Below are 56,731 nucleotides of genomic sequence, written 5' to 3'. Positions count from 1 at the left end.
TGTTGGCGGAGCCATCGCCGAAGCCGGATCCGCTCTTGATTTCGGGCTCAAGCGGCAGGCCGGACGCGATCTTCTGATTGAGTTCCGCTACCGTGTTCTCCAGTCCGATGAAACGCTCGGCGGTGGTCGGATGGCTGCGGCCAATGGTTATGCTGTCAGGATTGAGGATCGCGATCTGGCGCCAGATGTTGGGCGCCCGCTCATAATCATAGCCGGCCAGAGCCAGTGCATAGAGGCCCACATAGTCTGCCTCCAGCTCAAAGTCCTGCGAATAGGCCTGCGCCGCCATCTGGGAGAACGCACCCTGGGTATTGACCCCCAGTCCCGCCGCCAGCAGGTCAAAGAAGAGGCCTCCCAGCGCATTGGTCTGACGGGCTTCCACATGGCCCATGACATTATGGGCCAGTTCGTGCCCGACAATTGTGGCCAACTCCGTGTCGTCGCGCAGGAAGTTCATCATCCCGGTGGTGACCACGATGTGCTGACCGTCCGCAAAGGCATTGATTTCATCGCTGACCAGCAGTTCGGCCGGATAGGCGCAGGCCGTGACCGGAACCATTTCCGCACGGCGCAGGCCCACATCGGCGCGATCAAAAACCACCGATACGGGCCCATCACCGGTGTCGGACGAATAGGCGTCGAGAGCACCGATAAATGTAGAAATCGCCGCCGTTCCACTGGGGATTTCCGTATCGTTCACAGACATGATGACATCGCCGGGCAAGAGGCCCGCGCGGCCCGCCGGCGAGCCTGCCGCCACGGTCCAGACCCGCAGGCGGTCATCCGCCGCGAACAGCGTCTCTGCGGCCCTTCGCATGGGGGCCTCGAAGGCATGGCGGGTTTGTACGCTGAGGCCGAAATAAGCTTCAGTCGCGGTTCCACACAGCGCCGCCGCGTTGTGGCGAATGGCAAAGGCTACATCGGCCAGCCGCCGGGTGTGGTCGTACAACGCATTCAGGGCCAGTTCGGCCTGTAGCTGGCGCTCCCGCTCAACCGCGGCCTGATCAACATCCGCGCGCTGGGTGCGCGGCCCGCTGCATGCGGCGACGACGACAAACAGGGCGACGGCAAGAGCCATCCGCCGGTTTCCAACCATCGGTATTCCCCCGCCTGCGACGCACGAGAACCATACTGGCCGGTCTGGCTCCCCTATGGAAGTCCGGCGGCCGTGCGGCCGGTCGCCGGCAAGCCCCGCTCATCGCGGTGGAGCCGTGGGGTGGTTTCCGTGAAATCGGCTGTGGTCTGGAGCGGAATGCGGGCTCACAATCGGCTTCCGCTGCGCCATGGCGGCCACAGTGCAACAAGGGTTGTCCGGTCATGACGAAGGGTTGGAGTCGCAGAGGGTTTCTGGCCGCCGCCGGCGCCACGCTGATGGCGCCGGCGGTCGTGCGGGCGGCCAGCGGCGATGTGGATGTCGCTATCGTCGGCGCGGGATCGGCCGGGCTTGCCGCAGCACATTCGCTGATTGCCGCAGGACATTCGGTCGCCATCGTCGAGGCCGCCGGCCGCATCGGCGGCCGCGCCCACACCGACACCACCACCTTCGGCCTGCCTTTCGACCGCGGCTGTTCCTGGCTGCACTCGTCCGATGTCAATCCCTACACCGCCATGGCCCGCGAGTGGGGCTACACCCTGGAAAGCCACGACGGCGCCGACGAGGCGATGTTCGTGGGCAAGCGCGAGCCCAACAGCGAGGAATGGTCGGCCTACAGCCGCGCCTGGCGCGCGACCCGGGGCGGCCTGTCAGACGCCGGCCGCAACGGTCTCGACGTCCCCGCTTCCGAAGTCGTGCCCGCACACATGGACTGGGGCGCCAACAGCCAGACCTGGCTGGGGCCCATGAGCATGGGCAAGGATTTCGCCGATCTCTCGCCCGTCGACCGGTGGTCGCTCGCGGAGACCAAGCCGAACCTGGAAATCCGCGAGGGTTTCGGCACCCTGGTGACACAGTACGGCCAGGGCCTGCCGGTGACGCTCAATGCGCCGGTGACCGCGATCGATCACAGCGGGCCGGGTGTGCGGATCACAAGCGCGGCGGGTAGGCTGACGGCACGGGCCTGCATCCTGACCGTCTCGACCGGTGTGCTGGCGGCCGAGACCATCCGTTTTACGCCCGGCCTGCCGCTGGCCACCCTGGCCGGCATCGAGGGCCTGCCCATGGGGCTGTTCGCCAAGGTGCCCCTGCTGTTCGATGGCAAGCGCTTCGGGCTGAAGCCCAACCAGTGGCTGGCCTACAAGCTTCCCGAGGAATTGCCGGCGCGGGCCTGTTTCTTCCTGACATGGCCATTCGACACGAACCTGATGATCGGCATTGTCGGCGGTGCCTTTGGCTGGGAGATGTCGGCCCGGGGCGATGATGCTGTAGTCGATTTTGCGCTGGGCGAACTGCGCAAGATCTTCGGTGGAGCGGTGGACAGACACTTCATAAAGGGCGGTTTCACCAACTGGGCGAACGACCCCTGGGTGCGCGGCTCCTACGCCTCCGAACGGCCGGGCCGGCACGGTGCGCGCGCCAAGCTGGCGGAACCCATCGACAGTCCGCTGTTCCTGGCCGGCGAAGCCCTGGCCGGCACCTATGCGATGACCTGCGGCGGCGCCAACCTGTCAGGCACCCGGGTCGCCGCAGATGTTGCCGCTTTTCTCAGGGGTTAGGGGCTGACCGGCGCATGTGGCGCCGGCTTGCTCCGCCCATCGCGACCGCGAGCCAATCAGGGCACAGCGATCCGGGCAACCGCGAGCGTTCGGCGCTCCAAGCCTATTCCGCCGCGTCGCGCGTGGCTTTGCGGCCGGCCGTCGCCGGGAAAACGCGGTCGAGAAATCCCTCCAGCCAGTGACCAAGAGCCGGGTCGTGCCGGGCATGGCTTGCCAGGGTCTCGTCGGCCGGTTGCAAACCCGGCAAAGGCGGCATCATGCGGGCGAAGGACGACCAGCGCTGCATCATGGCAAAGGTCACTTCCGGGTGGAACTGAATGCCCCAGGCGAAATGGTCATAGCGATAGGCCTGGTTGGGATAGGCCTGGTTGGTGGCCAGGCGCACGGCGCCGGCCGGCAGGTCCAGCCCCTCCCGGTGGAACTGGTAGACGTGCATGGAGCGGGGAAACAGGTCCCGTCCTTCATCCGTCGCGAAGATTTCGCTATAGCCGATTTCCACCGCGCCGTCGGGATGCGCCGCCACCGTGCGGCCCAGCGTGCGGGCCAGCATCTGCGCGCCCAGGCACACGCCGATAAACGGCTTCTCCGCCTGCAGCATGGTCTCAAACCACTGGTATTCAGCGCGCAAGCCCGGTTCCATCCGGTCATCATTGGCGCTCATCGGCCCGCCGAACACCACCGATCCGGCATAGTCGTCCAGACTGTCCGGCAGTCGGTCGCCCAGGGTTGGCGCCCGGCGATCCAGCACGAAACCGCGCGCCTTGAGTGCGTCGCCCAGCCGCCCCGGATTGGACTGCTCCTGATGGACGATAAGCAGGATACGCTTTGGTTCCGCCGCAGTAGTCATGACTGATTGTTGCCGGTTTTCAATAGGATACTGGATGATGTTAGCACATGTGGCGGCGTCCGTGCGGGCGCTCTGGCTATTCCGCCGCCTTGAGCGCGTCCCCTGCCGGTCCGGTCGCCTGCTCCGACCGTGGCGCCGCATGTTCCAGACTGGTGCGCATGGCCGCGGCCTGGCTCACCGCCCACAGCCACACCACACCGGTCAGGCCGGCCCCCACCAGCAATGGTGCGGTCACCCCATAGCGGTCGGTCAGGGCGCCCACCAGCAGCCCGCCGAAAGCCGGGCCCACACCGATGATCATGGAGTGCAGGCTGAACACCCGGCCGCGTTTGGTGGGATCGACGCTCATCTGAGTCATGGTCTGGCCCGACGTGCCAGCAATCGCCATGCCGCCGCCCAGCAGCACCATGGCGGCGAGGCCCACCGCGAACTGCCGGGTTATGGCGAACACGGCCAGCGCCGCCACCATGGCGAGAATGCCCGACAACTGCAGGCGGACCATGCCCTGACTGCCCTTGCCGCGCTGCGCCAGCCACAGACCCGCCGCCACTGCGCCGAGGCCATTGGCTACCAGCAGCAGGGTGAGCCCGTTGAGGCCGCGATCAAACATGAGGTCGCTGATCGCCGGCAACAGTTCGCGCACCGGCCAGGCAAAGAAGGAGGTGGTGAGCGTGATCATGATGATCGCGCGCAATCCCGCATGGCGCGCCACATAGCCGATGCCCTCCGCCACAGAGCCGATGAAGCCGCGCTTGTGTGGCTCGGCCCGCATTTGCGGCGGCAGGCGCAACATCATGACCGAAACCAGAATCGCCAGGAATCCCAGCACATTGACGATGAAGGCCACGCCGATCCCGAATGTGTGGAACACGGCCGCGCCGATCGCCGGCCCCAGCAGGGTCATGGCCACAAAAATGACCGAGGTGATCGCCACCGCCGCCGGCAGGTCCTCGTTCTTGACCAGGCTCGGCAGCATGGCCATGCGCACCGGGTGGTTGGCGCCGGTCAGAATGCCCAGAAGCACGGTCAGCCCCACCAGAATCTCGAAGGTGACCAGGCCGGCGAACCACAATACGGCCAGCGCGATAGCCTGCAGCATGGAGAGAAACTGAATCCAGAACAGCATCCGACGACGGTCCAGCCGGTCGGCGAAGGCGCCGGAAATCGGGCTCATGATGAAGGTGGGAAACATGTCCGCCGCGGCGATGATGCCCACCGCAAAGGCCTCGCCGGTCAGCTCCCACGCCAGCCAGCCGATGGCGATGCGCTGCATCCACTTACCGATCAGCGAAAAGCCCGAACCAGCGGAGTAGATCGCGAAGTTGCGGTTCTCGAACGTGCGCAGGATAAGGCCGAAGCCGGACTGGCTCATGGGCGGGTCACGATGATCTGGTGGCGCCAGTCGGGGACTGCCGGCGACGGGTGGTTGAGTTTACCCCGGCCGGCTCATCCCGACCAGTCACCGGGCCGGTCAGACAAGGGGCGGCCGCCCGCCAGTCGTCTTGCCGGCCGGTCTTAGTGCAGGGTCGGCGCCTGCCCGGTGTCCAGCTTCGCCACATAGGCGGCCAGACTGTCCAGGGTCTCGCCCCACCCGCCGGCGTGGCCGTCACGGGACTCGACGCTGGCAAACGGTGCCTGGCGCAGGACCAGACGGGTCCGGCCGCCGGCCTCGTCCGTCAGTTCGATGGTCACCACCGTCGCCGGACCGACCGCGCCGGTTTCTTCCACCCAGGCGTGGCTGAATACCAGCCGCTGGCCCGGCACCACCTCACGATAGGCGCCGCGCAGGCGCCACTCCCTGCCCGTCGGATCACGGAGCGTGGTCGCCCATTCGCCGCCCGGCCGCAGATCCGCGCTGCCCTCGACCACCGCAAAGCCACTCGGCGCGCACCAGCGCCGCACATGGTCGCCGTCGGTCCACAGGCGAAAGACAAGCGCACGGGGCGCCGCGATGATCCGCTGCAGGGTCAGGCTCAGGGTATTTTCCTCTGCCATGCCGTCCTCCGGCTGACCTCACAAGACGCCCGTTTGGCCCCGCCCCAATTTGCCCTTCATGGCGTATACTGCGGCAAAACCACCTCAGCAGGAGCCCGTCATGCCCGCCTCTCATGGCCATTTCACTCTTTACGGCTTTCACTTGTCCATGCCCGCGGCCAAGGTCGCCCTGATGCTCTCCATGTCTGGTCAGCCCTTCGACTATGTTCAGGTGGATCGCGCCTATCGCGACACCAATGCCGAGTGGAAAACCCTCAGCCGCTGGGGCGAAGTGCCGACCCTGACCCATGACCGCCGCGTGCTGGTGCAGTCCAACACCATCCTGCGCTACCTGGCCAGGGTGACTGGCGCCTTCGGTCCAAAGGACGAGGCCGCCGAGCAACGTGTCTCCGAGTGGCTGGAATGGAACGGCGACCGCTTCAAGGACGTCAACCAGATCCGCTTCTTCGGCAAGACCGGCACCGGCGGCAAGGATCTGCTGGACTATATCCGGCCACGCGCGGAAAAGGCCCTGACCACGCTGGACGACCACTTTGCCGCCGGCAATGATTTCATCCTCGGCCAGCAGCCCACCATCTGCGACATTGCCTGCTTCCCCAATGTGATGACCGCGCCGGAAGGCGGTCTGGAGCACGACCGCTGGCCCCGCCTCAAGGCGTGGACCGAGCGGATGCTTGCCCAGCCCGGCTGCAAGCACCCCTATGACATGCTTCCCGACCACGACCGCAAGGCGGCGTAGCCGGCCTCTGGGAGCCATGGCGAAGTTTCAGTCCTACATTATCTGCACCAGCCCGCGCAGCGGCAGCACATTGCTGTGCGGGCTTCTGGCGGCGACGGGAACATCCGGCAACCCCGCCAGCTATTTTCACACGCCGTCGATTGCCGACTGGTTGGCCAGGTTCGATCTGTCGGCCTGTTCCTACGCCACCGACCGCGCTGCCCTGCGCGCCATCTTCGACGCCGCCCGTGTGTGCGGCACCGCCGGCACAGGCATGTTTGGCCTGCGATTGCAGAGGCACAGCTTTGCGTTCTTCATGCAGCAACTGGACGTGCTCTATCCGGGGCGGGCTACAGATCAGGCGCGAATTCGTGCGGCCTTCGGCGACACGCTATTCATCTACCTGACGCGCCACAACAAGCTCGACCAGGCCATCTCTCTGGCCATGGCCCAGCAGACAGGCTTGTGGCACCGGGCGCCCGACGGAACCGAACTGGAACGTCTCGCTCAACCGCGGGACCCGGTCTATGCCCGGGATGAGATCGCCGGACACATGGCGGAGCTCACTGCGCTGGACGAAGCGTGGCAAGCCTGGTTCGCCCGCGAAAAGATAGAGCCTGTGCGTATCACCTATCACGCGCTTTCGGCCGAACCGACCGGCGTGCTGGCGGATATTCTGCAGCGGCTGGAACTGGATCCGTCCGTCGCACACCGTATTGCCGCCCCCACCGCCAGGCTGGCTGACCGCACCAACCGGGACTGGGCGGAACGCTTCATGGCCGGCGCTTGATCCGGCGCCTGGCTGTCTCAGCCCGGCGGCGCGACAATCGACTGAATGAAACGCCCGCCGGCCCGCTCGGTCGCCATGTTCATGACTCCGGCCGGCGGTCCTTCCACCCGGCCATTTGGCAACGCCGTCGTCCGTTGCAGCTTGTCCAGCGGCGTGCCTTTCATGGTCGCCGGCGGGGGCACCATCCAGAACATGCGGTTGGGGTGCAGCAGTTCTGAACCATCAACCGGCTGGTGGGATTCCGGCCGCGTCACTTTTTCACCGTCGAGGATGAGTTCGGCCCGTTCGTTCCAGAACGAGACCCGGCCCTGCACCTTGCAGATGTCCGGTAGCGGATAGTCATACAGCCACACCGCGTCCGTATGCAGCTTGCCGTTGACCCGCATGTGCATATAGCGGGCCCGTCCCTTGTAGGGGCACAGGGTGAATGTGTCGCTCGGCTCGCACCAGTCGAGCCGGATGTCGGTTTTGGGAACGTAGTAGCGCGACACCAGACCGGTCTCCAGCAGGATCAGCGGCCGCCGCGTCTCGGCCACGACCGTGCCATCCAGCTTGACCACCAGGTGCCGCGAGCTATTGAGTGTTTCGCAGCGCAGATAAGGGTCGCGCGCATGAACAAAGGCCTGCTCGTCTTCCTCGAACCAGGCATCCATGGAATGCCAGTCAAAGCTCATATAGGCAGAGGTGTCCGGCGAGCCCGGCTTCGGCGACGGATAGTGCCAGGCGGCGGCTTCAGCGACGCGGTCGCCGACCCGCACATTCCAGTATTCCGCGCGCCCTTTGTAGGGCGACTCCGTGGTGTGGTTGCTCGATTCCAGTACCGACTGGTCAACATCTTCCTTGGGTATGTAGTAGACCACCAGAAAGCCGTGCTGACGCATCAGATACATGCGGCGCGAATCGGCGATGATCTTGCCATTGAACATGACGCGGACACGTCGCGGGCTCGGCTCCCATTCGGTGCGCTGGTCGGGTATGGCGGTGTCGCGCGCCGTGTGGTGCAGAAAGCTTTGCGCCATGATGCCGGGCTCCGGTCGGTGGATGACCGGGCTATTGTTCCACAGCCGTAAGCGGACTCCAACCAGGCCAACCAGACCTGTAAACGCTGGCGCCGGCACCGATTCAGGCGGCGGCGGTCTCGCTGTGACGTGCCACCGTGCGGCGCGGCGGGAAATACGCCGTGGCGGTGGTCCCCACACCCGGCGCTGAATCAATCTCCAAACGGCCGCCATGCAGCTCCACGAGACGCTTGGTCAGGGGCAGGCCAAGGCCCGTGCCGCCGCGCCGGCCGTGCATCTTGCTTTCTAGCTGAACGAAGGACTCAAGGGCGTTGGGTACATCCGCCGGCGACATGCCGATGCCGTTGTCCGCCACCTGCAAGGCGATGCCGCGGGTATCTTCCAGCCACGCCCGTACGGCGATGGCGCCACCGGGCTCGGTAAACTTGATGGCGTTGGACAGCAGGTTCAGCAGAATCTGACGCAGCTTGAGAAGGTCTGCCTGGAACAGGGGAAGATCCTCCGTCATGTCACTGGTCAGGCTCAGACCACGGGCGACCGCCTGTTCGCGCACCATTTGCAGCGCCCCCTCCACCATGGCGGCCGGTTCAATCAGGGACTCGTCCAACTCCAGCCGGCCGGCATCGGCCTTGGACAGGTCCAGTATGGAATTGATGATGGCCAGCAGGTGACTGCCGCTTTCGTGGATGTAGCGGCCATAGTCGCGATAGCCACCAGGCCGGGCCGCCATCAGGTCTTGCTGGATGATCTCCGAGAATCCCAGGATGGCGTTCAGCGGTGTGCGCAGCTCGTGGCTCATATTGGCCAGGAACTCGCTTTTTGCCTGGCTGGCCTGCTCCGCCGAATCCCGCGCCTGGGTCAGGTGGCGGGCCAGCCGCCCATTGGCGATCTGCAGGCTGAGGGTGCGATAGATGCTGTCTCCCAGGTGCCGTGAAATCGCCGTCAGCAGCAGCGCGAACAACACGACGACGACGCCGAGCCCCCACTCGGAAACATGCCCCCCGTTCCACAGAACGCCGGCGGCAAACGGCAGTGTCGCCGGCAGCAGGAAAGCGAGAAAGGCTGGCCGGAACGTGGATGTGGTAGCCACGGCGCCGGCCGACAGACCGGCGACCGCAACCCCCAACAGGGCAACCAGGTGCAGATCGTGGATGATGGCAACGGTGAATCCGGCCACCCCCCACAGCGCGCCGGCCGCGCCGGTGCCGAGGGAGTAATACCAGCCGTGACGATTGGGATGGCGGCGATAGATCGCCTTGTCGCGACAGGCCCGCCAGTAGAGGAATCGTGCGAGGTTGATGGCCAACAGGGCGCCAAGCCAACCGCCGACGATCCAGTCGGCGACGACCGTTTCGCTCACCAGCACGGCAATCGCCATCACGACGCCGACCACTAGGTGCGCGATGAACGCCGCCGGCGACTTGTTCAGCAACGCTATGCGCGCAACCAGTGCCTCTTGCCTGGTCAGCGCGTCATGGGGCGCCGGGCCAGACGGCGCTGGCCCGGACGGTCCGCCGGACATCGTCAACTCGGCCATTCCACACGGTTCCCGGGTCGCAGACTGAACTGTGAGTCAGCGACCGGCGCGGTTAAGGAATGGTGAAACTCTCAATTTGCGCCGATTTGTTAGCCGACTCCGCGCCGGTTCTCCGCCGGATTTCCTGGGCTTCGCGGCGGCGTCCGGTCCCGATGCGACGCCTGGTGCAACGGCCGGTTCTACATGCGTCGCGGAATGTGCCGGCACAGCAGGGCCAGCCCCACCATCCAGCCGCCGGCGATAACAAACACGGCCGGCAACGGCAGGAACCGCAGGACCAGCGCGAACAACCCCGGCGGGCCCAGTTGCGAAAGATCCCGGTAGGTGCCGAAGACCGCCGCCATCTCGGTCCGCTCATGGGGGTGGACCGCGCGCAGGAACAGCACATTGCCGGCGGCGTCGATGGCGATGGCTGCAAAGGCCGCCATGATCAGCAGGACCACCACCAGAGACGGCCAGCCGGTGGCCAGCGCCGCCAGCGGTGTCAGGATGCCGGTAGCGCCATAGGCTCCCAGCATTAGCCAGCGCAGACCATAGCGCCGGCTGACCCAGCCCCAGGCCGGAATGATGAACAGGAACGCCGTGCCGGCCGACGCCAGCAACCCGCCGGTGGATTCGGGCATACCGTTCTGCACGACGAAAATCGGCCCGTAGATAAAGAACATACCCCACCATCCGGCCCGCCCCGCCGCCAGGACCCAGGCCAGTCGCAAGCGCGGCTGGACGAAAAAGCGGCGGCCGTATCGCAGCGGATTGACCGGCCGGCGGCTGGCGCGCACCGGACCGTCCGGCAGGCGCAGCAGGCGGGCATAGACGATCACCAGGGCGCCAGCCCCGGCCGTGGCGGCAAAGGGCACCCACACCGCCACCGTGCTGGCCAGCACGATCCCCAGCCACGGTCCAAGCGTCCAGCCGGCGGCGGAGGCAAACAACCGTGTGGGCTCGAAACGACTGAGGTCGCGCCGGCTGAACTGGCTCATGACAAAGAGGCTCAGCACCACATCCACCGCCGCCGCGCTGAACATGCGCAACACAATGCCGGCGGCAGTGCCGATGACGGTCTGCGTCGCCAGCAGGGCGCAGGCGGCGGCCAGCACGGCCATGGCCGCAATCAGCATGTTGCCGCGCCGCAGGTGACGTGACACCAGCGGCACCACCAGGGCGCTGGTCAGGCCGCCCAGTGCGGCGACGAAAAACAGGACGCTGACCTGCTGCGCGTCGCCCAGCAGGCGCAGCGCCTGCAGCGGCAGCACCGTAATCAGCAGCGAACGGGAAAAGGTCTCGACGCCGTAAAGCACGGCGAAGGACAGCAGCCCCGGCGTGAGCAGGCCGCGGCCGAGTCGCCGCAGGCCGCCGGTGTAAGCGCCCGGCCCCGGCGGCTCCTGATCCAGCCCGTGCAGCTGACGCACTCATCCCTCCCCGGCCGTCGTCCTGGGACGAGCCTAGGCCCTGGCCCGGCGTCGACGGAAGAGGCGCCGCTCCCGTGGCTCCCTTGACTGCGCCATGGTCGACCAAGACGCGCGCAAGCCATAGCTGTCTGGACATCGCCCGCTGATCGGCCTTAGCTGCGCCGGAACGGGAATGCTCTGCTACCCGGTTTGCCGCCGCCGGCCGCTCGCCGGACCGAAAAGGGGAAAACCATGACCCCGACTCCGACCCGCGATCGCCTGGCCGCCCAGGGCGCCATCCTGTTTCGCTGGCGCAGTTTCCTGCCGCTGCTTTTGCTGGTGCCGGTTGTCGCCGCCCTGCCGCAGTCGGGCCTGTTCGAAGCCTGGTTCGGTGAAACCGCTGAGACGATATGGGATCTGTTCAGTCTGGCTGTCGCGTCCTCCGGACTGGCCATTCGTGTGGCCACCGCCGGCCATGCGCCGTCGGGCACATCCGGCCGCAACACTCACGCCCAGCGCGCCGACTCTCTCAACACCACTGGACTTTACTCTGTCGTCCGCAATCCACTCTATCTCGGCAATCTGCTGATTCTGGCCGGCTTTCTGCTGGCGGTGAAAGTGTGGTGGGTCGCTTTGCTCGGGATGGTGCTGGCGCTGGTCTATTACGAGCGCATCGTGCTGGCGGAAGAGGCCTATCTCTCACGCCGCTTCGGCCTGGCCTATGAAACATGGGCCAGCCGCCTGCCCGCCTTCTGGCCGCGGTTTGGCAGCTGGCGGCCGGCCGCCCTGCCGTTCTGCTGGCGCACCGCCCTGCGGCGAGAACAGAACGGGGCCTTTCTCATCGTCGTCGTGCTGACCGTCATCGAGGCCATGACCGATGTGGTCGGCGAAGGCCAGGGTCTGGCCGCCTGGGCGCGGGAAGACTCCGCCTGGCTCTGGTTCCTCATTATCGGGACGATTCTGTTCCTTATTCTGCGACTGATCCGCAAGCGCACCGACTGGCTGCGCGTGGCCGGTCGCTGACCGTCTGTCGGCCGGATGTCCATCTATCTGCCCATCGCCCAGATATCCGAAAACCTGTTCGTATTGCTTGGGCTCGGCTTTTCCGTAGGCGCCCTCTACGGAGTGTTCGGCGTCGGCGGCGGGTTTCTCATCACGCCGCTGCTCATCCTGCTTGGCGTACCCTCTGCGGTCGCCGTCTCTACCAGCGCCAATCAGGTGGTTGGCACATCGGTCTCCGGCACCCTCGCCCACTGGCGTCGCGGCAATGTGGATTTCCGCATGGGCGGGCTGATGGTCTGCGGCGGCCTCGCCGGGTCTGCGCTCGGCTCATGGCTGTTTCATCTCCTGCACGTCATCGGTCAGTCGGACCTCGCCGTATCGCTGGCTTATGTGATGATGCTCGGCGCCATTGGCAGCCTGATGTTTGCCGAAAGCGCTACGGCGTTCTTGCGACGCCCGCGCGGTCGCCCGCAACCGATTCCTCTATATGAGCATTTATGCGCCACTCGGCCTCGGTCTGGCCGGCGGTATTCTGTCGGCGATCATGGGCGTCGGTGGCGGCTTCTTCCTGGTCCCGGCGATGATCTATCTGATCGGCATGCCAACCCGCATGGTGGTCGGCACCTCTCTCTTCCAGGTCATCTTTGTCACCGCCAACGTCACCTTCCTGCAGGCCGCAACCCTGCACACGGTGGACATTGTCCTGTCCGCCGTGCTGATCGTCGGTGGCGTGATTGGTGCGCAGTTCGGCAGCCGGCTGGGCGGACGGATGCGCGGCGAAGATACCCGCATCGTCCTTGCCCTGCTGGTCCTGATCGTCGCTGTCAGCCTGCTCTATGGCCTGCTGGCCAGGCCGGATAATCCCTACAGCCTGACTTCTGCTCTATCCTGACGGCCGCCGCCCTACTCCGCCGCCTGGCGACGCCGGTCGGTCAGGCGCACCGGGTTGGAATAGTAGTTGGCTTCGTCGCGGTCGCGGATCTCCCGCATCTCCTCGAACGTGCGGTCGCCCGCCTCCAGCATGGCGATGGCGCCATGCACGTCGGCTACCGCATCCTTCAGGGCCTGAATGATCTGCTGGCGATCTTCCGTGAAGGGCAGCTCTTCCAGCAACGTGCCGAGCTTGGCGCGACTGGTCCATGCCTTGTGGCGGGCCCAGTCCGTATAGCGGCCGCGCTTCTCGATCAGTGACTGCTCGTCGCTGAACGGGCCGCCCGGCACGGTCTTCACGAAGAACGTGCGGTTGGCGTCGGTGTAGCGCACGTCGCGCGACACATAGCTGTTGACCAGACTGGCGCGGAAGGCCGGCTGCTCCAGCCGTGAGGCGTGATGGAACACCGCGCAGCCCTGCATGAACACCGCATAGCCCGCGTCCTTGAAGTCCGGCGAGACGATACGGTCGGCCGGCAGTTCGCCCTTCTCTTCCAGCAGGCGCTTGCCCTCCTCGCGAGTGCCGAAGAAATACTCGAAACGGCCGCCCTGGATGGCCCGCGGATTGTGCAGCATCAGCACATAGTCGAGCGCCGTGATGTCGTGGTGCCACTTGTCCACCGGCAGGGTCACGTCGTCCGGGTTGAAGTTCATGTGGCCGAGCTGGTGCGGCAGGGTATGCGGCGCCAGCGGTACCTGAAACAGGTCGGAGAAATAGTCGGTCACCTCCGGCGCGTTGCAGAAGTCGCGCATGAAGCGCGAGCGGAAGATGGTGCCGCGCAGCACCGCAGGAATGCGGCTGTTGGAATTCTTGCGCATGAACGGCTTGAGCTGTTCGGCCACGCCCAGCATGGCCTTGACGCCCGCCGGCGACAGCAGGCGCACCGGCGTGGTCACGGCGATGGGCGAGGCGTAGCAGGCGGCCTGCTCCGCGGTATAGCCGAGCTCCTCCATGGTCCACACCCGCTCCGGCGCCTCCAGCGCCAGGTGGGCTCTGGCGTCGAAGGCCGGCTCGTCGGCCAGCCACTCATAACCCGGCGGCTGAACCTTGGGGAAAATGTCTGGATCGGCGAGCATGGCGGGTCTCCACTGGGCTGAATCTCCTGGCCGGACCGGGCTGGTCCCTGCCTGCCGGAGAACCTAGGGTGAGATGCCGGCCGGGACAAGCGCCACAGGCGCGCCGTCCACCCTGTCCCTTCGGAACGCCCGCTGGAACAGCCCCTGGAACGCCACATGCCGCCCATGACTCTTACGCTGCGGGCCCGCCTTACCTGGTGCGCCCACCTCTTCAAGGCCTGCGCCAAGCAATACCATCAGGAGCTGACCCCTCTGCTGACCGGGCTGATCCCGCCGGATGGCATCGTCCTGGATGTGGGCAGCCATGCGGGCCAGTTCGCCAAGCTGTTCGCGCGCATCGCCCGCCACGGCCACGTCCACGCCTTCGAGCCCGGCCGCTATGCCCTGTCCATCCTGCGCCGGACCCTGGCCTTTCATCGTCTGGCCAATGTCACCATCCACGCCCGCGGCTGCAGCGATACGCCGGGCCGACTGGCGCTGTCGGTGCCGGTCAAGGCCTCGGGCAGCATCGGCTTCGGTCTCGGCCACATTGCCTCGTCGCAGCCGGAGGCGGCCGGTCGCCGCACCCTGGAAGAGAGCATCGAGCTGACCACCGTGGACCACTTCGCCCACGGCCAGCGGCTTGCCCGGCTCGACTTCATCAAGGCCGACATCGAGGGCTGGGAGTTGCGTATGCTGGTCGGCGCCGCCGATACGCTCCGCCGGTTCCACCCGACCCTGCTGCTGGAGGTCCATGCCGGCCATCTGGCCCGCGCCGGCGACACGCCGCAGGCTCTGTTCACCTTCCTCGCCGACCTCGGCTACCGGGCCTTCCGCCTCGACCGGGCCGCTCTCTGCCTGCAGCCGGCCGCCGCCGCCATCGAGGGCGACATGATCTTTCTCGGCCCCGACACAGCCCGCCGGGTGGTGGCCGATGGCCGCCTGCTGTGCGGCGCCACCGCCACCTCACATGACTGACACGCACATGTGCGTCGCCAGCGGGCCCTGACGGCCCATACTTGTGGTGAACAGCAACGGAGCGTGTCATGAGCCAGGCCCCAACCGCCACCGCGCCGCCTGCCGCCGACCCCCCGGCCGGGCCGGCCGGCCCGAACGCCGCCATGCGTGAGTTCTGGGACGGCGAAGGCGGTGCCAAGTGGGTGCGCATGGCCGATGACGTGGAGGCCAGCCTGCAGCCCTTCGGCCGGGCCGCCATGGCGGCGCTGGCCATTGCTCCCGGCAACTCCCTTCTTGACGTGGGCTGCGGCTGCGGCGCCACCACCCTGGACCTGGCCGACCGCGCCGGCCCGGCCGGGCTGGCTCTGGGCGTGGACATCGCCGAGACCATGCTGGCCGAGGCGCGGCGGCGCGCGGCCAGGCGTCCCGCCGTGTCCTTCCGCCGCCTCGATCCGCAGACCGATCATCTGCCGCCGGCCACCTTCGACCGCGTCTATTCCCGTTTCGGCATCATGTTCTTCGACGATCCGGCGGCGGCCATGGCCAATCTGGCGCAGGCCCTCAGACCCGGCGGCCGCCTCGCCTTTGTCTGCTGGCAGGCGGCCGGCCTCAACCCGTGGATGCGCGCGCCGCAGGAGGTGGTGGCGCGCCACCTGACCATGCCAGAGCGGCCCGACCCCGACGCGCCCGGCCCCTTTGCCTTCGCCCACAGTGGGCGGCTGCGGAGTCTCCTGACCGCCGCCGGTTTCACCGATATCACCATAGACAGCCTGGAGCAGCCGCTGGTGGTCGCCGCCACCGTCGAACAGGCCGCCGACTCCGCCATGGACATGGGCCCGGCCAACCGCCTTCTCCTTGAAACCGGCGCCGCGCCAAAGGTCCGTCAGGCCCTGCTCAGCGATCTCCGGGATTTCTTCAGCCACCACCAGACCGCCCATGGCATCGCGCTGGATGCCGCCACCTGGGTTGTCGCCGGCCGCCGCCCCTGATTCGGGGCAAACCCGGGCCGGATCCCTGACCCGCCCGCCGCCGGCCGCACCGACACTCTTCTCACATTATCGCTGTCCCTATAGGGTGCGGGGGTCGCCCTCATTTTTCGGAGCCCCCCCCAAATGACCCGCACCCCCGCCGCCGGCCGCCGCCGCCGTCAGGACGCCCGCCCGACTGGCCTGACCGTGCGCCAGTTGCCCTGGGCCCAATACGCCAATCCCTATGAGCCCATGCGGGTGCTGTCCGACGACCAGATCGAGGACATCCACCGGGCCAGCCTGCGGGTGCTGAAAGAGACCGGCGTCGAGGTCATGGACCCGGAAGCCTGCCGCCTGCTGGCCGAGGCCGGCTGCGACGTCAATCATGAGACCGGCCAGGTGCGTTTCGAGGCGGACTTCATCGAGAGCAAGATCGCCCTGGCCCCGCCCACCTGGACCCTGCGGGCGCGCAATCCCGAGCGCACGGTCAAGGTCGGCGGCCGCAACATGATCTTCACGCCGGTCGGCGGTCCCGCTTTCATGAGCACCCTGGATACGGTGCGCCGGCGCGGCACCCATGCGGAGGCGAAGGACTTCATCCGCCTGACCCAGCATCTGAACATCCTGCACAAGGCCGGTTCCGGCTTCGTGCCGCACGACCTGCCGGCGGAAACCCGCGGCCTCGACATGGCCTATGACCATATCGTCCTGTCGGACAAGCCGCTCGGCGCATCGGCCCTGGGCCGCGCCGGCGCCATCCGCTCCATGGAGATGGCGGCTATCGCCTTCGGTGAAAGCATGGATGCGTTTGCGAAGCACACCAGCACCGCCGGCGTCGTCAACATGAACTCGCCGCTGCGCCTCGACAAGGAAATGAGTCAGGGACTGATCGCCCTCGCCCGCCACAACCAGGCGGTGATCTTCACGCCCTTTACGCTGTCCGGCGCCATGTGCCCGGTGAGCCTCGAAGGCGCCCTGGTGCAGCAGAATGCAGAGGCCATCATGGGCATCGCCCTGATTCAGACGGTGGCGCCCGGCGCCCCCTGCCTCTATGGCGCGTTCACCTCCAACGTGGACATGCGGACCGGTGCGCCGGCCTTCGGCACGCCGGAATATGCCCGCACCACCATCGCCTCGGGCCAGCTTATCCGCCGCTACAACCTGCCCTACCGCTCCAGCAACACCACCGCCTCCAACGCGCCCGATGCCCAGGCGGCCTATGAATCGGAAATGAGTTTGTGGGGCTGCGTGCTTGGCCACGTCAACTGGGTCAACCACGCCGCCGGCTGGCTCGAGGGCGGCCTCACCGCCAGCTTCGAGAAGCTGATTCTGGACGCGGAAATGCTGCAGATGAAGGTGGAGTTCATGAAGCAGTTCGACACCTCGGAGGAAAATCTCGGCGTCGAGGCCATCGCCGGGGTCGGCCCCGGCGGGCATTTCTTCGGCAGCCCGCATACCATCGCGCGCTACAACAGCGCCTTTTACGAGCCCATGGTCAGCGACTGGCGCAACTTCGAGAACTGGTCAGAGGACGGCGGCTTGACCGCCACCCAGCGGGCCAACGCCATCTGGAAGCAGATGCTCAAGGACTATGTGCAGCCGCCCCTGGACGAAAGCATCAGGGAAGAACTGGAAGCCTATGTGGCCAAGGGCAAGGAAGAGATCAAAAAGGCGGCTTAAGGAGTGGCTCCAAGGTTCGGCACAGATTCATTTGTGGCACATACAGAACGGATACGTCGCGCCACTGTTCGCTGAAGCCACCCCTGTCAGGCCTACCAGCCCAACCACAGTAAGATGTCTGCGATCACTTCCGTAAGCACCTCTATCGTCACCGTAGTTTCGCAAATGACGGGTGCGCCGTGCCCGCCAGGCATCTCAGCACCCATGGATAGGCATCGGTGACGTAATAGCCATACTGGCCGTTCACTGTCATGCCGTTGCACGGGTCCAGGTCGCCGCGGCCGGTGAATTCGTAATCATCCACATACATGCCGTCATAGAAGCCGCCGGGATCGCGCGCCGAAGACGGCCGCTCGCCCTTGCGCAGTTCATAGCCCGACACCGCCTTGCGCAGGGCGCCCGCCTCATCGCGGAACCAGCTTCCGTACACCGGAAAGCCATCAGCGGCGAAACCGATCACCGGCGAACCCTCCGCCGGTGGATGGTCGTCGAACAGGGCCATGGGATTGCCGTGATAGTGGTAGGAGCCATCGGGCTGGGTATGGGCGTTGTGCCGGTCGGCGCCGAAGCGATGGGATACGCCCACCGGGTCCAGCAACCATCGGCTATCCGCCTGACAACCAATGGCCACATTACCGTCGCGGTCGGCGCCCCGTTCATTCGGTCGGTAGCAACCGGCCGAAAGGATATCCAGCGGTACGCCGTTCAGCATAACCGCGTCATAGCTGCGGTGGGTCAGCGCCGTCGGCCGGGCCGCCGCCACTGGCCGGCGCGGGATTGTGAAGCTGTGCCCCACCTCCTGCACCCCATGGGCAAAACGCGCCGAGGCATCGTTGAAGTCGTGATTGGGAATATTGTTGGACAGCAGGCGGCAGCTTTCCTCGTCCGCGGTGATGACGACCGCCCCGGCGAAGGTAAGACCGCGCTGTATGTCCGCGGCGCGGCCGGTGGCGATGGTCACATGATCGGCGCAGTCGGCCGAGCGGTTGGTCAGGACCGCCGCCGTCAGGTCCCGCGCATCGGTGGCGGCGGCGATCCGCGCCTTCAACTCCGCCAGCACCGAGCTCTGCGCCAGCAATCCGCCGGAAATAAGCATAGCGGCGCCAGCCACTATCAGCGCCCGCAACCCTCGCGCCCTCATCGCTCTTCCTCCCAGCCCAGGTAGAACTTCTCCAGATAGGGCATCACCGCCGCCACATGGGCTTCGGCCTGCTCGGGCCGGGCCTGCGCCGCCATCACCTCATGGGCCTCGGCCAGCGCCGCCTTGAGGTCAAAGCGTGTGGGCAGGCCGCCGCGCAGCACCACCGCGCCGCCCACCAGCACCGTATCCACGTCGCCGGCCGCCGCCTTCATCACCAGCAGGTCGGCCATGTCCGCCTCCGCCGCCGCCCACGGTGATCGCACTCGCCGCGTGTCCAGCGTGATCACGTCGGCCAGCATACCGGGGGCCAGCCGGCCCAGCCGGTCCTCCATGCGGGCCAGCCTGGCGCCGCCCGCCGTCGCCATGTGCAGCAATTCGCGCGGCGCCGGCGCTGGCCCCGACAGGCGCGTGGTGCGGGCCAGCCGCGCCGCCAGCCGCATCTCCGCCCACATGTCCTCATCATCGTCCATGGTCGTGCCGTCCATGCCGATGGCCACGGTCACGCCGGCCGCGCGCATGGCGTTCAAGGGCATGGCGCCGTTGCGCAGACGCAGATTGGAGCCGGGGTTGTGACTCACCGCCGTACCCGTGGCCGCCAGAATCTCGATCTCCGCCGGGCTGCAGAACGTGGCGTGAGCCAGCGAGAAGCGCGGCCCCAGCACGCCGATATCGCCAAGCCATGCCACCGTCTCGCGGCCGCCGTGCTGGCGTCTGGCCCACTGCGCCTCGTACCAGCTTTCATTCACATGGGTCTGGATATTGCTGTCGTGGGCTTCCGCCGCCTCGGCGATGCGCTCCATGACGCCCGGGTGAATCCACTGCGGCCCCTGCGGCCCGTACCAGATGGCCAGGCGCGGATGCCCGGCCGTGTCGCGCGCCAACTGGTCCACCACGTCCAGCCAGTCACCGTCATCCATGATCGGCCCGGCCGGCAGCAGGGCCTGGGCGTGCGGCCGCACATTGGCCGGCAGGCCGGCGATGAAGTCATCGTCGGCATCCGGTCCGCCATGGACGATGCGGCTCTGGGTCTTGTGGCCCAGCGCAAAGAAAGCGCGAAGCCCCGCCTGCTCATAGCCAGCCAGCCTCGCCCGCGCCGCCCGCTCATAGGCCGCCGGCGACTGGGGCGGCCCCTGCCACACGTCCACCGCCGCCGTCACACCGGTCTGCAACAGTCGCGTCGCCGCCAGCAGACAGTCCAGCCGGTCGTCGGTCAGGCGGATACGCAGATGGTCCAGACACCACGGCTCCAGCAAGGCGTCGGACAGGCCGTGCTGCACCGCGCTGATGGCACTGGAATGGTGATGGCCGTTGATCAGCCCGGGCAGCACCGCATGGTCCGGCCCGCCGATGACCGAAGCCGCCGGATGGCGCGTGCGCAGCTCGGCCCACGGCCCGACCGCGCCGACCCGTTCGCCTTCGACCAGCACCGCGCCGTCGCGGATCACCGCATCGTCCGGCCCGCCGCCGGTGATCACCCATCCGCCACGCAGCAGAATGGCGCTCGCCCCGTCTTCACCCCGAACTTCAACCATGACGCACGGTCCCCCTGTCACGCCCCTAACGGCGCATCATGCCGGCTTTGCGGTGTGCCGTCAGCGCCCGTCTGACCTGCCGGATGCCGTGACCGGGGTTGTCGGCTTTGGCCTTGCTGGCTATACCGGCCTTGCGGCTCCCCCGCCCTCTCCCCCGAGGACAGAGTTCTGCCTGACAGCGCCGGCCAATCCCCCACGCCTGGCGCCGTGCCGCGCGCGCCGCTGGAGGAACGACTCAAGCACGCCCTGGTGCCGCCGTCTCTCTACATCCGTTATCGCGCCTGGAAGGAGCGGCTCAAGGGCGAGGCCGAGATCGCCCTGCTGCCCTCTCTGGTGGACCCGTCGCGCAGTGCGGTGGACGCCGGCGCCAACAAAGGCGTCTACAGCTTCGTGCTGTCGCGTCTGTGTCCGCATGTGCACGCCTTCGAGCCCTATCCCAAAATGCTGGACGTGCTGCGCCGCACCGCCCGGCGCAATGTCACCGTGTGGTCCATGGCGCTGTCGGATCAGGCCGGCGAAGCGACCTTCCGTGTGCCGCGCCGTGACGATGGCGGGCTGTCCAATCAGGGTGGCTCCCTCAGTCGGGAGAAAGTCAGCGGCGACCACCTTGCATTGAACGTGGCGACTGTCCGCCTGGATGATCTGGACCTGGGGCCGGTCGGCTTCATGAAGATCGACGTGGAAGGCAGCGAGATGCAGGTGCTCGACGGCGCCCGCGCCACCATCGAACGGCACCGGCCGACCCTGCTGATCGAGATCGAGGAAGGCCATTCCGGTATCCCCCTGGCCGACGCCATCGGCCGCGTCGAGTCGCTCGGCTATGACGCCTCATACTATGACCGTGGCCAGCGCCGGCTGCGGCCCTTCGCCGACTATGACCCGGCGGCGCTGGGCATTCACGGCTCGCGCGACTATGTGTTCAACTTCGTCTTTCAGCCGGTTGCCGGGTGATTTTCAGTTGCCCGTCCGCTGGTCGAGCATATTCTCGGCGCCGTGCGGCAACTGAATGCCGCTCTTACATGACCGGTGGCATGCCGGTCTTACATGATCGGTGCGGACTGACACGCGGCGGCGGGCCGGATTGGTTTCTCCGGCCGCGCCGTACTCCACCGCGGTTCAGGTATTGAGGATTGGCCTGCGGCCTACATCTCCATGTCCATGGCCTCGGCCACTTCAATTGTGCCGCCGTTCTTCACGTGCGGACAGGGTTTGGCCATGGCCACCGCCGCGTCCAGGCTGGCGGCCTTGACCACCGTAAAGCCGGCAATCGGATTGGCCCCACCGTCCTTGGTGACGCCCTTGGCGCTCACCGTGTGCGACTTGCCGACCGGCTTGCCGGGGTCAACCACCGCATCGCCAAGGCCACTCATCCAGGCGCGCCACTCCTTCATCAGCTTGGCGCCCTCCTCAGGACTGCTGGGGCGCGTGCCGCCGTGATAGGCGAAAACAAACTCGGGCATGGCCTTCTCTCCTGTTGCAGATGCCGCGGCAGGTCGCAGCGGTTCAGGACAGGAGTGTGACAGGAATCTTAATGTAAGCAAATGCCTACATAATGAAGCGGTGCCTTCTCACGAAACCGTGTTCAGGGTCCGGATATCGCGGTATCGGGCAAAACGCCGGAACACCGGCCGCTACAGCGTCGCCACTCCGGCGCGGGCACAGTCCTCGTCCTCCTGCGACGAGGCTCCGCCGACGCCGCAGGCGCCGATGCAGACGCCCTCGCGAAAGATCGGCACGGCGCCCTGGCCAAGGATCATGTGGCCGCCCTCGGCGGCGACGATGCCACGCAGGATCGGATGGTCCGCCCGCTCCGCCATGTCGCCGCTCGGCACCTGCATGGCGGCGGACGCAACCGCCTTGCCCTGGCTGCCATAGACACTGCCCCACTTGGTGCCGTCCATGCGCTGGAACGCCAGCAGCCGGCCGCCGGCGTCGCATACCGCGACACTGACCCGCAGCTTGAGCACTTCGGCCCGGGCGATGGCGCCACCGATGACGCGATTGGCTTCCTCAAGGGTCAGAAACACGGCTTGCTCCGTTAGTGGCCTGCGGGCCATATGAGCCGCTGAAACAATCGAGAGTCCTGTCAGTCTGACAGCGGCCGGTTGTCGCTGCAATTGGTCGGTGTCGAGCAGCTCGACACACCGCAGTGCGCCGCCATGCCCCAGACATCTTCCGGCACCGGACCGAACCGCTCCTCGTAGCGCTTCTTGGTGTCCTCATAGGCGTCCAGCAGGACCTGCCGATCGTCGCTGCCGCGCACGCCCAGATAGGGAAAGTGGTGCAGCATGTGGCCGAACACCGTCTGCATGTCCGCGTGATATTTTTCCGTGTCCAGAATGTGCTGGTGCCAGATGATATCGATGTTGCGGCTGGGCGCGGTGATCCGGCCATCGCCCAGAAGCGACAAGGTCAGGAACTTGCGGTATTCCTCGCAAACCCGAACCGTCTGCGCCACCGTCCAGTCCACCTCGTGGCTGCTCTCCGATTCGGGATCGGTCAGCTTCCACACCATCGGCCCCAGATTGATGTTGCGAATGGTCTCCGGAATACGCTCGTCCTGGCTGACGACGGTGCCGCCGGGCCGGTTCCTGAAATCGCCGTTTCCAGCAGTCATGCTCCACGCCTCCTCGTTCACGCCCCTGTTAATTGTACTTCGGTAGTGTTTGCCGTCCGTCCCCCATGGCTCGCCTGCGCCCTATCCCCGCCGCTCCGGCGCCCCCAGCTTCAGGTTGAAGGCGATGGAAATGCGCGTGCCCTTGCCGCGGAACGGATTGACGTAGTGATAGATCCAGCTCGGGAACATCACCATCATGCCGGGCTGCGGCCGGAAGCTCAGCTTGCTGGTGAAGGGCGCGCCGACCAGAGTGCCGGATTCGCCGTTCGGTCGGGGATCGAGGAACTCGATGGTGCCGCTGTCGGGCGCCGACTTGTCGCTTGATCCGGTGGCCACGTAATAGACCCCCGACCAGGTGCTGCCCATGTGGTTGTGGACCTTGTGATAGGCCCGGTCCCGCGACACATTGGCCCACGCCTCCGCCGCCACCACGGGAAAGCTGAGCGGGCTGGCGGTAGTGTCCGACACCACATTGGACATGTACTGCACCGCCTCGAAGATCATCTGGCGCAAAGTCTGAATCTCCGGCTCCGGCCAGGCCAGCAGGTCGGTCTCCGAATGCCAGCCGTCCACCAGGCTCACCTGCTTGCCGGGTTTGCGCTTCTCATGTTCCTGGACGATGCGCCGCAGGGCCGTGTTGAGCGCTTCCGTATTGTCGAAGTGGTGCTGCAGGATCGGTGTCGGAAAGGCCAGATGCACGTCGGCGATCATCATGCGGTTCCAGCCCGCCGCCGGGTTGGGCCGGGGGCCACCCGTGCCCGCCCCGCCCGTGCCTGCCGCACCCGTGCCGGCCGGTTTGCCCGCCGCACCCGCGCCCGCCGTGGTGCCTGCCGTGTCCGCGCCGCGCGGCTCCTGTGCCATGCCTGCCTCCTGCCGGTCCTGCCGTCTGTGGGCCCTGTCTTTTGCCGGCCCTGCCTCCTGCCGGTCCTGCCGTCTAGCGCTCCGGCTCCTCGCCCGCGTCGCCGGCCGCCGCCTGCGGTGCCTTGCCGCCGGCATAGGGCGATGTGTCGAAGCCGGTCGCCGCGTCCTCCGACGGTTCGCCGCGCCGTGCCGCCTCAATCGCCTGCCATACCCGGGCCGGTGTCGCCGGCATGTTGATGTGCGCCACTCCCGCCTCGGCCAGGGCGTCCACCAGGGCGTTCATTACCGCCGGCAGAGAGCCCGAACAGCCCGCCTCGCCACAGCCCTTGGCGCCCAGCGCATTGGTCTTGGTGGGTACCGGATGCTCGGCGAACACGAAGTTGGGGATCAGGTCGGCCCGTGGCAGGGCATAGTCCATGAACGAACCGGTCAGCGGCTGGCCGTCCTCGGAATAAACCACGTGCTCGGTCAGCGCCTGGCCGATGCCCTGGACGACGCCGCCATAGACCTGGCCCTCCACCAGCATGGGGTTCACGCTGGTGCCGAAATCATCGACCACCGCATAGGCCACCAGCTCCGTCACGCCGGTCTCCGGGTCCACTTCCACCTCCGCCACGTGGGCGCCATTGGGGAAGGTGTTGGGACCTGGTGTGTGAATCAACGAGACGTCGAGGCTCTGCGGCACGTCGGCTGGCAGGTCGCGGGCCTGGCGGAGCTGCGCCGCCAGATCCATCAGGCCGATGGCCCGGTCGGTGCCGACGATCCGGAAGGCGCCGTCCTTGAACTCGATATCGTCGGCCGCCGCCTCCAGCATGTGGCCGGCCGCCTTGCGCCCCTTCTCCACTACCTCGCGGCTGGCCTCGATGAAGGCGCCGCCCGCCGCCACCATGGAGCGCGAGCCGCCGGTGCCGCCGCCGTCGCGGATTTCATCGGTGTCGCCCTGGCGATAGCGGATGCGCGCCGGATCGACTCCCAACTGGTCGGCGACCACCTGGGCGAAGCTGACCGCGTGGCCCTGGCCGTTGTCCTGGGTGCCGGCGCGGATGATCAGGTCGCCGTTCTCGGCGAACTCGATCTCGCCCAGTTCCTTGCCGCCGCCGGCGGCCACCTCCAGATAGCTCGCCAGGCCGATGCCGCGCAGCTTGCCGCGGCCCTTGGCCGCAGCCTTGCGGGCGGCGAATCCGGCCCACTCTGAAACCTCTAGTGCTTTATCAAGAACACCATGGAAGTCGCCGCAATCATAGGTTAATCCGCTCGGTGTCTTGTATGGGAATGCATTGGCCGGGATGAAGTTCCGGCGGCGCAGTTCCAGCCGGTCACGGCCGGTGTCGCGCGCCGCCTGGTCGATCAGCCGCTCCATCATGTAATTGGCTTCCGGCCGGCCGGCGCCGCGATAGGCCGCTATCGGCGTCGCGTTGGTGATGACGCACTTGGTGGTTACCGCCACCGCCGGCACCGTATAGACGCTGACCATATTGCGCAGAAAGCTGAGCGTCGGGATGAACACGCCGCCGCCCAGCGCCTGCGCGCCCACATCGCCCAGGCCGTCGAAGCGCACAGCGGTGATTTTGCCATCCGCGTCCAGGGCCATGGCGGCATCCACCAGGCTGGCCCGTCCGTGATGGTCCGACAGGAAGCTGGCCGAGCGGTCGTCGCACCATCTGACCGGCCGGCCGAGATCGCGGGCGGCGAACATGACGCTGACGTCCTCGGGATAGTCCGGCGCCTTCATGCCGAACGAGCCACCCACATCGCCAGTGATGATGCGCACCTGCGACGGTTTCACGTGAAACACCTGCTCGGCCAGGAAAATCTGGTAGTGGCTGACGCCCTGGCTTTCGCACCACAGGGTCCAGTGCTGGCGCGCGCTGTCATACTCGGCCACCGCCGCGCGTGGCTCCATCGGCGCGACCACCACACGATTGTTGTGCAGCCGGAGGCGCGTCACATGAGCCGCGCTGGCCATGGCCTTTTCCACCGCCGCCAGGTCGCCGCCCAGATAGTCAAAGACGATATTGCCGGGCACCTCGTCCCAGATCTGCGGCGCGCCGGGCTTCGCGGCAGCGGCCATATCGGTGACCGCCGGCAGCGGCTCGATGTCGGGCAGCACCGCTTCCGCCGCGGCTCGCGCCTGGGCCAGGGTCTCGGCCACCACCACGGCGATGGGCTCGCCCACATAGCGCACCTTGTCGCGGGCCAGGATTTTCTGTGCCGGGCTGGCGATCAGCGTGCCGTCGCGATTGGCCACACCGCTGGCGCTGGGCAGGTCGCCAAGACCGGCGGCGGCCAGGTCGGCGCCGCTATAGACCGCCAGAACGCCGGCCATCCCTCGCGCCTGCTCGCTGTCGATGCCGCGCAGATAGCCGTGAGCGACGGACGAGCGGACGATTACCGCGTGTGCCTCGCCCGGCCGGTGAACATCGTCCGTGTAGCGACCGCCGCCGGTGATGAGGCGCGGATCTTCCGTACGGGGCACCGGCTGGCCAACGCCGAACTTGTAGGACGGCGGCAGGGTATCAGGCATGAGGGGCTCCGCGGATATCGGCTGAAGGGAACTGAAGGGGTCCGGCCAGAATGCCATGGCCTCGCCCGGGCGGAAACCGCCGACGCGGCGGCGCGACCCCCGACAGCCAGACCGGCGGCCAGGGTCCAGCAGCGGCGATGCAGCATGGCCCGGCCACGTGCTAATCTGCGGCCATGAAGGAGCCCGCCCGCAGGAAGAAAACACCGGCCGAGCGCCGCACCGTCAGGCCAGTGCCGGCAGCGACGCCGGCCGCCAGACGGGCCGCGGCGCAGGCGGTCAGCGTGGAGCTTGCCGGCGCGGTCATGACCGTCGCCGGCGACCTGCCGCGGGCCCTGGTAGTGACCGCGGACGACGGGCTGGACCGGCTGCCGGACGGACCATTAAATCCACATGAACACAAAACATTGGACCGTGGTCTTAGAGCATTAGTTGAATATCAGACCGGGCTGCGTCTGGGCCATGTAGAGCAGCTCTATACCTTTGGTGATCGTTTCCGCACGGCCGGCGAACACAGTGGAGGCGCACGCACCGTAGCAGTGGGCTATGTGGCGCTGGCCCGTCAGTCGGCCCTGGCCGCGCAATCGGCCGCCCGCTGGCAAAGCTGGTACGATTACCTGCCATGGGAGGACTGGCGGGCGGAACGACCGCCCGTGCTGGACCAGGTGATCGCACCGGCGCTGCGGGAATGGGCCGGAGAAGCCACCACCGCAGCCGGCCGGCGCGAGCGCGACGAACGCCTGTCCATCGCCTTCGCCATCGACGGCGGCAGCTGGGACCCGGAACGGGTGCTGGAACGCTACGAACTGCTGTACGAGGCGCGGCTGATTGCCGAAGCCCGGCGTGACGCGGCTAGCCCCGGCGAACCGGCGCGGGCAGAACCGTCGGCGGCGCATCAGACGGGCCAGGCCATGCATGGGGACAACCGGCGTATCCTGGCCACGGCCATCGGCCGCCTGCGCGGCAAGGCGAAATACCGGCCGGTTATTTTCGAACTGCTGCCGGAGACCTTCACCCTGCTGGCCCTGCAACAGGCGGTGGAGGCCATCGCCGGCGTACGGCTGCACAAGCAGAACTTCCGCCGCCTGGTGCTCAACGGCGGCCTGGTGGAGACGACCGGACGCCAGGCCCGTCAGGACGCCGCAGGCAAAGGCGGCCGGCCAGCGGCGCTGTTCCGTTTCCGCCGCGAGGTCCTGCGCGAACGCACCGCTACCGGCGTCGGCATACCGATCCTGCGGCCGCCTGGCGGCTAGGGCCGATCCTGCGGCCGCCTGGCGGCCAGGGCCGATCCTGCGGCCGCCTGGCCACAAAGCGGCGGTCTCTCGGAACCCGGCAGCCCGTGGGAGAACGGCTACTGCGAGTCCTTCTACGGAAAGCTCCGCGACGAACTCTTGAATGGCGAGATCTTCTACAGCCTGAAGGAGGCCAGGATTGTGATCGAGCAATGGCGCAAGCACTACAACACCAAGCGGCTGCATTCGGCGCCGGGCTATCGGCCACCGGCACCGGCACCGGGAACCCGGGTCGAAGGAACGCCCGATCAGGCCTTCCAACGCAGGCAAATCTAACTCAGATGCCGGTATCGTTAGTGGGGGCGGCCACAATAGCGGCTGCTCTAACTTAGACCCATCGCTCCGGCCAGCAGCTCGAAAGAGCGCACCCGCGCCTCATGGTCCCACACCGCCGCCGACACCATCAGTTCATCGGCGCCGGTGGCCTCGATCAGCCGCGTCAGGCGGTCCCTGATGGTCGCCGACGAACCATAGAAGGAACAGGCCAGCATGGCTGACGCCTGTTCCTTCTCCATGGGCGACCAGAAGTCCTCGATGTCGTCTATCGGCGGCGGCAGACGGCCGCGAGTGCCGCGCACCATGCGGGTGAAGGTCTGCTGCGGCGTGGTGAAGAGCCGCCTCGCCTCGTCCTCGCTGTCGGCGACGACGGCGCCGCAGCCGACCATCACGTAGGGTCTGGCGAGCTGGGCCGACGGCTCGAACCGCTCACGGTAGAGCGACACCGCCTGCATCAGCGCCTGCGGCGCAAAGTGCGACGCGAAGGCATAGGGCAATCCCAGCATGGCGGCAAGCTGGGCGCCGTACAGGCTGGAGCCCAGTATCCACAGCGGCACATTGGTGTTCTCACCGGGGATGGCATGGATCGCCTGGCCTTCCCGCGGCGGGCCAAGCAGGGCCTTCAGCTCCATCACGTCCTGGGGGAAAGACTCGGCTGATTCAGGCCCGCGCCGCAAAGCCCGCAAGGTGCGTTGATCAGTGCCCGGGGCACGGCCAAGGCCGAGGTCTATACGCCCCGGAAACAGCGTCGCCAGGGTGCCGAACTGCTCGGCGATGACCATGGGCGAATGATTCGGCAACATGACGCCGCCGGAACCGACCCGGATCGTCCTGGTGCCGCCGGCGACATGACAGATGCACACGGCCGTGGCGGCACTGGCGATGCCGGCGAGGTTATGGTGTTCGGCCAGCCAGAAACGGGTATAGCCCGCGGCCTCGGCATGGCGCGCCAGGTCCAGCGCGTTGGCCAGCGCATCGGCCGGGGTGAAGCCTTCGCCGATATAGGCGAGATCGAGAACGGAGAGTTTTGTCACGGCGTCACTCTATCGCACGCGCCCGGTCATGCCAGCCGTCGCCGCTGCGCCATGGGTGGGTCGCTGTCTTGCCTGCGAACTCCCTTGCCGGCGCCCGGCAAAATAGGCAGACTCCCCGTGTCTATCCGGCGGGGGGAGCAGGCCATGATGGAAATAACCGCAGGCGTCAACTGGCTGGCGGTCGTCGTCGGCGCGGTGGCGGCGTTCCTTCTTGGCTCGCTTTGGTTTTCGCCCATGCTGTTCGGCAAGAAGTGGGCGGCCGGCGTCGGGGTCGAACTGGGCAGCGCCGCGTCCATGCCGGTCGCCGCCATGGTCACCCAGGCCATCGGGCTGTTTCTGGTGGCGTGGGTCGTGGGAGTCACCGCGACGCAGAATGCGCTGCTGACCCTCATCCTGATCACCCTCGCGTTCACGGTGATGGCCATGAGCAATGGCATGTTCGTAAAGAAAAGCGGCTATGCGGTCACCGTCGAGGCCGGCTATTCGATCGCGGTGGTGGCGGTGATGTTTGTGGCCCAGGCCATTCTGTAGCCTGGCGGATTGCGGCAATCACGCGGCCCGCAATCAGCCGGTCTGCACCCGCTGCGCCAGCAGGCTGGCGTCGGACAGCTCCAGAACACTCCACGCCGTAGCGATCAGGCGGTCCTGTGCCGCAGGGTCAAGAGCCCCGTCACAGCAACTGCGAAGCTTGTCTTCGACATCCCTGTCGCTCAGCGGGTTTTCCGGCCCGCCACGATAGCGTTCGTCGGCCCAGCCGGCGGCGGTCCGCCCATCGGTCAGGCCGATCTCCATACGCGAGCGCATGCGGTCGAAGCCGGCCGCCTCAATCTGCGGGTCCAGCGCGGTGCGGATGCGGCGCTGCATCGCCTGCATGGCGGCACTGGCCACGAAATCATCGCTGAACTCCCGCTTTCCCGCACGGCCCGTCAGGGCGATCATGGCCAGCGCCGCCGGCAGCGAGAACTTCGCCTGCAGATGATTGGCCGCCACGGGATAGCGGATCGGATTGAGGATATTGCTGCCGGCATAGACCGTTATTGAGTCTATTCTGTCCGCTGTGATCGCATGGTCGCGCATCAGCCGGCCCATGAGATCGAGCGTGGGGTGGGTCAGCACGCCGCACGGATAGGGCTTTATGCTGACGCCCGGTTCGGTAATGGACCATGTACGGCCGAAGCCCTGAGCAAGCTTGTGGGGCGACAGACCGCCGCCGGTGACGGCCATGAAGCCCCACGGCCCGTCCAGTGCGTCGGGGTCGGCGGTGAAACCACGGGCGGCCAGTCGAACGGCGGTCACGCCGTTCTCCGCAGCGCGTCCCACATGGAGCGGCTTTGTCATGGTGCCGAAGTTGGCCCGGATTCCCGACGCCAGGCTGGCGGTGATGCCGAGAGCGTGGCGCAGGGTTTCATCCGCCAGCCCCAGCAGCTTCGCCGCCGCGGCACAGGCACCGAAGGCGCCGACGGTGCCGCTTGAATGGAAGCCGCGCAGATAATGCTGCGGCAGCATCCACTCGGACAGCTTCATCTCCACTTCCATGCCGGTCAGCAAGGCCAGCATGAAGTGGCGGCCATCAACCGCCCGGCCCGTCCGCGCCTGCGCCTGAACCACAGACAGGGCGGCGGCCAGGGGCGGTATGGTCGGGTGGGTGAGAAGGCCATAGACATGCTCCGGATCGGTACTGACCTGACTGTCATCCCAATCGTGAGCATGACCCGCCGTTCCCAGCACACGCGCCGCGTCAGGCGCCGGCACCCATGTCTCTCCGGCGCCGAGCAACAGGGCCTCCGGCCGGCCAGCGCGATCCGCCGCGTCGGCCGCCAGAATGCGGACGGTTGACTCCTCACCGCCGGCGACGATCAGGCCAAGACCGTCCAGCAGGCAGCGCCGGCCGATCCGAACGGCCTCTTGCGGCAGGTCAGAGAATCCCACGTTCTGAATGAACGCCGCCGCGTCGGCAGTGACGCTCGACGCCACGGCCGGGTCAGCAAAGGGATTGACGGCTTTGGCCACGGCCGGGCCGCCGTCAGGTCTGACCGCCGCCATTGACGGCGATCATCTGGCCGGTGGTGAAGCCGCCATCGTCGGAAACCAGATAGCCGACCAGAGCGGATACCTCCCGGGCATATCCCATGCGACCGAGCGGCAGACGAGCCGCCATGTCCGTCGCCTGACCAAGGGGCGTCGTGTCGTCGTCCTGACGGATGGGGCCGGGCGATATAGCGTTGACGGTGACGCCGGCGGCCCCGAACTCTTTGGCCAGCGCCTTGGTCATGCCCCACACGCCATGTTTGGCGACTGAGACGTGGACCTTGCCGGCGTGACCATGCATGGCGTTCATGCCGGTGAAATTGACGATCCGGCCCCAGCCGGCGTCCACCATGCCCGGCAGGACGGCGCGCGACAGATAGAAAGCGCCATCCAGGTCCACCGCCAGGACGCGACGCCACTGGTCGTCGCTCAGATCAAGGAAAGGGGAATCGGGCCGGATCGCGGCGTTGTTGACCAGCACATGGATGGAGCCGAAGGCCCGCAACGCTTCATCGGCCATGCGCGCGGCCGCGGCGGCATCGCCCACATCACCCATGACGACGAGAGACTCAGAACCACGCGCCCTCACCTCACCGGCCACCTGTTCGCAGGCGGCCCTGTCGCGCGAGCCGTTGACCGCGACGGCGAAGCCACGATCCGCCAGGTCCAGAGCAATGGCCCGGCCAATATTGCGCCCCGCGCCGGTGACGAAGGCGCTCGGGCGATCCGGTCGAGGCATGACGAGGCTCCTGGCTGGTCCTGGGGGAAACCTGTCGAATCGCCGGCCGCACCGCAAGACAGGGCGGCTGCCCCTGCGGCTTAACCACTCGTTGGGGATTCGTGAACGGCATGTGCTTGACAGGCCTTGTGCTCAATGAGAGCCTATCCCATATCTAATGCTCAAGTTGAGCATTATAATGTCGTCACCGACGACACGCACAGACGGAGTTGAGCCATGACCCCCGACGGCAGCCCGGATACCGGAGATTTGCAGACACCGGAATGGACGCCGCAGGTGCGCGCCCGCACGGCGGCGCTCTATGGCAAGGTGGCCTCGGTCATCCCTGAAATGGAGTGGCCGGTGCACGCGCCCTATGTGGATGCGATCAACCGGCTGAAGGCCCAGAAGAACGCGGTCATCCTGGCGCACAATTACATGACGCCGGAAATCTTCCACTGCGTCGCCGACCTGGTGGGGGATTCTCTCGCTCTGGCCCGCATGGCCGAAGAAACCGACGCCAAGGTCATCGTCATGGCCGGTGTTCACTTCATGGCCGAGACCGCAAAGCTCCTCTCGCCGGACAAGATCGTGCTGATGCCGGACATGAAGGCAGGCTGCAGCCTGGCCGAGTCGATCACGCCGGCGGACGTTCGCCTGCTGCGCCAGCGCTATCCGGGCGCGCCGGTGGTCACCTATGTGAACACCTCGGCGGCGATAAAAGCGGAATCAGACATCTGTTGCACCTCGGGCAATGCGGTCGAGGTGGTGGAGAGCCTGGGCGTCAAGCGGGTCATCATGCTGCCGGACGAATATCTGGCGAAGTGGGTGGCAACCCAGACGGATGTGGAGATCATCGCCTGGAAGGGTCATTGCGAGGTGCATGAGCGATTCACCGCGGCCGAGATAGAAGATTTCCGCGCGCGGTTCCCCGGCCTCAAGGTGATCGCCCACCCGGAGTGCCCGCCGGAGGTGCTGGAGGCGGCGGACTTCGTCGGCTCCACCGCCAAGATGGGCAAGTGGGTGGTGGATGAGCAGCCGGGTAAAGTGCTGATGGTCACCGAATGCTCCATGAGCGACAATCTGGCAGCGGAGAATCCACAAGTGGAGTTTATCCGCCCGTGCAACCTGTGCCCGCACATGAAACGGATTACCCTGCCGAAAATCCTGGCCGCCCTGGATAACATGGCGCCGGTCGTGGAGATCGACGATGACGTGGCGGTGCGCGCGCGCCAGGCGGTGGACCGCATGATGCAGGTGAGGGTCGGCTGACCCCTGCCCGGCGCCGCGGCGACCCCGTCATCCGATGCTGCACCGTCATGGGTAGGGATACACCGGCCGCGCCGGAGAACCGGCCGCAGCTCTATCCCCTGCATTATGAGACGGTGATTCGCCGGGCTCTGTCCGAAGACCTGGGCGAAGCCGGCGACCGCACCACCGATTCGATCATCCCCGCCGCGGCGACCGCACACGCCGTGCTGCGCGCCCGCGCGCCGGGCCGGGTGGCCGGGCTGGAGGCGGCGCTTTACGCCTTTCGCTTGCTGGACCCGGACCTGGCCGCGACAGTCCATGCGACCGACGGCAGCGACGTTGAGGCCGGCGAAACAATCGCCACCCTGGCCGGCCGGGCGCGAGCCATCCTCACCGGCGAGCGAACGGCGCTGAACCTGCTGAGTCGTCTCTGCGGCATCGCCAGCGCGGCGCGGGACGCCCAGGCTGCCTGTGCGGGCACCGCCGCGCGGGTGGTCTGCACGCGCAAGACCACACCGGGCCTGCGCGCGCTGGAGAAATATGCAGTGCGCATGGGCGGTGCGGGCAATCATCGCTTCGGTCTGGGTGATGCGCTGCTGATCAAGGACAACCACATCGCCGTTGCCGGCGGCATCACAGCGGCGGTAGCAGCGGCGCGGCAGGCGGCAGGCCATATGGCCATGCTGGAAGTGGAAGTGGATACCCTGGCGCAACTGGACGAGGCGCTGGCCCTCAAGGTGCCGGCGATCCTGCTGGATAACATGAGCCCGGACCAACTGCGTCGGGCGGTAGAGAAGACCGCCGGCCGCGCCGTGCTTGAGGCCTCCGGTGGCATCACCCCGGATCGGGTGGCCGAAGTAGCGGCGACCGGCGTTGATCTGATTTCGCTCGGCTGGCTGACTCATTCAGCCAAGAGCCTGGATATCGGGCTCGATATTTCCATCGCCTGATACTTGCGCCGGTGGCGGCCCCTGTCGGTATACTGAGAGCTTCTGACGGCCCGGCCGCACAGATACGGCCGGTCCGCACCACCAACCATTGGGGGACAGGATGCCAGCCAACAGTGGACAATATAATGGCGACGGCGCGTGGCCAAAGCCGCCGGCGGGCCTGCCGGGCGGTTGGGACAGAATAGAGGTCGAAGGCGAGACCCGGCCGACCCAGGGCGGCGGCAGCGAGGCCAATCCCGATGCCGGCCAGCCGAAAGACCCGTCGAACTGGGACCCGGCCAACCCGGAGATCGACCAGAACGGGCGGATGATCGAGTATGACCCGCGCACCAACAAACTGAAGATCAGCTGCGGCACCGACGCTTCGGTCTATGAGACCGACTGGGACGATCTGTGGCCGGACTTCGAATCGCCGGCGCCGGGCCGCGAGGGCGGCGACTGCGACGCCGAGGCGGAGGAGATCATCGTCGAGCGGATCGTCACGCGGGTCCATGAGCGCCAGTGCTATATCCGGCGGGCCGGCTGCTGGGTCATCATCAATACCAGCATGCGGGTGTGGGCCGACGTCTATAACTGGCAGTGCCACCGGGGCCGCTGGACCCGCGTCGCGGCGAGCCCCAGAACCCAGGTCATGCGGCGCCACCGCTCCACCCGCTTCAAGTGCACCTGCACCTGAGGCAAGACCCGGATTATGGACCGGTCGGGGGCAACCACCAATCTGCGGCGGCGATGAACGCCGTCGGAGGCCCCTATGGCAAAACATATCCTGATCCTGCAGGGCCATCCCGATCCCGAGCCGGTGCATCTTTGCCATGCACTCGCCATGGCCTATGAACGCGGCGCCGCCGCGGCGGGTCATGAGGTCCGGCAAGTGGCGATTGCCCGGCTCGATCTGCCCTTTGTGCTCAACAAGGCAGACTATGACGGCGGCGAAGCCAATGCCGGGATCACGGCAGCACAGCGAGACATCGCCTGGGCCGAACACCTGATCATCATCTTCCCGTTATGGCAGGGCGGGCTTCCGGCGCGGCTCAAAGCGTTCTTCGAGCAGGCGCTGCGCCCGGGCTTTGCCACCACTGCCGTGCAGGACGGCAGAAAGTGGCAGAAGAAACTGACCGGCCGCTCCGCCCGCGTGGTCATCACCATGGGTATGCCGGCCCTGGCCTATCGCTGGTTCTACGGTGCGCACAGCCTGAAGGCGCTGAAACGCAACCTTCTGGGCTTCGTCGGCATCAAGCCGGTTCGCGCCAGCCTGTTCGGCATGGTCGAGAGCAAACCGGAGCGACGACAGCGCTGGCTGACGACCATGGAAGCGCTTGGCCGGCGGGGCGCCTGAACGCCGGCCTGGTGACCCCTACGGGACTCGAACCCGTGTTTTCGCCGTGAAAGGGCGACGTCCTGGACCGCTAGACGAAGGGGTCGGCGGCCGGCACAGTGCGTGAAAGCCGGCGCGGAATCAAGGCTTCTGACGGCCCAAGCCCGGCCCTCGCCCACCCATTCGCAGGCACCGCCCATGACCATCGACTGCCACGTCAATATCTGGAAGCCGGAGCACTTTGCCCCGCTTTACGGCGAGCAGATGGCGCGGGTGCGGGCCGACGGCGAATACGGTCTGAAATGCGATGCGCAGGCGGTGGCCGCCGAAATGACCGGCGTGGACAAGGCGATTATCTTCTCACCGCGTTATGGGGATTCCGCCGGGGTCGAAGGCGATGATGAAACCGTGGCCGAGGCGGTGGCCATGTTCCCCGACCTGTTCATCGGCTTCGCCTATGCCGATCCGCGGCGTGACGACTGTATGGAGGATCTGCGCCACAGTATCGAGGAGCTGGGCCTCAAGGGCGTCAAATACGGACCTATCTACAACCGTGTGCCACTGGACGACCCGCGCATGACGCCGGTCTTCGAATATTGCCAGGCCAACGACCTGCCCCTGACCATGCACATGGGCACCACCTTTGCGGAGAATGCGGACGCGGACCTGGGCCGGCCGATCCATGTGGACCCGGTGGCGGCACGTTTTCCGGACCTGAAGATTGTCATGGCCCATATGGGCCATCCCTGGTGGGGCGAGTGCATCGCCGTGGCGCGCAAGCGGCGCAACGTCTATTGAGACCTATCGGCGCTGTTCTACCGGCCCTGGCAGTTCTGGAACATCCTGATCGCCTGTGAGGAGTATTCGGTTCAGGACAAGCTGTTCTTCGGTACAGACTTTCCCTTTTCACGGGTCGGGGAAAGTCTCGACGGCCTGCGTAACGTCAACCGGCTGGTTGCCGGCACCGCCCTGCCGCGAGTGTCTGAGGAGACCATTCAGAAGATCATCGACTCCAATCCGCTGCACCACTGGTGGCACGAGCCACCGGTCTAGGACGCAGCGGTCTGAGGCGCGCCGGTCATGACGTCTTCGACGATGAGCTGCACCCCTTCGCGACCCTGCCAGTCATCGGCCCTGAGCGTTCCGGCCAGGGCCACGCCCAGACCATCGCGGGCGGCGGCCAGCATGGCCTGGCCCAGCGGCTGACCGCCGGCGCGGAAGGCGATGGCCTTGAGCCGGCCGCGGCCGGTTTCGTCCGAGAGGATGGCGCGGATATGAGCGCCGTCACGGCCCACCGGCTCCGCGGTGACGAAGCGGGCGCGCAGCACCGCAAAGCGTGGCGTCCCGTTGCCGATGCCGAAGGGGCCGAGGCCGGACAAGGACTGCCACAGCGCACGGTCGGCGGCCGGCACCCGGAGTGCGCCGTCCAGGGTGAGCTCCGGCGTCAGATCGCGGTCGGTCACCACGCGGGCGATACGCTCCGCCAGGAAGTCGCGCAGGGCCTCCAGCTTGTCGGCGGCAACCGTCAGGCCGGCGGCCATGGGGTGACCGCCACCGTTGAGCAACAAACCCTTCTGGCGCGCCGCGATGATGGCCGCCCCTATGTCCACGCCGGCGATGGAGCGGGCCGAGCCCTTGCCCTGGCCGCTGTCATCGAGGGCGATGACCACCGCCGGCCGGGCGTAGCGTTCCACCAGGCGGCTGGCCACCAGGCCGATAACGCCGGCGTGCCAGCCGGCGCGCGCGATAAAGAGGCAGGCGGCGTGGCCACCGTGGGCGGCCACCTCCCGCTCCACCAGAGCCAGGGCGTCCTCCACCGTCGCCGCCTCCAGAGTCTGGCGCTCGCGGTTCCAGTCATCGAGACGACGCGCCAGGGCGGCCGCCTGCACCGGATCGTCACTGGCCAGCAGGTCGGAGCCGGTGGCCGACTGGCCGACCCGGCCGCCGGCATTGACGCGGGGGCCCAGCAGGAAGCCCAGATGCCCTGAGTCCGGCGTCGCATCGAGGCCGGCCACGTCGGCCAGAGCCGCAAGCCCGGCATTGGCCCGGCGGCGCATGACCTTCAGCCCCTGAGCCACCAGCGCGCGGTTGAGCCCGGTCAGCGGAACCATGTCGCAGACGGTGCCGAGCGCCACCAGATCCAGCCACTGCATGAGGTCCGGCTCCGGCCGGCCGGTGGCGATGAAGTGGCCGCGCCGGCGCAGCTCGCGGGCGGTGGCGACGGCCACCAGAAAGGCGACCCCAACAGCGGCCAGCCGTCCCTGGCCGGAAGTGTCATCCAGGCGATTGGGGTTTACCACGGCGGCGGCCGGCGGCAGCTTCGGCTCGGCCGCGTGATGGTCCACCACCACCACGTCGAGGCCGGCATCGCGCGCGGTTTCCAGCGCCCCGTAGGCGGTAATGCCGCAATCGAGGGTGATCACCAGACGCGCGCCGTCAGCGGCCAGGCGGTTCATGGCCGCGCTGGTCGGCCCATAGCCCTCGGTCAGACGGTCGGGAATCATCACCGTCGCCGGCGCGCCGACAGCGGCGAAAAAACGCCGCAGCAGGGCGGTGGAGGTGGCGCCGTCAACGTCATAGTCGCCGAACAGGGCGATGGCCTGGCCGGCCTGAACCGCGTCGGCCAGGCGGCCGGCGGCGGCGTCCATATCCGCCAGGGTGGAAGGATCCGGCAGCAGCCGACGGAGCGTGGGCGCCAGAAAATCAGCCGCCTCGGCCAGGCCGATACCGCGGCCGGCGAGAACCCGGGCGGCGGGCTCCGGCAGGTCATGGCGCTGCGCCAGGGTCAGCGCCAGACGGTCATCGGCGGCCCGCAGCAGCCAGCGCCGGCCGCTGACCGACAGGCCGTCGAACAACGGTTCGGCCAGAGTACGGGCAACCGGCGGGCGGCTGGCTGGGGCGGGGACGATTGAGCCAGGAGTGGTTGGGGCGGGAGTGTCCGGCGGCACGGGCCGGCCTAGCGGTCGGCCGGATCGAAGCCGGTCTTGCGGGTGAAATCGTGGCGGGCCTCGATGGTGCGCACCGTCCCCGACTTCGAGCGCATAACGATGGAGTGGGTATTGGCGCCGCCGGCAAAGCGCCGCACACCGCGCAGCATACTGCCGCTGGTGACGCCGGTGGCGGCGAACATGACCTCTCCGCCGGCCAGTTCGTGCAGGCCATAGACCCGCGCCAGGTCCGTAATGCCGATACGCGCGGCGCGCGCTTTCTCGTCATCGTTGCGGAAGACCAGACGGCCCTGCATCTGACCACCGATGCAACGCAGCGCCGCCGCCGCCAGCACGCCTTCCGGCGCGCCGCCGATGCCCATGTAGATATCAACACCGGTTTCGGGCTGCGCCGTGGAAATGACCCCCGACACATCACCATCGGTGATCAGGGTGATGCGCGCGCCGGACTTGCGCACGCTCTCAATGAGATCGGCGTGGCGCGGCCGGTCCATGATGCACACCAGCAGATCCCCCACCTTGGCCTTTTTCGCCGCGGCAATCTCTTTCAGGACATCGCCGGGCGCGGCGTCGATATCGATAATGCCGTCAGGCAGGCCGCCGCCGACGGCAATCTTCTGCATGTAGGTGTCGGGGGCGTTGAGGAAGCCGCCCTTCTCCGCCATGGCCACCACCGCAAGAGCATTGGGACCGCCCTTGGCGGTGATGGTGGTACCCTCCAGCGGATCGAGGGCAATGTCGATCTCCGGCCCGCCGGCGCCCACTGTCTCGCCGATATAGAGCATGGGCGCTTCGTCGCGCTCCCCCTCGCCGATGACCACGGTGCCGGAGATGGCCAGCGAGTTGAGGGCCGCGCGCATGGCGTCCACGGCCGCCTGGTCGGCCAGCTTCTCGTCGCCGCGGCCGACCATGCGCGAGGCGGCCAGCGCCGCCGCCTCCGTCACCCGCACCACCTCCAGGGCCAGGTTGCGGTCCATGCGGGCCGGCTGCATCAACGCCGGGGCGGCGGGTCTGGCCATGGAATGTCCTCTCGAGCGGTTGTCGCGCCATCCTAGCCGGACGGCGGGCCGAGCGGGAGGGCGTCAGGCGTCCGGCGAGAGGTTTTCGATGCGAATGGCGGCCGGCGGCGCGACCACCGCGTCGAGCCTGGCAATGCGATCCAGCGCCTGACGCACCGCCCCTTCCGGCGCGCTGTGGGTAGTCATCACCACCGGCACGGTGGAATCCGGCGCGCGCGCGCGCTGGACCAGGGCCTCCAGGGATACCCGGGCATCGCGCAGGATGGTCGCCACCTCGGCGATGACGCCGGGCTGGTCGCGCACCATGAGGCGGATATAGACCGCCCCTTCCCGCTGGGCCATGGCCAGGGTGGGCAGGGCCGCCAGATCCGCTACCGGCAGGCCGAAGGCAGGTCCGGCATTGCCACGGGCGATATCCACCAGATCTCCGGCGACGGCCGAAGCGGTGGGCCCGGCCCCGGCGCCGCGGCCTTCCAGCTCCACCGGGCCGACCGGATCGCCGTCCAGCAGCACGGAGTTGAGCACCCCCTCGATATGGGCGATGGGCTCGTCCAGCGACACCAGGCAGGGATGTACGCGCTGCTCGATGGCGCCGCGCTCACGCCGGGCGATGCCCAGCAGCTTGATGCGGTAGCCAAGCTCCGCCGCATAGGCGTGGTCGAGCGGCGTGATGTGGCGGATGCCCTCCACATGGATGGCCGGAAAGTCGACCCGGCTGCCGAAGGCGAGACTGGCCAGCAGGGCGAGCTTGTGGGCGGCGTCCACCCCGTCCACATCAAAGGCGGGATCGGCCTCCGCATAGCCCAGCCGCTGGGCGTCGGCCAGCACCTCGGCGAAATCACGGCCGCTCTGGCGCATGTGGGTCAGAATATAGTTGGAGGTGCCATTGAGAATGGCGACCACACGGTTGATGCGGTTACCGGCCAGGGATTCCCGGAGCGCCTTGACCACCGGGATACCGCCGGCGACGGCGCCCTCATAGGCCAGGGCCACGCCGGCCGCCTCGGCCGCGCTGGCCAGGTCCATGCCATGATGGGCGAGCAGCGCCTTATTGGCGGTGACCACGGGACGACCGGCAGCCAGGGCGGCGCGGACCGTGGCCAGGGCGGCGCCATCGCTGCCGCCGATCAACTCGACCACCACATCGGCCTCGGCGTCGCGCGCCATGGCCACGGGATCATCCCACCAGACGCAGGCGTCCAGCGGCACACCGCGATCACGACTGCGGTCGCGGGCCGCAACATGAGTGACCTGAACGGCGCGCCCGGCGCGGCCGGCAACGCGCTGACCATTGGCCGCCAGCAGGCGCAGCAGGCCGACGCCGACCGTGCCAAGCCCCGCCAGCGCCACCCTGAGGGGCGGAGCCGACACCACCCCGGCTAGCCGTCGAGCCAGATTTCTACGCGGCGGTTGCCGGCTTCACCCGAAGGCATGGCCTCGCTGTAGACCGGCGCGGAATCGCCCATCGCCTGGCGGATGATACGGGCCGGATCAATGCCGCGGCGGACCAGCTCCGCCGCCACCGCATCGGCGCGGGCAACGGACATCTGGAAATTGGCCAGCAGGTGGCCATCCAGCGGCAATTGCCGGGTGCGGCTGGAGGCATGACCAACCACCCGGACCAGCCCGGGCGAGCGCTCCAGCAGGTTGACCAGCTGACCGATCACCTGCAGGTCCTGGCCAGAGAGCCCGGCCGAGTCATGGCTGAAATAGAGAGTGGCGAGCTGGGTGCCGCCGGCGAAACCAAGGCCCGTCTGGCCGCGCCCCTGACCCACGGACGGACCGAGCGATTGGCCGGGAATGGCGCTGACCGGCAAGCCGCTGCCGCCGGCGCCAGTGGTGCCGGTGGTCACGATGCCGGTGGTGGCAGAGGCCGACATGGCCAGCGCCTGCTGCATGGTCTGCTGCAGGACCGAACCCTGGCCTGTATTGACCTCTATCGCGCCGACCGCCTGGCCGGCAATCGCCTGTGCCGCCTGGCCGGACTGGCCAAAGGCCGCGGTCTGGGTTGCCGTGGAGGTGGCGGCGGCGGTCTGCGCTGACTGCGCCGGCGGTTGCGATACAAGCGAACGGGCGGTGGTGGCGGCCTGGCCGGAGCCGGTGATAGCGGTCTGCTGGCCGCTGAGCGGCCGGCCGGAGGCGGCAAGCTGTGTCTGATTGGCCGCGCCGGCCGCGCTCAGGCCCGTATCGCTGGCTGTACCAGCCGCGCTCAGGGCGGCACTGGCGACCGGCTGGGTCGGCGCCGGCGCGAGGGCGGCGACCACCTCCTCTTCTTCTTCCGGCTCGTCATACAGGGCGTTCTGACGGTCCGCCTGCAGCCCGGCGGCCGTGGCCGCACGCTGGCCGGCGGTAGAGGTGGCCGGCGCGTCCGGCACAGAGGCCAGGCTCGGCTGCTCCCCGGAGCCATCAGAGGCCGCGTCATCCGGCGCCTGGAGTGTCGCCAGCTCTTCGTCACCGCCGAACCAGTCGATCGGATTATAGTTCCAGTTCAAAGGGTTGTAGCCCGAATCTGAATAAGATGAGCAAGCCGCAAGCAGCAGGGCGGCGGCGCCCAACCCGGCGAGACGAGCGATCATCCGGCGCGGCGTCCGGCCTTCGACAGAACGGTCCATGCTGGTCTCCTGGCCCCCTGTTGCCCGAGCCACCTGTGGCCCAGCGCGCGGTCCGCCATCCTGGCGAGCGCAGCCTCTAACGCGGTCGCCAGCCTAGTCCCGCAGCGGTTGCCACATGGTTAACCGACAGTCCGATGGCACCGCTGCAAACCGGCCCCTACCGGCGCAAAGCCGCGCATTAGCTGGCGTTGTGCCAGAGGCGGTGAGTCCGGTCAAGGTAAACACGGGGGCCACGGTAAACGCGGGCCCCCCGGCACCATCAGGAGCGGTCACGGGCGAGGCGCTGGGCGGCGGCTTCGACCCCGGCGGCGACGCCGCTGCCACTGGCCTCCACGTCCGCCGGATCGAAGCGGCCATCGCCGGAATGATAGGCCCGGGCCAGCTTGGCATAGTTGGCCGCCGACCAGCCGAAATAGGCGCGCTCGATCTCGCTGACCTGGCGCATGAAGCGGGCTGGCGTGCCGGCCCACAACTGACCGGCCCGGACCCGCTTGCCCGGCGTCACCAGCGCGCCGGCGGCCACCATGGCGCCGGACTCCACGATTGCGCCATCCATGACGCAGGCCTTCATGCCGATAAAGGCGAAGCTTTCCACGGTACAGGCATGGAGCAGCGCCATATGGCCGACCGTCACATCATCGCCAATGTCGGTGCCCGGCCCGCCATCGGAAACATGAACCACCGTGCCGTCCTGAATGTTGCTGCGTCGGCCGATACGGATGGGCGACACATCGCCGCGCAGGACCACATTGAACCACAGGCTGGAGCCCTCACCCACCACCACGTCACCGATGATGGTGGCGTTGGGCGCCACATAGACCGACGGATCAATCACCGGCGTGTGATCGCCGAAAGGCAGGATGATGGTCACGGAAACAGCGCCAACTGCTGCAGGCCGGTCACCTCGTCCTGACCGGTCATGACGTTCATGTTCTGGACCGCCTGGCCGGACGCGCCCTTGACCAGATTATCGATGACGCTGAGCAGGATGGCGCGACCGGGCAAACGGTCCTCGAACAGGCCGATGCGGCAGTGATTGGTGCCGCGCACATGACGGGTGGCCGGGGCGCTTCCCTGCGCCGCCAGATGGACGAAGGGCTCACCGTCATAGGCGGTGGCCAGGGCATGGCGCAGATCGCCGAGCGACGCGCCCCTGGCAAAGCGCACATAGATTGTGGAGAGAATACCGCGGCTCATGGGCATCAGATGCGGCGTGAAATTGACCGTGATCGACCGGCCGGCAGCCTGACTCAACGACTGCTCTATTTCCGGCGCATGACGGTGGCTGGCCACGCCATAGGCGTGGATGCCCTCGCTGACCTCCGCAAAGAGGCTGGCTTCCTTTGCCGCCCGTCCGGCGCCAGTGACGCCGGATTTGGCATCGATGATGATGTCGTCGCCATCGATCAGCCCGGCCGCCAGCAACGGCGCCAGCGGCAAAGCGGCGGAAGTCGGATAGCAGCCGGGATTGGCCACCAGCCGGGCCTGACGCACGGCATCACGCGCCAGTTCCGTCAGGCCATAGACGGCGGTTTCCTGCAGAGCCGGTGCCTGGTGGTCATGACCGTACCAGCGGGCATAGTCAGCGACGTCGCTCAGCCGGAAATCAGCCGACAGGTCCACCACCTTGAGATGCTGCGGCAGGCCGGCGATGACCTGCTGGGTGGTGCCATGCGGCAGGCAGCAAAACACCACGTCGATCCGGTCCCACGCCACATCCTCGATACGGCAAAGCTGTGGCAGGTCAATGCCGGCGAACTGCGGAAAGACAGTGGCCATGTCCTGACCGGCATTGCGCTCCGCGGTCAGGGCGGCGATCCACACGCCGGGATGACGCAGCAACAGGCGTAGCAGTTCCGCCCCGGTATAGCCGGAGGCGCCGAGAATGGCGATTTTCTGCAGGCTGTCGCGAGTGGCGGCGGTCATGATGAACTCCCTGAGTGTGAGGTGAGGATAGGCCCGGCGGCGGCTGACGCAACGGGCGTCGCACGGGAGTTCGTCGCACGGGGGTTCGTCGCACGGGGGCCCGTGGCAACGGGGCCCGTGGCACAGGGGCCTGTCGTGGAAGCCGTGCCAGCGCAGACCGACTCCAGGGCCGAAACGAACGTCGGCCAGGCGGCGTGGCGCACAACCGCCCCCGCCATCAGGCGGTGGCCGGCGGCGGCCGGATGCACACCGTCCGGACCATCGGCCACCGCCTGACGCCAGGCGTCACCGGCCAGGGCCGGCCACAGATCGATGAACGGAATCGCCAGTCGCCCGGCAATGCGCCGGTGGCCGTCCACCAGAGCGCGGATGGCCACGCGCCGGGAGTCCAGACCGCTGCCGCCGGGCGGCGGCGTGGACAGCCACAGCACGGGCCAGCAGCCCTGGACGCCAGCCATCAGGCGGGCAGCCAGATCCAATGCAGCGGCAAGATCAAGTCCCTGGGCCAACCCGTTGTCCGACACGTCATTGGTACCGAACAGGAAGACCAGTCCCAAGGCCGCGTCCGAGCGCGGCATGGTGGCCAGACGTGGCGCCAGCTCCGCCGGCCAGCGGCGCGCCAGGTCGCGCACGGTCTCTCCCCGGATAGCCATGTTGTAGGCGGTGACCATGCGGCCGTGGGCGGCTTCATGGGCGGTCAGGCGACCGGGCAGACCCTGCCCGGTGGTGTCGCCGAAGCCCTGCAAATAGGACTCGCCGAAAAAGCAGATGCGTATGTCGTTTGTCATGGTCCGGTGTTTTCGTTGTTCAGGCGAGAGTCGTGGCGCGGATGACGTGGTTGGGCCGGGGTCCAGGCATGAAAAAGGGGCGCCCCCTGCGGGACGCCCCTGGCACGAGCCAGTATTTCCCCGAGGCTACCGCTTGGAGAACTGGAAGCTACGTCGCGCTTTCGCCTTGCCGTATTTCTTGCGCTCAACGACACGCGAATCACGGGTCAGGAACTTGCCGGGCTTGAGCACCGCCCGCAGGGCGGGCTCATAGGCCACCAGCGCCCGGCTGATACCGTGACGAATGGCGCCGGCCTGACCGGAAAGCCCACCGCCGGTGACGGTGGCCATGACGTCGAACTGCTCCGTCCGCTCGGCCGCGACAAAGGGCTGGGCCAGAATCATGCGCAGAACCGGCCGGGCGAAATAGGTTTCCACATCGCGTCCGTTAATGACGACCCGACCGCTGCCTGGCTTCAGCCAGACCCGCGCCACCGCGTCCTTGCGCCGGCCCGTGCCGTAGGAGCGACCCTGCGCATCGTGCCTGGGCTGCGGCGCGGCGACCGGCGGCAGACCGGTGCTGGTCATGCCGGCGGCGGCAAGGGCGTTCTGGGTGCTGGTCAGGGCCATATCTGGAAAAATCCGTTAGTGAGATCAGACCACGCCCGTCTTGCGGACGGACTGAGGTGTGTTTTTCGGGTTCATGGCGGCAACGTCCAGCGGTACCGGCTGCTGCGCCTCGTGCGGGTGTTCGCCGCCGGCATAGACCTTGAGATTGCCAAGCTGTGTGCGGCCAAGGGAGCCACGCGGCAGCATACGTTCCACCGCCTTGAGAATCACCCGTTCGGGATGGGCGCCGCCAAGAATCTTGTCGGCCGTACGCTCCCTGATGCCGCCGGGATAACCGGTGTGCCAGTAATAGGTCTTCTGGGTCAGCTTGCGGCCGGTCAGGCGGATCTTTTCGGCATTGATGACGATGACATTGTCACCGCAGTCCACATGCCGGGTGAAGGTGGTCTTGTGTTTGCCGCGCAGACGATTGGCAATGATGCTGGCGACCCGCCCGAGCACCAGCCCGTCGGCATCAATCAGCAGCCATTTCTTTTCTACATCGGCCGGCTTGACCGAAAATGTCTGAGCGGCGAGGCCCATCAGCAAAACTCCCAGAGGCCGGATACGGCAGCAGGCCCCAAGGGGCTACACCGCCACGTCGCACGGCCGGCAAACAGATTCCCTGTCCCCCGCCAACAGGGCGGGAGAAGTGGCGCAGGGAATAGGCCATAGGCGGTCCGAAGTCAACGGCGACGGGCGGTTTCGGCGCGAAATCCGGGGTCGGCCCCGACCTGCCCGAGGCCGGCCCGCCGGTCGCCCGCCAGGCGGCAGTCCCTGTGGTCAGCCCTCAGCTACTGGCCAGGGTCAGATCGCCTGAAACGGCCGCCGCCGAGAAGGCTTCGGCCAGGCGCTCACCGCTGAAACCGCCGTGATGCAGGGCCGCCACCGGCGGCAGTACACGCCGGATCGCCTGGAGAAACGGTTGCAGCGGCGGCGCCGGCTGGCGGTCAGCCACGGCCAGGGCCTGGCTGGCGGTGGCCGCCAGCAAAGCCAGGCAGACGTCCGTCGCCCATCCGGTCTCCAGCTCCCGCTCATAGGCCAGGAAGGTCGGCGCCGTCACGTCGGTCTGACCGGACACCGCCTCGTCCATGGTCAGCAGCGCCGGGACGGCGCGCTCGCGCGCCTCGCGGGAAAAGCTGCGCTGGCCCTGCTTGTGCGTACCGACCCCATAAGGATGGTCGCCCAGGGGCAGGTTGCGGGGCAGCTCGCTGACCTCCGGCATCATCAGCTTGGTGGTCTGGCGCGCGGTCAGCGATGTCATGTCGGCCCACGCCATGTTGAGCCAGTTGATGGTCGGATAGGCCGCACCATTGTGGAAGCCGCCGGTGGACCAGGCCCGCGTCCCCTGCTCTGTCGGTACGATCACCGGACTGTCGGTGACGGCCCGCAGGGCGACCGTAGCGATACGCTCGACCTCCGACACCGCGCGGTGGACCTGACCCAGGACACGGGGGATGACGCGCCACGCCACCGGCGCCTGAAACGGCCGCCGGTCCTGGCTACGCGCGCCGGCGAGGCAGGCATTGAGGCCGTCCAGCGCCGCCTGTTCGTGGGGGTCATCCCACAACGAACGCAAGGCCGGGTCATAGGCTTCCAGCGGCGCGTTGGCGGCTTCTATGGAGAGTGCGAAGACGTGCTCCGCCAGATGCAGGCGGTGGCGCGCGCGCAGCGCCAGCTCGCCTACCAGACCGGAGGCGCAGGGCGATCCGTTGGCGATGCAGTTGGTGTCTTTCTCCTCACACTCATCGCCATAGAGATGGGCGAAAAGGTTGAGCAGCGGCGGCACCTCGCCGGAATTGTTCTGGCCACCCAGTGGCACCCGCGGCAGCGCCCGGCCGTCCAGCATGTCGGCGACACGCCGGGCGGTGCCCAGGCTGACCGCCGACCAGCCGTCCACAAAGTTGGTCAGACGGCAGAAAATCATGGAGCGCACGGCCTGGGGCGAAGCGGCGCGCCCAAGACCGGTACCGTAATTGTATGGCGGTGCGGTGGCCTGCTCGCGGCGGCCGGCCGCATCGAGGATGGTCTTGGCCCCCTCGCCGAAGCGGGTGGTGACGCCATAGATGAACTGACCGGGATCGTTCTCGATCATGTCCATGAGGCGGGCATGTCCCTGGCGGATCTTTTCCGTGCAGGCGTCGGAGAAGGCGACCGCCTCGCCGTCAACCGCCACCCGCCGCAGAGTGGCCAGGGTGAAATCGTCCCGCCCGTCGAGAACGACCGTCACGACGACGCCTCCGTCAGATCAAGGTCGCCGGAGACGACGGCCCGCGACAGGGCAGCGGCCAACCGGTCGCCGTCGGCGCCAAGATCACGCAGACCGTCCACCAGTGGGTAGGTCCGGCGGATTCCAGCAAGAAAAGGCCTGAGTGGCGGCGCCGGGTCGCGCCCGGCGACGGCCAGCGCCTGGCTGGCGGTGGCCGCCAGAAGAGCCAGGCTGTGATCGAACATCTCGCTGGCCCGCACTTCCTTCACATAGGCGTCGAAGGTCGGCGCGGCCACATCGTCCTGGGTGGAACCGCTTTCATCCTGCGGCAGGAACGTGGGGGTGGCAAACTCCCGCACGCGGACGCCGAGCGAGGACGGGCCGTGTGCCAGACCGGAGGTGGAGCCGCCCTCACCCAGCGGCAGACGGTCAGGCAGTTCGGTCACCTCATTGCGATGCAGCTTGGTGATTTCGCGAAGGACGATGCCGGTAAGGTCACCCCAGGCCATGGCCAGCCAGTTGAGAGCGGGATAGGCGGCACCGTTGTGATAGCCGCCGGTGGACAGCGCCCGGCCGAAGGGAGCGCCCGGCTCCGGCTGCAGATAGACCGGATTATCGGTGATGGCGCGCAGCGCCACGGTGGCCACCCGTTCAGCCTCCGCCACGGCACGGAACGTCTGGCCCAGGACGCGCGGGATGACCCGCCAGCTTACCGGCGCCTGGAAGGCGCGGCGGCCGGTGGGCCGGGCGCCGGCCAACAGGCCATTGAGCGCCGCCAGGGCGGCCGCTTCATGCTCGTCGTCCCACAGTGCGGCCAGCGCCGGGTCATAGGCCTCCAGCGGCGCGTTGACCGCCTCGATGGACAGGGCCAGGACACGGCAGACCAGGTCAAGCCGGGTGCGGGCGCGCAGGGCCGCGTCGCCGATCAGCGCCGAGGCGCAGGGCGACCCGTTGATCAGGCAACCGCCGTCTTTTTCACCGCAGTCCGGCCCCACCAGATCCCAGATAATGGCCAGGCACGGGCCCACTTCGCCGGCGCCGACCTGGCCTTCCAGCCCGACCTCCGGCAGGGGCCGGCCATCGAGCTTGTCAGCAACGCGCTGCGCCACTTCCGGGCTGATGGCGGCCCAGCCGTCCACATAGTTGGTCAGGCGGCAAAGGATCATCGCCCGCACCACCCGGTCAGGCGCGCGCATACCGAGCCCGGTGCCCTTTGAATAGGGCGGGCGTTTGGCCACCCGCTGGCGGCCTTCGGCGTCGAGCCGTTCGAGTGCGCCCATGCCATAGCCGCTGGTCACGCCATAGACGAACTGGTCGGGGTCGGACTCCAGCATGGTCATGAAGCTGGCCCGCGATTGCTCCATCATCTGGCGGCAGCGGGCGGAAAAGGCGACGGGCTCTCCCTGCCAGGCGACGCGGCGCAGGGTGTCGAGAGTGAAGTCGTCGCGGCTGTCGAGAATGACGGTCATAACGGTCTAGCGGACAATGTGGCTGAGCACGCCGTCGGCGGGATCGCCGACCAGAAGGTCGGGGTCGGGGGAAACAGCGGCGGCGGCGAAGGCGCGGGTCAGGCGCTCGGCCTCCTCGCCCTGATCGCGATAGGAGGCGACCGGCGGGAAATGCCGACGCACCGCATGGAGGAAAGGACGCAGCGGCGGGGCCGGTTCACGGCCGGCCACATACAACGCCTGGCTGGCGGTGGCGGCCAGCATGGCCATGGCCGCATCGAGGCATTCCGCCACCATCTGTTCCTTGCGCCAGGCGATCATCACCGGATTGGGGGTGTCGTCCTGGGTGCTGCCGCCGCCCTCACTCATGGGAATGAACGTGGGCTGGGCGGCGTTACGCGCCTCTTCGCCCCATTGCACCTGGGCCACGTCGAAGCGAACACCGAAAGGATGCTCGGCGTCGATCAGACGGTTGGGCAGAAGACTGACATCGCCGCGCAGCAGCTTTGTTGTGTGGCGATCGGCCAGACCGCAGATGTCGGCCCACGCCTGGGCCATCCAGTCGAGAGCCGGCGTCGCCATGCCATTGTGATAGCCGCCGGTTGAGAGGGCGCGGCCCAGCGGATGGGCGGTATCGGGCAGGATATAGACCGGGTTGTCGGATACCGCGCGCAGGCTGGTGGTGGCGGCGGTCTCCAGCTTTTCGGCCGCCCGATACATCTGGCCCATGACCCGCGGCACGATGCGCCACGACACCGGCGCCTGATAGGCACGCCGCCCCGCGCGGTCAGCCCCGGCCAGCAGTCGGTTGAGCGCGTCCAGCGCCATGCCGTCATGCGGATCGCCCCACAGGTCCTTGAGCGCCGGCTCATAGTGGTCAAGCGGCGCGTTCAGCGCCTCGATGGACAGGGCATAGACACTGGCGACAATGGCCATGCGCTTGGTGGCGCGCAAAGACGCATCGGCAGCCAGCGCCGGCGCGACGCACGAACCATTGACCAGGGCCATGCCCTCGCCTTCCTGCAGGTCGCCGGACTGGCGCACCGGACCGAACAGGCGCGCCGGCACTGTGGTCTCGCCGGCCCAGGTGGTGCCGCGCGATGGCACCGGCGGCAGGTCGGCCTCGCGCAGCAGGTTGAGCACCCGCGAGGCCAGCTCCGGCCGCACCTTGCCGTTGCCCTCAATGAAATTGGCGAGACGCGCCAGGACGATGGCGCGCGTGACGCGGGAGGGCAGAGGGTCGCCGAAGGAAAACCCCTTGAGCGGCATCTGCCGGCGCGGCAGGGCCTTCTGCTCTTCCGCGCTCAGGCGTTTGCGGGCGCCCTCGCCACCGGCGGTGGTGGTGCCATAGATGAACTGCGAACGATCACTGTTGACCAGCTCCATGAACGAGGCGCGGGCGCGGCCAATGGCCGCCAGGGCCAGATCGGACAGGACGCAGTCCTCACCACCCCAGGCGACGCGGCGCACCGCCTCCAGCGTGATGTCATGGCGGGTATTGAGGACGACGGTCATGCAGGCACTCCCGGTAGAGACGTGAAATCAGGCGGCGCGAGGTCAGGGCGATGACAGGCGGCGGACCGCCAGCAGCGGCAGCCCCTGGCCCGCCAGGCGGTCGATCAGCCCCGTGGCGCTTTCGCCGATGACGGAAGGAACGGTGGCATGGACCACCCGGTCCGGGCCAGTGGCGACAGCCACATGGCCAGTCCAGAACAGCAGATCACCGCGCCGCAGCGCGTCCGGCGCCGGCAGATCGGCCAGCGGCTCGCCCAGGGCCGCCATCTGCATGTCGCTGTCCCGCGGCACCACACGGCCGGCGCGGTTGAGGGCGGCGGCGACGAGGCCGGAACAGTCGAACCCACGCACGGTCATGCCGCCCCACAGATACGGCGCGCCGATGAAGGATTCGGCGGTGGCCACCCAGTCACCGCGCCACGCGCCGACGGTCGCCAGGTGGCGACGGAACACCCAGCCGCCGGCGGCGAGGCCGGCGAAATCCCCTTCCTCGGCGACGATGGTGACCGGTGTTCCCAGATAGAGGATGTCACTGACCGGGGCGGATCGAACGCTGGCCGCCGGCAAAACCGGGGCGGACAGGGCGTCAACCACATGGGTCGCTTCCGTCAGATGGCGGGTGAGGCCGGATTCCTGCACATAGCCGCAATAGCCATCGTGCGCCGACTGTCCCCAGGCCCAGCCATCGCGCGCGTCATAGACCGTAAAACCCTGACCATAGAGCAGAGTGGTCATGCGTTCGGAGTCGCGGGCCGGCCGGCGGCGGATGGCGGAGATGCCGCGCACACTCTGGCGCGCCTCGCCGCTGACATAGCGCCCGGCGCTGACCATTCCGCGCAGGAAGTCCGCAGCCAGATCAGGCCGCCAGGGATGCAGCCGGGGATCGGGCGGCGGGGTGTGGTCCGGCATGGCGGTCAGGCGTCCGCGCCGCCGCCGGCTGCAAGCGCCGTCCAGACCAGCACCGCCACGGCAACCGCACTCCACAACAGGCACATGGCGCGGGAATCGCGCGCCCGGAAGTGGCGGAAGGACCATACGGTCAGGCTGACGCTGCCGGCGATGATCCAGGCGGTGACGCCCGTCAGAAAGGCCGAGCCCTGGATGCCGGTCAGGCGGTTGACCAGCCAGGCGCCAACCATGGCCGCCAGCAGAATCGCCAGAAGCCAGAGGTTGCGCTTTGCCGGGCTGAGCATGGGTGCCGGTCAGGCGGGGGTGCGGGCGCGCCGGCGCGCCGCTGGGCGAGCGGGCTTGGCCGCGCTTTTGGCTGCGGGCTTGGTCCCGCTTTTGGCTGCGGTCTTTGTCCTGGCTTTTGTCCTGGTCGCTGTCTTGCGGCCGGCGGTTTTGCGGGCGGGACCCTTGCGCCCGGAAGCGTTGCGGCCGGCGGATGCGGTCACGGCGAAGTCGGCCGAGCCGCTTAGCGCCGCCTGGCTGAATACGTCGCGCAGGGCCGACAGCTCTTCGCCGAGCTTGCGCGTGCCCTCGCCGTCCAGCGGCGCCACCACCGAGCGGATGCCGGCGAGGAAGGCCGTAAGCCGCGGCGGTCCCTTGCGGTCGGTGGCCCACAGGGCCTGGCTGGCGATAACCGCGAGCTGGGCCAGCATGGAGTCCAGACAGTCGGCGGCGCGCAGACTCTTCTTGTAAGAGAGGAATACCGGCGATGGCGTGTCGTTCTGGGAATCGCCCTCCGACAAAGGCAGGAAGGTGCGCTGGGCGGCGGCACGGGCTTCCTCCAGATAGTCGATCTGGGTCATGCCCACCATGCCGACGCTGTAGGGATGCTGGCCCGGCTTGACCAGTCCATCGGGCAGCAAAGAGACATGGCCACGCTTCATCTTCACCATGTGGTGGTCGGCCAGGGTGCAGAGATCGGCCCAGGCGGCATTGAGCGCGTCCATGGCCGGATAGGCCATGCCGTTGTGATAGCCGCCGGTGGAAAAGGCCCGGCCATGGGGATGGGCCTTGTCCGGCAGCACATAGACCGGATTGTCCGAGATGGCCGACAGGGAGACGGCGGCCACCTCCTCCACCTGGGCGATGGCCCGCCGCGCCGCGCCCAGCACACGCGGCAGAATGCGCCATGACACCGGCGCCTGGTAAAACCGGCGACCCTTGGTCTTTACTCCGGCCAGCAGGCGATTGAGACTCTTCAGCGCGGCGCCCTCATACGGGTCGCCCCACAAGCCAACAAGATCGGGGTCATAAGCCTCCATCGGCGCGCTCATGGCCTCGATGGACAGGGCGAACACCTGCTCGGCAATGGCCAGACGATTGGCCGCCTGCATCGCCACATCCGCCACCAGGCCGGCCGAACAGGGCGAGCCGTTGCCCAGGGTCATGGGCTCGCCTTCCTCGAAGTCGCCCTTGGGCAGGGCCGCCATCACATGGGCCATGGGCAGGATTTCGCCGGCCCATACCTGGCCATTCATGGGCACCACCGGCAGCGGCCGCTCGAGCATGGAGGCAATGCGCAGCGGAATGTCGGGCCGCGTCTTGGCATTGCCGTCGATGTAGTTGGCGAGGCGGGCGAAGATGATACCGCGCACGGCGCGCTCAGCGAGGTTGCCGCCACCAAAGCCGGCGCCGAAATTACGCCGCCGGCCGCGCGCCGCCGCGGCCTTGCGCTGCTCGGCCGGGCTGATGGCCTTGCTGGCATTGATGCCGGAGCCCGAGGTGGTGCCGTAGATGAACTGGGTGCGGTCGGAATCCAGCAGGGCGATGAAGGATTTGCGCGCACGCTTCATCTTGGCGATGGCGTTGCCACTGAACCGCACACTCTCGCCGCCCAGAACCACACGGCGGTAATTGGCGAGATTGAAGTCGCGCCGGTTATCGAGAGTGACGGTCATGGCCTTCCTTTTCTCTGCTCGTGTCCACCGACGCCTAGGCGCGCGACCGCGCCGCCGCCTTGCGGGCGGGGCTCTTGCGCCTGGCAGTGGTTTTACGCTTCGCGGTAGCCTTCTTCGCGCTGGTCTTCTTCGCGGGGCTCTTCCTTGCGGCGGTCTTTTTCGCGGGAGTCTTCCTGGCCGCCGTCCTGCCCTTGGGACGGAGCAGGTCGCCGCTCTCCACCGCACCGGCAAAGGCGTCGCGCAGGGCTTCCAACTCCTTGCCCCGGTTGCGCCGCCGCGCCCCCTCATAGGGCGGCACGATGGCGCGAATGGCGGCCAGGGTGTCACGCAGCTTGCGCGGCGCCTGGCGGTCGGTGGCGTGGAATGCCTGACTGGCCACCACCGCCAGAATGGCCATGGCGGAATCGAGGCAACGGTTGGCCGTCATGTGCTTCTGAAAGGCGAAGGCGGTGGGCGAGGCCACGTCGTTCTGGCCGTAGCCGCCACCCTCGCTGGGCGGCAGAAAGGTGCGCTGTGCGGCGTGGCGGGCTTCCTCGCCGAAGCCGATCTGGATGAACCCAAGACCGCCGGTGCCGCGACCTTCGGCGCCCGGACGCACGAGACCCGGCGGCAGGCCCGAGACATCGGCATTCTGCATCTTGGTGGTGTGATGATCGGCCAGAGTGACCAGATCGGCGAAGGCGGCGTTGACCGCGTCAATCGCCGGATAGGCTGCACCGTTGTGATAGCCGCCGGTGGAGATGGCGCGACCCAGCGGATGCTTGCGGTCGGGCAGCACATAGACCGGATTGTCGGTGACGGAGGAAAGCGAAATCTCCGCCACATCCTCCATGGTGGCGATGGCCCGCCGCGCCGCACCCAGGACACGCGGCAGGATGCGCCACGATACCGGCGCCTGATAGAAGCGCCGCCCCTTCTTCTGGTTGCCGGCCAGCAGGGAATTGATGCGGCGGATAGCCTCGCCCTCATAGGGATCGCCCCACAGATGGACCAGATCCGGGTCATAGGCCTCCATGGGCGCGCTCATGGCCTCGATGGACAGCGCAAAGACCTGCTCCGCCAGCTCCAGGCGCGGCCGGGCAAAGGCCGCAGCGTCCGCCGCCATGGCCGCGGACACCGGCGAGCCGTTGATCAGGGCCATGGGCTCGCCCTCCTCCATGTCGCCATCGGGCATGGCGCTCATGACGTGGGCGAGAGGCAGGATTTCGCCGGCGCCCACCTGGCCCGACGCGGGCAGTGCCGGCATCGGCCGCCGCAGCATGGAGGCGATACGCTCCGCAATGACCGGACGGGTCTTGGCATTGCCTTCGATGAAGTTGGCGAGGCGGGCGAAGACCACGCCGCGCACCACCCGCTCCGGCAGATCGCCGCCGCCAAAGCCCGAGCCGTGCTGACGGTTGACCCGCCACTGATTGGCCCGGCGGCGCTGCTCGGCCGGCGGAATCGCCACTTTGGCCTGCGGCCCGGCGCCAGAGGTGGTTCCGTAGATGAACTGGGTGCGGTCGGAATCCAGCAGCGCGATGAAGGACTTGCGGGCACTGGCCATGGCCCGGCGGGCGGCCGGTCCGATCTTGACCGCCTCGCCGCCGGCGGCAACCCGCCGGAAGTTGGCAAGGGTGAAGTCCTTGCGGCTGTTGAGGGTGACAGTCATGGCCGGCTCCGCAGTCGGGTGTTGTTATCGATCATCATCAGGCAATCATCATCAAGCGGCCTTGCGCTTGCCGGCGGCCGGCTTTGTGCCAAGCGACATGTCGCCGGACAGGGTGGCGGCGGAGAAAGCCTCTGACAGACGCCGGGCATCGTCGCCCAGCAGGCGGCCAACCTCCACCGGCGGGAAATGAGCGCGCACCGCCTCCAGGAACGGCCGCAACGGTCTTGGCGCGTCGCGTTTGGTGACCCACAAGGCCTGGCTGGCCACGGCAGCCTCCACCGCCAGCACGGAATCAAACAGCACCGACACTTTTTCGAGTGTGTTGTATGCAAGGAAGCCCGGCGCGGAGATGTCGTCCTGCTCCGACGCCGCGGGCTCCGCCGGCGACAGGAGAGAGGGCTGAGCCAGCCGGCGCATTTCCTCGATGAAGCCGTTCGGCACATACTCCAGATAGGTGGTGGAGCTGGCCGTCATATAGTCCTTGCCTTCGGGCAGCAGCCGGTCCGGCAGCAGCGAGACCTCGCCCTTGTGCAGCTTGACCGAGTGACGGTGCGACAGGGCCGCCACATCGACCCAGGCCGCCGCCACCGCATCCATGGCCGGTGGCGCAATGGCGTTGTGATAACCGCCGGAGGAGAAAGTATGGCCCAGGGGGTGCTTCTTGTCGGGCAGCGCATAAGCCGGATTGGAAGAGATCTGCCTGAGGGACACGCGGGCCACGTCTTCAAGCTGCGCCACCGCACGATAGGCCTGGCCCAGCACCCGCGGAATGATGCGCCAGGAGACCGGCGCCTGATAGAAGCGACGGTTTTTGGTAGGCGCACCCTTGAGCCAGCGATTGAGCGCGTCCAGCGCGGCACCTTCGTGGGAGTCACCCCATAGCGCCTTGAGCGCCGGGTCATAGGCTTCCAGCGGCGCATTCATGGCTTCAACGGAGAGCGCCTGAACCATGCCGGCGATATCCAGGCGTCGTCGCTGGGCGATAGCGCTGACGCCGGCAAAACCCGTTGTGAACTGATTGCCGTTGCCGGAGCCGGCCTGATGGCCCGCCTCAGGGAAGCGTTGCACATCCCGGAACAGGGTCATGGAGGCGAGGATTTCACCGGGCACCGTTACACCCTGGTTGGGCACCCTGGGCAGCGGCTTCTTCAACATGTCGGCGATAGCCTGCGCCCGCTTCGGGTAGGTCGCCGTGTTGCCCTCGATAAACTGGTTGAGAATGGCAAAGACGGCGGCGCGAATGGCATATTCCGGATAGTCACCATCGCGCGAGAAAGACAGCGAGCGGAAAGGATTGGCGGCGCGTCGCCGCTTCATCATCTCTTCGGGCGAGCGATGGTTCTTGGCATCCGGCCCGCCGCCGGATGTTACGCCATAGATAAAGATGTCGCGGCTGGCATCAACATACTTCTGGAAGGTGTCGTGCGCCTTCTGCATGCGCTTCAGAGCGGCCGGACTGAAGCGGACGTCCTCGCCTTCCAGGGCGACCCGGCGCAGCGTCTCGAGATTAAAATCGTCACGAGTGTTGAGCGTCACCGTCATGGGCGTGTCACCTCCGCTGCGTCATATCCGTATTGGGCCGGCCGGCGCCGTTGCCGTATCTTACATGACCATGTTCGACACGGAACACGCCTCGCCACGCCGCCATTGTGTCGCGGCCCGGGCTGCCGGCAAAGAGAAAGGGCGCCACCTGCCGGTGGCGCCCTTCCCGATAGTCCCCTGTCCTGAACTCAGGACCCGAGAGCGTATTCCTCCAGCGACCAGTAAGCGGTCGGGTGCTGGGTGAAGCCCAGCAGCCGCTTGTCATAGGCGCTGTACTGATCACGCCACCAGGACTGAACCAGCGGTCCGTCCTCCTGCATGATCTCTTCCAGACGCTTGACCAGCAGCGACCGCTCCTTGGCGTCGAGGACGCCTTCGGCCTGGGCCAGGATCTCGTCGAACTCCGCATTGGAGTAGTTCGATTCGTTCCACGGCACACCGGACTTGTAGGCCAGGGCCAGCAGCATCACCGCCAGCGGACGATGGGTCCAGCCGGTCAGGCTGAACGGGAACTTGGTCCAGTTCGGCCAGTACTGCGACGACGGATTGACGTTGATGGTCGCG

At 67.4% G+C, this 56,731-nt stretch carries 52 protein-coding genes, 1 tRNA gene and 2 pseudogenes (1 of these 55 cut by a window edge); 17 read left to right on the top strand and 38 right to left on the bottom strand.

What is annotated here, in order from left to right:
- Positions 1-1,078, bottom strand: partial view of a M48 family metallopeptidase gene (locus RIE31_09715; protein MEQ8640863.1) — the 5' portion only. The gene continues 14 nt to the left of window position 1, outside the view; only the first 1,078 of its 1,092 coding nucleotides appear in the window; its start codon is at positions 1,076-1,078; its stop codon lies beyond the left edge, outside the window.
- A 239-nt stretch (positions 1,079-1,317) separates the two neighbouring features.
- On the opposite strand from RIE31_09715, the gene RIE31_09710 reads away from it, so the two are divergent.
- A complete protein-coding gene (locus tag RIE31_09710; protein ID MEQ8640862.1) occupies positions 1,318-2,652 on the top strand; it encodes an NAD(P)/FAD-dependent oxidoreductase in 1,335 nt (444 codons plus the stop codon).
- 103 nt (positions 2,653-2,755) lie between these two features.
- Here the strand turns inward: RIE31_09710 and RIE31_09705 are convergent, their stop codons facing one another.
- From RIE31_09705 to RIE31_09695, 3 genes are all read right to left on the bottom strand, one after another.
- On the bottom strand, positions 2,756-3,499 hold the full coding sequence (locus RIE31_09705; protein MEQ8640861.1) for a hypothetical protein: 744 nt from the start codon (positions 3,497-3,499) through the stop codon (positions 2,756-2,758).
- A gap of 76 nt (positions 3,500-3,575) precedes the next feature.
- Complete coding sequence (locus RIE31_09700) at positions 3,576-4,871, bottom strand: MFS transporter (GenBank protein ID MEQ8640860.1); 1,296 nt, start codon at positions 4,869-4,871, stop codon at positions 3,576-3,578.
- A gap of 143 nt (positions 4,872-5,014) precedes the next feature.
- Positions 5,015-5,494, bottom strand: coding sequence for an SRPBCC domain-containing protein (locus tag RIE31_09695; protein MEQ8640859.1), 480 nt, complete (start codon positions 5,492-5,494; stop codon positions 5,015-5,017).
- 100 nt (positions 5,495-5,594) lie between these two features.
- On the opposite strand from RIE31_09695, the gene RIE31_09690 reads away from it, so the two are divergent.
- Entirely contained in the window at positions 5,595-6,233 is a 639-nt protein-coding gene (locus tag RIE31_09690) for a glutathione S-transferase family protein (protein MEQ8640858.1), read from the top strand.
- Positions 6,234-6,249: 16 nt separating this feature from the next.
- Positions 6,250-7,002, top strand: coding sequence for a Stf0 family sulfotransferase (locus RIE31_09685; protein ID MEQ8640857.1), 753 nt, complete (start codon positions 6,250-6,252; stop codon positions 7,000-7,002).
- Between the two features lie 17 nt (positions 7,003-7,019).
- Here the strand turns inward: RIE31_09685 and RIE31_09680 are convergent, their stop codons facing one another.
- The 3 genes from RIE31_09680 to RIE31_09670 all read right to left on the bottom strand — a co-directional run bounded on the left by RIE31_09680 (position 7,020) and on the right by RIE31_09670 (position 10,967).
- Entirely contained in the window at positions 7,020-8,021 is a 1,002-nt protein-coding gene (locus tag RIE31_09680) for a DUF427 domain-containing protein (protein ID MEQ8640856.1), read from the bottom strand.
- A 103-nt stretch (positions 8,022-8,124) separates the two neighbouring features.
- Entirely contained in the window at positions 8,125-9,558 is a 1,434-nt protein-coding gene (locus RIE31_09675; protein ID MEQ8640855.1) for an ATP-binding protein, read from the bottom strand.
- Positions 9,559-9,737: 179 nt separating this feature from the next.
- Positions 9,738-10,967, bottom strand: a complete 1,230-nt coding sequence (locus tag RIE31_09670) for an MFS transporter (protein ID MEQ8640854.1) — start codon at positions 10,965-10,967, stop codon at positions 9,738-9,740.
- Positions 10,968-11,198: 231 nt separating this feature from the next.
- On the opposite strand from RIE31_09670, the gene RIE31_09665 reads away from it, so the two are divergent.
- A complete protein-coding gene (locus RIE31_09665) occupies positions 11,199-11,969 on the top strand; it encodes an isoprenylcysteine carboxylmethyltransferase family protein (protein MEQ8640853.1) in 771 nt (256 codons plus the stop codon).
- Positions 11,970-11,984: 15 nt separating this feature from the next.
- Positions 11,985-12,840, top strand: a pseudogene (locus RIE31_09660) (sulfite exporter TauE/SafE family protein).
- Positions 12,841-12,851: 11 nt separating this feature from the next.
- On the opposite strand, the gene RIE31_09655 reads toward RIE31_09660, so the two are convergent.
- A complete protein-coding gene (locus RIE31_09655; protein ID MEQ8640852.1) occupies positions 12,852-13,955 on the bottom strand; it encodes a hypothetical protein in 1,104 nt (367 codons plus the stop codon).
- Between the two features lie 165 nt (positions 13,956-14,120).
- Between RIE31_09655 and RIE31_09650 the strand changes: the two genes are divergently transcribed.
- The 3 genes from RIE31_09650 (at position 14,121) to RIE31_09640 (ending at position 17,539) form a co-directional block, all read left to right on the top strand.
- Positions 14,121-14,912, top strand: a complete 792-nt coding sequence (locus tag RIE31_09650) for an FkbM family methyltransferase (protein MEQ8640851.1) — start codon at positions 14,121-14,123, stop codon at positions 14,910-14,912.
- A gap of 68 nt (positions 14,913-14,980) precedes the next feature.
- Positions 14,981-15,880 (top strand): methyltransferase domain-containing protein, encoded by a 900-nt coding sequence (locus RIE31_09645; protein ID MEQ8640850.1) that lies wholly within the window; start codon positions 14,981-14,983, stop codon positions 15,878-15,880.
- A gap of 123 nt (positions 15,881-16,003) precedes the next feature.
- Positions 16,004-17,539, top strand: coding sequence for a trimethylamine methyltransferase family protein (locus RIE31_09640; protein ID MEQ8640849.1), 1,536 nt, complete (start codon positions 16,004-16,006; stop codon positions 17,537-17,539).
- 148 nt (positions 17,540-17,687) lie between these two features.
- Here RIE31_09640 and RIE31_09635 read toward each other — a convergent pair whose 3' ends face one another.
- Together RIE31_09635 and RIE31_09630 are read right to left on the bottom strand one after the other, a co-directional pair.
- Entirely contained in the window at positions 17,688-18,650 is a 963-nt protein-coding gene (locus RIE31_09635; GenBank protein ID MEQ8640848.1) for a YHYH protein, read from the bottom strand.
- A 26-nt stretch (positions 18,651-18,676) separates the two neighbouring features.
- Positions 18,677-20,212: an amidohydrolase family protein gene (locus tag RIE31_09630; GenBank protein MEQ8640847.1), complete on the bottom strand. Its 1,536-nt coding sequence runs from the start codon at positions 20,210-20,212 to the stop codon at positions 18,677-18,679.
- Positions 20,213-20,419: 207 nt separating this feature from the next.
- Here RIE31_09630 and RIE31_09625 point away from each other — a divergent pair, with 207 nt between their 5' ends.
- Entirely contained in the window at positions 20,420-21,163 is a 744-nt protein-coding gene (locus tag RIE31_09625) for an FkbM family methyltransferase (protein ID MEQ8640846.1), read from the top strand.
- A 191-nt stretch (positions 21,164-21,354) separates the two neighbouring features.
- Here RIE31_09625 and RIE31_09620 read toward each other — a convergent pair whose 3' ends face one another.
- From RIE31_09620 to RIE31_09595, 6 genes are all read right to left on the bottom strand, one after another.
- A complete protein-coding gene (locus RIE31_09620; GenBank protein ID MEQ8640845.1) occupies positions 21,355-21,672 on the bottom strand; it encodes a YciI family protein in 318 nt (105 codons plus the stop codon).
- Between the two features lie 171 nt (positions 21,673-21,843).
- Positions 21,844-22,239 (bottom strand): heme-binding protein, encoded by a 396-nt coding sequence (locus RIE31_09615; protein ID MEQ8640844.1) that lies wholly within the window; start codon positions 22,237-22,239, stop codon positions 21,844-21,846.
- Positions 22,240-22,298: 59 nt separating this feature from the next.
- A complete protein-coding gene (locus tag RIE31_09610; protein ID MEQ8640843.1) occupies positions 22,299-22,829 on the bottom strand; it encodes a hypothetical protein in 531 nt (176 codons plus the stop codon).
- Between the two features lie 81 nt (positions 22,830-22,910).
- Positions 22,911-23,690 (bottom strand): TIGR02466 family protein, encoded by a 780-nt coding sequence (locus tag RIE31_09605; protein ID MEQ8640842.1) that lies wholly within the window; start codon positions 23,688-23,690, stop codon positions 22,911-22,913.
- Positions 23,691-23,763: 73 nt separating this feature from the next.
- A complete protein-coding gene (locus RIE31_09600; GenBank protein ID MEQ8640841.1) occupies positions 23,764-26,214 on the bottom strand; it encodes a xanthine dehydrogenase family protein molybdopterin-binding subunit in 2,451 nt (816 codons plus the stop codon).
- A 160-nt stretch (positions 26,215-26,374) separates the two neighbouring features.
- On the bottom strand, positions 26,375-26,518 hold the full coding sequence (locus RIE31_09595) for a hypothetical protein (GenBank protein ID MEQ8640840.1): 144 nt from the start codon (positions 26,516-26,518) through the stop codon (positions 26,375-26,377).
- Here RIE31_09595 and RIE31_09590 point away from each other — a divergent pair.
- Positions 26,517-27,464, top strand: a complete 948-nt coding sequence (locus tag RIE31_09590) for a hypothetical protein (GenBank protein MEQ8640839.1) — start codon at positions 26,517-26,519, stop codon at positions 27,462-27,464. The genes RIE31_09595 and RIE31_09590 overlap by 2 nt on opposite strands.
- 72 nt (positions 27,465-27,536) lie before the next feature.
- Positions 27,537-27,779: pseudogene (locus tag RIE31_09585) on the top strand (transposase).
- A 47-nt stretch (positions 27,780-27,826) separates the two neighbouring features.
- Here the strand turns inward: RIE31_09585 and RIE31_09580 are convergent.
- A complete protein-coding gene (locus RIE31_09580) occupies positions 27,827-28,813 on the bottom strand; it encodes an LLM class flavin-dependent oxidoreductase (protein MEQ8640838.1) in 987 nt (328 codons plus the stop codon).
- 144 nt (positions 28,814-28,957) lie between these two features.
- Between RIE31_09580 and RIE31_09575 the strand changes: the two genes are divergently transcribed.
- On the top strand, positions 28,958-29,344 hold the full coding sequence (locus RIE31_09575; GenBank protein MEQ8640837.1) for a DUF1761 family protein: 387 nt from the start codon (positions 28,958-28,960) through the stop codon (positions 29,342-29,344).
- Between the two features lie 33 nt (positions 29,345-29,377).
- Here RIE31_09575 and RIE31_09570 read toward each other — a convergent pair whose 3' ends face one another.
- Both RIE31_09570 and RIE31_09565 read right to left on the bottom strand, forming a co-directional pair.
- Positions 29,378-30,823, bottom strand: coding sequence for an MmgE/PrpD family protein (locus tag RIE31_09570; protein ID MEQ8640836.1), 1,446 nt, complete (start codon positions 30,821-30,823; stop codon positions 29,378-29,380).
- Positions 30,824-30,836: 13 nt separating this feature from the next.
- Positions 30,837-31,580, bottom strand: coding sequence for an SDR family oxidoreductase (locus RIE31_09565; GenBank protein ID MEQ8640835.1), 744 nt, complete (start codon positions 31,578-31,580; stop codon positions 30,837-30,839).
- Between the two features lie 216 nt (positions 31,581-31,796).
- Here RIE31_09565 and nadA point away from each other — a divergent pair, with 216 nt between their 5' ends.
- From nadA to RIE31_09545, 4 genes are all read left to right on the top strand, one after another.
- A complete protein-coding gene (gene nadA / locus RIE31_09560; GenBank protein MEQ8640834.1) occupies positions 31,797-32,831 on the top strand; it encodes a quinolinate synthase NadA in 1,035 nt (344 codons plus the stop codon).
- 47 nt (positions 32,832-32,878) lie between these two features.
- Positions 32,879-33,760, top strand: a complete 882-nt coding sequence (gene nadC / locus RIE31_09555; protein ID MEQ8640833.1) for a carboxylating nicotinate-nucleotide diphosphorylase — start codon at positions 32,879-32,881, stop codon at positions 33,758-33,760.
- A 100-nt stretch (positions 33,761-33,860) separates the two neighbouring features.
- Positions 33,861-34,436: a hypothetical protein gene (locus tag RIE31_09550; protein ID MEQ8640832.1), complete on the top strand. Its 576-nt coding sequence runs from the start codon at positions 33,861-33,863 to the stop codon at positions 34,434-34,436.
- Between the two features lie 75 nt (positions 34,437-34,511).
- Positions 34,512-35,096, top strand: coding sequence for an NAD(P)H-dependent oxidoreductase (locus RIE31_09545; GenBank protein MEQ8640831.1), 585 nt, complete (start codon positions 34,512-34,514; stop codon positions 35,094-35,096).
- Positions 35,097-35,105: 9 nt separating this feature from the next.
- Here the strand turns inward: RIE31_09545 and RIE31_09540 are convergent.
- Positions 35,106-35,181: transfer RNA gene (locus RIE31_09540), tRNA-Glu, on the bottom strand.
- 92 nt (positions 35,182-35,273) lie between these two features.
- Here RIE31_09540 and RIE31_09535 point away from each other — a divergent pair.
- Positions 35,274-35,873, top strand: coding sequence for an amidohydrolase family protein (locus RIE31_09535; GenBank protein ID MEQ8640830.1), 600 nt, complete (start codon positions 35,274-35,276; stop codon positions 35,871-35,873).
- A 251-nt stretch (positions 35,874-36,124) separates the two neighbouring features.
- Here RIE31_09535 and recJ read toward each other — a convergent pair whose 3' ends face one another.
- The 18 genes from recJ to RIE31_09445 all read right to left on the bottom strand — a co-directional run.
- Positions 36,125-37,930: a single-stranded-DNA-specific exonuclease RecJ gene (gene recJ / locus RIE31_09530; protein MEQ8640829.1), complete on the bottom strand. Its 1,806-nt coding sequence runs from the start codon at positions 37,928-37,930 to the stop codon at positions 36,125-36,127.
- Positions 37,931-38,031: 101 nt separating this feature from the next.
- Positions 38,032-39,042 carry a class II fructose-bisphosphatase gene (gene glpX, locus RIE31_09525; protein MEQ8640828.1) on the bottom strand — a complete coding sequence of 337 codons (1,011 nt, stop codon included), beginning with the start codon at positions 39,040-39,042 and terminating at the stop codon, positions 38,032-38,034.
- A gap of 63 nt (positions 39,043-39,105) precedes the next feature.
- A complete protein-coding gene (locus RIE31_09520) occupies positions 39,106-40,413 on the bottom strand; it encodes a homoserine dehydrogenase (GenBank protein ID MEQ8640827.1) in 1,308 nt (435 codons plus the stop codon).
- Between the two features lie 8 nt (positions 40,414-40,421).
- The gene (locus tag RIE31_09515; protein MEQ8640826.1) at positions 40,422-41,654 is read right to left on the bottom strand and encodes an OmpA family protein; all 1,233 of its coding nucleotides are present in this window, start codon (positions 41,652-41,654) and stop codon (positions 40,422-40,424) included.
- A gap of 259 nt (positions 41,655-41,913) precedes the next feature.
- Positions 41,914-42,525 (bottom strand): gamma carbonic anhydrase family protein, encoded by a 612-nt coding sequence (locus RIE31_09510; GenBank protein ID MEQ8640825.1) that lies wholly within the window; start codon positions 42,523-42,525, stop codon positions 41,914-41,916.
- Complete coding sequence (argC, locus tag RIE31_09505) at positions 42,522-43,580, bottom strand: N-acetyl-gamma-glutamyl-phosphate reductase (protein MEQ8640824.1); 1,059 nt, start codon at positions 43,578-43,580, stop codon at positions 42,522-42,524. Before argC ends, RIE31_09510 begins: the two co-directional genes overlap by 4 nt.
- A complete protein-coding gene (locus tag RIE31_09500; protein ID MEQ8640823.1) occupies positions 43,577-44,368 on the bottom strand; it encodes a GDSL-type esterase/lipase family protein in 792 nt (263 codons plus the stop codon). Before RIE31_09500 ends, argC begins: the two co-directional genes overlap by 4 nt.
- 126 nt (positions 44,369-44,494) lie before the next feature.
- Complete coding sequence (gene rpsI, locus RIE31_09495) at positions 44,495-44,935, bottom strand: 30S ribosomal protein S9 (GenBank protein MEQ8640822.1); 441 nt, start codon at positions 44,933-44,935, stop codon at positions 44,495-44,497.
- A 66-nt stretch (positions 44,936-45,001) separates the two neighbouring features.
- Complete coding sequence (gene rplM / locus RIE31_09490) at positions 45,002-45,499, bottom strand: 50S ribosomal protein L13 (GenBank protein MEQ8640821.1); 498 nt, start codon at positions 45,497-45,499, stop codon at positions 45,002-45,004.
- Positions 45,500-45,746: 247 nt separating this feature from the next.
- On the bottom strand, positions 45,747-47,186 hold the full coding sequence (locus RIE31_09485) for an aromatic amino acid lyase (protein ID MEQ8640820.1): 1,440 nt from the start codon (positions 47,184-47,186) through the stop codon (positions 45,747-45,749).
- A complete protein-coding gene (locus tag RIE31_09480; protein MEQ8640819.1) occupies positions 47,183-48,634 on the bottom strand; it encodes an aromatic amino acid lyase in 1,452 nt (483 codons plus the stop codon). The genes RIE31_09485 and RIE31_09480 overlap by 4 nt, the downstream gene beginning before the upstream one ends.
- 6 nt (positions 48,635-48,640) lie before the next feature.
- The gene (locus RIE31_09475) at positions 48,641-50,128 is read right to left on the bottom strand and encodes an aromatic amino acid lyase (protein MEQ8640818.1); all 1,488 of its coding nucleotides are present in this window, start codon (positions 50,126-50,128) and stop codon (positions 48,641-48,643) included.
- Positions 50,129-50,170: 42 nt separating this feature from the next.
- Positions 50,171-51,037 carry an NlpC/P60 family protein gene (locus RIE31_09470; GenBank protein MEQ8640817.1) on the bottom strand — a complete coding sequence of 289 codons (867 nt, stop codon included), beginning with the start codon at positions 51,035-51,037 and terminating at the stop codon, positions 50,171-50,173.
- Between the two features lie 5 nt (positions 51,038-51,042).
- Complete coding sequence (locus RIE31_09465; protein MEQ8640816.1) at positions 51,043-51,321, bottom strand: hypothetical protein; 279 nt, start codon at positions 51,319-51,321, stop codon at positions 51,043-51,045.
- Between the two features lie 9 nt (positions 51,322-51,330).
- Positions 51,331-52,974 (bottom strand): aromatic amino acid lyase, encoded by a 1,644-nt coding sequence (locus RIE31_09460; protein ID MEQ8640815.1) that lies wholly within the window; start codon positions 52,972-52,974, stop codon positions 51,331-51,333.
- A 34-nt stretch (positions 52,975-53,008) separates the two neighbouring features.
- A complete protein-coding gene (locus RIE31_09455; GenBank protein MEQ8640814.1) occupies positions 53,009-54,625 on the bottom strand; it encodes an aromatic amino acid lyase in 1,617 nt (538 codons plus the stop codon).
- Positions 54,626-54,676: 51 nt separating this feature from the next.
- Positions 54,677-56,167, bottom strand: a complete 1,491-nt coding sequence (locus tag RIE31_09450) for an aromatic amino acid lyase (protein MEQ8640813.1) — start codon at positions 56,165-56,167, stop codon at positions 54,677-54,679.
- Between the two features lie 188 nt (positions 56,168-56,355).
- The coding region (locus RIE31_09445) for an ABC transporter substrate-binding protein (GenBank protein MEQ8640812.1) at positions 56,356-56,731 on the bottom strand (376 nt) is incomplete at its 5' end.

The organism is Alphaproteobacteria bacterium (assembly GCA_040218575.1).
GTDB lineage: Bacteria > Pseudomonadota > Alphaproteobacteria > JAVJRE01 > JAVJRE01 > JAVJRE01.
Note: the sequence above shows the minus strand (reverse complement) of the source record. Positions and strands in the feature narration are given on the sequence as shown.

Excerpts from the sequence above, each read along its gene's own strand:
- RIE31_09710 (MEQ8640862.1), top strand. The coding sequence starts at position 1,318 with ATGACGAAGGGTTGGAGTCGCAGAGGGTTTCTGGCCGCCGCCGGCGCC.
- RIE31_09705 (MEQ8640861.1), bottom strand. The coding sequence starts at position 3,499 with ATGACTACTGCGGCGGAACCAAAGCGTATCCTGCTTATCGTCCATCAG.
- RIE31_09700 (MEQ8640860.1), bottom strand. The coding sequence starts at position 4,871 with ATGAGCCAGTCCGGCTTCGGCCTTATCCTGCGCACGTTCGAGAACCGC.
- RIE31_09695 (MEQ8640859.1), bottom strand. The coding sequence starts at position 5,494 with ATGGCAGAGGAAAATACCCTGAGCCTGACCCTGCAGCGGATCATCGCG.
- RIE31_09690 (MEQ8640858.1), top strand. The coding sequence starts at position 5,595 with ATGCCCGCCTCTCATGGCCATTTCACTCTTTACGGCTTTCACTTGTCC.
- RIE31_09685 (MEQ8640857.1), top strand. The coding sequence starts at position 6,250 with ATGGCGAAGTTTCAGTCCTACATTATCTGCACCAGCCCGCGCAGCGGC.
- RIE31_09680 (MEQ8640856.1), bottom strand. The coding sequence starts at position 8,021 with ATGGCGCAAAGCTTTCTGCACCACACGGCGCGCGACACCGCCATACCC.
- RIE31_09675 (MEQ8640855.1), bottom strand. The coding sequence starts at position 9,558 with ATGGCCGAGTTGACGATGTCCGGCGGACCGTCCGGGCCAGCGCCGTCT.
- RIE31_09665 (MEQ8640853.1), top strand. The coding sequence starts at position 11,199 with ATGACCCCGACTCCGACCCGCGATCGCCTGGCCGCCCAGGGCGCCATC.
- RIE31_09655 (MEQ8640852.1), bottom strand. The coding sequence starts at position 13,955 with ATGCTCGCCGATCCAGACATTTTCCCCAAGGTTCAGCCGCCGGGTTAT.
- RIE31_09650 (MEQ8640851.1), top strand. The coding sequence starts at position 14,121 with ATGACTCTTACGCTGCGGGCCCGCCTTACCTGGTGCGCCCACCTCTTC.
- RIE31_09645 (MEQ8640850.1), top strand. The coding sequence starts at position 14,981 with ATGAGCCAGGCCCCAACCGCCACCGCGCCGCCTGCCGCCGACCCCCCG.
- RIE31_09640 (MEQ8640849.1), top strand. The coding sequence starts at position 16,004 with ATGACCCGCACCCCCGCCGCCGGCCGCCGCCGCCGTCAGGACGCCCGC.
- RIE31_09630 (MEQ8640847.1), bottom strand. The coding sequence starts at position 20,212 with ATGGTTGAAGTTCGGGGTGAAGACGGGGCGAGCGCCATTCTGCTGCGT.
- RIE31_09620 (MEQ8640845.1), bottom strand. The coding sequence starts at position 21,672 with ATGCCCGAGTTTGTTTTCGCCTATCACGGCGGCACGCGCCCCAGCAGT.
- RIE31_09610 (MEQ8640843.1), bottom strand. The coding sequence starts at position 22,829 with ATGACTGCTGGAAACGGCGATTTCAGGAACCGGCCCGGCGGCACCGTC.
- RIE31_09605 (MEQ8640842.1), bottom strand. The coding sequence starts at position 23,690 with ATGGCACAGGAGCCGCGCGGCGCGGACACGGCAGGCACCACGGCGGGC.
- RIE31_09600 (MEQ8640841.1), bottom strand. The coding sequence starts at position 26,214 with ATGCCTGATACCCTGCCGCCGTCCTACAAGTTCGGCGTTGGCCAGCCG.
- RIE31_09590 (MEQ8640839.1), top strand. The coding sequence starts at position 26,517 with ATGACCGTCGCCGGCGACCTGCCGCGGGCCCTGGTAGTGACCGCGGAC.
- RIE31_09595 (MEQ8640840.1), bottom strand. The coding sequence starts at position 26,518 with ATGACCGCGCCGGCAAGCTCCACGCTGACCGCCTGCGCCGCGGCCCGT.
- RIE31_09575 (MEQ8640837.1), top strand. The coding sequence starts at position 28,958 with ATGATGGAAATAACCGCAGGCGTCAACTGGCTGGCGGTCGTCGTCGGC.
- RIE31_09565 (MEQ8640835.1), bottom strand. The coding sequence starts at position 31,580 with ATGCCTCGACCGGATCGCCCGAGCGCCTTCGTCACCGGCGCGGGGCGC.
- nadA (MEQ8640834.1), top strand. The coding sequence starts at position 31,797 with ATGACCCCCGACGGCAGCCCGGATACCGGAGATTTGCAGACACCGGAA.
- nadC (MEQ8640833.1), top strand. The coding sequence starts at position 32,879 with ATGGGTAGGGATACACCGGCCGCGCCGGAGAACCGGCCGCAGCTCTAT.
- RIE31_09550 (MEQ8640832.1), top strand. The coding sequence starts at position 33,861 with ATGCCAGCCAACAGTGGACAATATAATGGCGACGGCGCGTGGCCAAAG.
- RIE31_09545 (MEQ8640831.1), top strand. The coding sequence starts at position 34,512 with ATGGCAAAACATATCCTGATCCTGCAGGGCCATCCCGATCCCGAGCCG.
- RIE31_09535 (MEQ8640830.1), top strand. The coding sequence starts at position 35,274 with ATGACCATCGACTGCCACGTCAATATCTGGAAGCCGGAGCACTTTGCC.
- glpX (MEQ8640828.1), bottom strand. The coding sequence starts at position 39,042 with ATGGCCAGACCCGCCGCCCCGGCGTTGATGCAGCCGGCCCGCATGGAC.
- RIE31_09515 (MEQ8640826.1), bottom strand. The coding sequence starts at position 41,654 with ATGGACCGTTCTGTCGAAGGCCGGACGCCGCGCCGGATGATCGCTCGT.
- argC (MEQ8640824.1), bottom strand. The coding sequence starts at position 43,580 with ATGACCGCCGCCACTCGCGACAGCCTGCAGAAAATCGCCATTCTCGGC.
- RIE31_09500 (MEQ8640823.1), bottom strand. The coding sequence starts at position 44,368 with ATGACAAACGACATACGCATCTGCTTTTTCGGCGAGTCCTATTTGCAG.
- rpsI (MEQ8640822.1), bottom strand. The coding sequence starts at position 44,935 with ATGACCAGCACCGGTCTGCCGCCGGTCGCCGCGCCGCAGCCCAGGCAC.
- rplM (MEQ8640821.1), bottom strand. The coding sequence starts at position 45,499 with ATGGGCCTCGCCGCTCAGACATTTTCGGTCAAGCCGGCCGATGTAGAA.
- RIE31_09480 (MEQ8640819.1), bottom strand. The coding sequence starts at position 48,634 with ATGACCGTCATTCTCGACAGCCGCGACGACTTCACTCTCGACACCCTG.
- RIE31_09475 (MEQ8640818.1), bottom strand. The coding sequence starts at position 50,128 with ATGACCGTCGTCCTCAATACCCGCCATGACATCACGCTGGAGGCGGTG.
- RIE31_09470 (MEQ8640817.1), bottom strand. The coding sequence starts at position 51,037 with ATGCCGGACCACACCCCGCCGCCCGATCCCCGGCTGCATCCCTGGCGG.
- RIE31_09465 (MEQ8640816.1), bottom strand. The coding sequence starts at position 51,321 with ATGCTCAGCCCGGCAAAGCGCAACCTCTGGCTTCTGGCGATTCTGCTG.
- RIE31_09460 (MEQ8640815.1), bottom strand. The coding sequence starts at position 52,974 with ATGACCGTCACTCTCGATAACCGGCGCGACTTCAATCTCGCCAATTAC.
- RIE31_09455 (MEQ8640814.1), bottom strand. The coding sequence starts at position 54,625 with ATGACTGTCACCCTCAACAGCCGCAAGGACTTCACCCTTGCCAACTTC.
- RIE31_09450 (MEQ8640813.1), bottom strand. The coding sequence starts at position 56,167 with ATGACGGTGACGCTCAACACTCGTGACGATTTTAATCTCGAGACGCTG.